Consider the following 57,671-nt stretch of genomic DNA (forward strand, 5'->3'; position numbering starts at 1 on the left):
ACCGTCACCGGCACCATCATCAACCTCAGCGTCCACACCGACCGCATCACCAGTACCAACAAGAGAAACACCATGACCGAAGATGCTCAAATACTGATCGCCCGTTTGCTGGCGCATCAGACCCTGCGCCGTGAAGACAAACTGGTCAAGCGGGCGCTGTCTGATGAATTGTTCCGCACTGAAATCGACACGCGCCTGAAAGCCTGCGGCATGAAGTTTGTCGATAATGTTTATGCCGACTATGTCACGCTGGCCTTGACACGCGACAGCGAATCAAAAGTGTTTGGCACCAAGGAAACCTGGCAAAACAATAATTTCGGCCTGGCACGTGACGGTGTCGCCTTACTGGTGGTGTTGTGGTCTTTGATCATTTTGCCCAAGCGTGAACGTCAGGAAGCCCATCAACTGGCAGAAGAAGACCAGAATGATATGTTCGGCAAAGACAAACCCATGCCACGCGCAGAAGATACTTCAATAGGTATCTCCTACCGCGCCCTGCTGGCTGATTTTGGTGAAAAACTCGGCAAGAAAACCCGCATGGACATGAACCTGGGGCAACTGGCACGCGTAGGTTTTATTGAACGCAAGGCTGACCTGATTCTGGAAGGCCCTTTGCTGGACTTGCTGATGGATACTGACACCCTGAAAGACCGCATCATCAACGGTGCGCTGTCGGATATTTTCCAGATCCCGGCACCACGTACGCCTGCCGTCATCGACGCTGTGGAAGCGAGTGAAGATTCCACGGAAGCGGCTCAGACAGAACAGGCAAACGAAATCAGTGCTGCCACAGATGCGACTGACATCGCCGTCCATACCCAACCCGAAAAAGAATAAGAACCATGTTTCATATCAAATCGCTGGAACTTGTCCATTGGGATTACTGGCAACGCATCAAGAATATCCCGCTCGACGCCAAGATCATCACCATCGCCGGTCAGAATGGCTCAGGCAAGACTACCTTGCTCGATGCCCTGCGTACCCTGTTTGGCCTCGAATGTTCAATGGGCCGTTCATATAAACACTATGCACGCCATTCAGGCCAGCAAACCGCGTGGATACGTGCGGTGGTTGATAACAGCGCCGTCGGGCCGCAGATTTCCAACCGGCCTTTCCGCATGTCTGGGCTGTATGAAGATGAAGTCACGCTGTTTTGCAAGATAGAAAAAAACGGTGGCGACTGGAAGCGTCAATACCTGATGCGTAGCGGCAAAATCGAAATCGAAGCCGTACAGGAAGCCAATGACTGGCTGGGCGTGGAAAGCTATCGCAAGCGCCTGTCACATGCAGGCTTGTCGAATGCCATGGGCAAGGTACTGGCGCTGGAACAGGGTGAGACTGATAAATTATGTGAGTACGCGCCACGCCAGTTGCTGGACCTGGTATTCCAGGTTTTTGGCGACAAGGAAGTGCTGGATGCCTACGATGACGCCAAGCGCCATCAACGCGATACCGAAACCGAGTTGCAACGCTTTGAAACCGAGCTCGAAGGTGCAAAAACCAATCTGGAAGGCTTGCGCCTGCGCGTTGCCAATTATCACCAGTATGAAAGCCTGAACAAGGAAAAACGCGATCTTCAGGAAGAAATACTGCCGACACTGCAATACCATGAAGCATTGGAGCAGGCTGGCAGCACCAGCCAGGCGTTACGCGCCAGCAAACGCTTTTTGAAGACGCAGGACCAGGGTTTGTCTGAACGCCGCCAGCACCTGGCACAACAGGCGCAGCAAGTGTCCGACGCCAAACAGGCTGAGGCTGCGCTGGAAGCAGAAGAATCCTCACTGCGTGAAAAACTGCAACAGATCAACAGCAAACTCAAGCCGCAAGAAAGCCTGCTTGAGCAAAAAGCCCGCCTGCAAAAACTGGCCGCTGAAGCCGATGCTGACGTCGCCAATATTGCCGATGACCTGGAGAAAAAAGAAGCTGAGCTGTCGCGCGAAAAACTGCAGCGCGACGCCCTGACCCAGCGCATCGCCGGCGAGATGGAAACCATCGCCGCGCTGCAAGGCAAGTCTGCCCTTCCTGATCCGGAAAACGTACGGCACATGCGCCGTGCACTGAATGACGCCAATATCTCTCACTGCATGTTGCCAGAAATCGTCGAGGTCACAGACCCGCAATGGCAGGCGGCGGTCGAAGGTGTGTTGCGCGGCTATACCTCGGTCATCCTGCTGGACAAGGCTACGGATGCTGCGGCTGCTTACCGTATCGGTGAAAAGCAGCGCTACAGCCACTTCATCGTGCCTGACCGTATCAGCGCACCAGTGGTCAAGGACAAGAGCCTGCTGTCCGTCGTCAACTTCACCGGACAGGCGCCTGCCTGGCTGATCGAGCAATTGCAGCGCATCGATACGGTCGCCTCCATCGAAGCAGGCATGAAAATGCCCAAGTCGCAGGAATGGATTACCCCTGACGCCTACCATTTCGAGCGCCGCGGTGGCCGCTCACTGTTTGTTGAAGTATCACGCTACCGCTTTGGTAACGCAGGCCGCACCCAGCGTCTGGAAGCTTTGCTGAAATCATTGCCGCGCCTGCAATCGCAAGAAGATGTACTGACCATGCAGATCAGCAAACTGGCAGGTGAAATCAGTGCCTACAAAGCGCGCCTGGCTGGTGTCGATGCCGCAAAAGAACTGAGCGCACGCCATGCAGAATTTGAAGAAGCCAGCCGCAATACCCAGCCACTGAAACAGCAGCGCATGGAAGTCGGTGGACGCCTTGGTGAGATCGCTCCGTTGCTGAAAGTGGCAACCGAGCAGCGCTCGGTCACCCACCTGAAATGGGAGCAGGCCAAAGCGGCGATCGCCGATGCTGAAGCCCAGTTGCGTACATCAGAAAAACGCCATGCCGACGAACGCAAGACACAGTTTGAAACCCTGCGCGCCATGCGTGATACCTGGCACACCCTGCCGCATAACTGGAAGCGTGCCTCACACCGCAAGGAACTGGTGGCCGAACATGAAAATGTCCATCAGATCGAATTGCGCATACGCAGCCTGACGAATAACCTGGCACGCGATGACTGGGAAACTGACTCTACCGTGGTTGACCAGTACACCCGCCTGAATGCCCTGTTGCAAGGCCGCCAGGCAGAAACGGATGAACGCCGTTACCAGAATAACCGCGCGATAGAAGCCACCGTCAATGCCCGTGCCGCCTATATGGACAGGCTGCGCTTCACGATCAAATCGTACAGCAAGAACATCAAGCAACTGGGCGAGCTGGCAGGCATAGAAGTGCACACTGACCCGGTCAAACTCGAAAATGACGACATACAACTGGCCCAGGCTGGCCTGCATGTGCGCTTCAAGTTTGACGGCAAAGGCCCGATAGGCATGAACGACGGTGAAGCATCGGGCGGCCAGCAGGTCATGAAATCACTGATCCTGCTGATAGGTCTGCTGAAATCGGAAGATGGTTCGGGTGGTTTTGTCTTTATCGATGAACCTTTCGCCCATCTGGATATACGCAATATCCAGCTGGTCGGTGAGTTTCTGAAAAACACGGATGCCCAGTACCTGATGACCACGCCACTGACGCATAATACCGACGTGTATGACCCATCCGAACTGACACTGATCACCAGTAAGAAGAAAAAAGATACCGAATGGGCGCAGCCAATTTTTGTCTTGCAGCGAAAAGTGGAAAAACAGAAAGACGGGCGCGCCTGAAATGTAATTTCTTTCGTTTAGTAAATATTCAGGCTGAATTTCTCGTATCAGCATGATAAAGCAACGAGGTAAGCATTGAAAAAATGCAAAATAGCAACGGTAAAGCATCCTTACCGTGCCAGGGCAATGTAACGCCAGTTGGCAAAATAAAGCGGCGCATGGCATCGTCATTTAATGCACAGTATCGCCTTGTTAAGTGTCAGTGTTTCACTATCCGACTGTCCTTTGTTCGCCAAACGCTGTACAGTGCCGTGAGACGGCTTTCTACCGGCTGGCTGTGCGGAATTAATCTGGTGCTTTGCACCGCCTTGCTATACTAAAGTACTGTTTACGCCGGTGCACCAGACGGGGTACTTAGCCATATTGATTTCAAAACTACCTCCAGGGCTTTCACGCACGGCAAATAATCACTTATTTCTCTAAACACATATGGCAAAAAAAACAACTAAGCAAACGTGGTCTGAGAATCCAAAACAAAACAGTATATTGGCAGCGTTGCCCAAAGCGGATCTCGAACGGATTTTGCCTGACTTGGAATTGGTATTATTGCCCTTGAAGTGGACGATGCTGGAATCGGGCGACCATGTAGACTTTTTGTATTTTCCTATCTCCGGCATTGTTTCCCTGATCTACGCCCTGGAAGATGGCTCTTCCAGCGAAGTGGCACTGGTAGGCAACGAAGGCATGGTCGGCATTTCAATTTTCATGGGCGGCGACAGCATGCCTTCCAGCACAGAAGTTCAAAGCACCGGCAAGGCCTACAAACTCAGCAGAAAAATCATGAAAAGAGAATTTTCACTGGGCGGCAAGTTGCAAGAGTATGCATTACTCTATACGCAAGCACTGATTTGCCAGACATCGCAAACAGCTGTTTGCAATCAACATCATTTACTTGATCAGCAACTGTGTCGCTGGCTTTTGATGAGCATGGATAGATTGCATTCAGAAGATATCGCCGTCACACAGGAAATGATTTCCAATTTGCTGGGCGTCCGTCGGGAAAGTGTCACGCAAGCGATAGGCCAATTACAAAAAGATGGATTGATTACCGCCACCCGTGGTCATATCAAAGTGCTGGATCGGCCTGCTATGGAAGTCCGGGTCTGCGAATGTTATGAAGTCGTTAAAAAAGAATACCTGCGCCTGCTGCCGCCAGTTCCCGATGAGATGCCTCCAGCGCCTTAAGTGCCAGAACCAAGCTGAAAGACGTTTGCAATATAAATCTTTGCCGCTCCGGTCAGACTACATTAAAATCTGTATCGACTATCCGACAATCCATACCAAATAAATTATGTTAATCAATTGCGTGACCTATCAGGAAGGTCGTAAATTAGCTGACATACCCATTGCAGAAATCAGCGACTACGTACTGCGGAAAGACCGGTTCGTCTGGGTCGCCTTGCGGGATGCCTCGGATGAAGAATTGCAGACCATGCAGGAAGAGTTTGGCTTGCATGAACTGGCTGTGGAAGATGCGCGCCACGGTTACCAGCGTCCAAAAATCGAAGAGTATGGCGATTCCCTGTTTGCTGTCATTCATACCGTGGAGCTGACAAATGGCGAATTGAATATTGGTGAACTCAATATTTTTGTCGGTGAAAACTATGTGCTGTCTGTACGTAATCGCTGCCAGCAAAATTTCCTGGGGGTGCGCCAGCGTTGTGAACGTGAACCACACCTGCTCAAACATGGTTCCTCCTTCGTTTTCTATGCACTGATAGACGCCATCGTGGACCGGTATTTCCCGGTCGTCGAAGCGCTGGAAGCAGAGCTGGAAATGATAGAAGAACAGATCTTCACCAAAGGCAGTGAACGCGCCAATATCCAGCGTCTGTATCAGTTGAAGCGCAAGATCATGGTGATCAAGCATGCGGTCACACCATTGATGGAAGCCTGCGGCAAACTGTTTGGCGGACGCGTACCTGCAATGTGCGTCAATACGCAGGAATATTTCCGTGATGTGTATGATCACCTTTACCGCGTCAATACCTCGATAGAAACCATACGCGACACCATCAGTACGGCGATACAGGTCAACCTGTCGATGGTGGCAATTGATGAAAGTGAAGTCAACAAGCGTCTTGCTGCCTGGGCGGCGATCTTTGCTGTCGCCACTGCCTTTGCCGGCATCTGGGGCATGAACTTCAAAGCCATGCCAGAACTGGAATGGCGCTATGGTTACCCCATGGCGCTCGCAGTCATGTGCGGGGTCTGCGGCTATTTGTACTATCGTTTCCGCAAGACGGGCTGGCTGTAGATATTGTAAAACCTGCTGTTGCAAATCTCATTGTTGCAGATCTCGTTATGATGGGACGCGCATCCAGTGAAATATTCTTGCAGCATGCACAAGCCAACAAAAAACGCATCGTATATTGACGATGCATTTTTTGTTTTCGACAAACACGTCAACTACTTATTCAAATGGCGGCGCCTTCACTGCCCGCATGGCATTTTCCAGTGCAGTGGTGCTTAGAGGCTCAATAAAACCCTTGATGCCAGCAGTTTGCGCCGCGGTTTCACTCGCCGTCATCTTGATCAGTGCCGTTTTGATTTCTGCGGCCACATCCTTGCTCACATGGGGCAAGGCGACGACAAAATATTCAGGGTACAACTCGGTAGTCAGCAAATACGGAAACTTGGCGTCTTTGCGTTCATCAAGGATAATGAAGTCGTCCAGCTTGATCTTGCCTTCCTTGGCCATGTTTTCCAGTATGCCGGTGCGCACAAAAGCCGCACTGGATTTACCTGACTGCACAGCCAGTATGGAATCATCCTGGCTGGTGGTGGTGAACACTCCGTAGTCTCGCTTGATCTGCATGCCTTTTTGCGACAGGTGATACACCTGGAATAAATAACCGCCCGCAGACTGGATACCCAGTGCGCTGACCGGCTTGCCTTTCAAGTCTTCTATCTTGCTGATACTGCCGCCTTTTTTTGCCACCACCACGCCACCAAAAACCGAACCTTGCTTGCCATTGAGTGATGCCAGTAGAAAGGCATTCAGTTTCACCTTCAACATCAATGTCTGGTTGGGGTTGGCAAGCACAAAATCCACTTTCTTTGCACTGGCATCACCAAACACTTTGGATACCTCCAGGGGAACGATGTCGATTTGCTTCCCCGTCGCCTTGCTCAGGTATTTACCCAGCTCCTGCCACTGTGCCTGGGTCTCCTGTACCGAACGCGGTGCATTGACGCCCAGTTTGAAACTTTCTGCACTGGCGGTTTGCAGTGTAAATAAAGATAAAAGGAATGCGCCCATCGTCAGACGCGCAAACATGACAGGGGAGAAAAGCATATTTTTCATCATTTACCCTCGTATGAAATATCGTGGATATGTCGATTTGTAACAAGCTAGTACAAATTCAGAATAGCAGCTTTCGCGGAATGCGTATTGAAATTAACAAAAAGAAACTATCCGCCATGTATCATGGCCTGCTTGCTAGCCTTATGGAAAAAATGCGCTGGAAACCAGCCTACACAGACTTTAGTATTTTTCGCCAGATGGCAGGCCTGTTATAAAATAGCGTGTCCAGGCGCGTGCCTTGTTTTGTCGAAAAACCTCAATTACACTCTCAAAATGAAAAAAATCCTGTTTTTACTTCTGCTGCTGGGTAGTGCTGGTAGCAGTTTTTCTCAAGACTATCTGGAAAACATTAGCCGCAAGTCTTGTGAATGCGCAGATAAAATCCCTTTGGACAGTCCAAAGGAAGGCTATACGGCTCAATTCGGCATTTGCATCATCAAATCCTTCTCCCCTGCTGAAAAGGAACGCTTCCAGAAAGAGTTCAACCTGAACTTCAATGACATGAGCAAGGACGGTGAAAAGATCGGCTCCATCGTTGGTACCAGTATGGCTTCACAATGTCCGAATACTATCCTGAAGATTTCAGCGGTCAGTAAGGGCACCTCAGGTTCTGCAACAGGCGTGGTCAGCAAGATAGAGAATGACTCTTTTGTCGTGTTCTCCCTGCGTGAACGCAATGGCACCAATAGCAAATTTATCTGGCTGACGCAATTCCCATCAAAATTTGACCTGCCAAATACCTATCAAAGTTTGCTGGGCAAAAACGTTGAACTCAAATACGAAGTCAAAAATATTTTTGACCCGAAAATTGGCGAGTACCGACAATACAAGGTGTTGACCGACATTAAGTAAGGCATCCAATTTGCGTGCATGGCGGCTAATGACGCGCTATGCACCCTTTCCAGTACACATGCGCGGGGTAACAGCATGTCCCTCACAAACAGTTTTTGTGCCTTGATGTTGAGTACCCTGGCCACCGGTTTCAGCCAGAATGTAGCGGCAGCAGCATCTCCTGGCGAACCTGCCCCAGACACGCCCAGCCCCATGCGACCATCAACAGCACAAGCAAACGTCAGTGTGTTGCCGACATTGCTGACCATGCCAGACCTGGATCGCCAACGCCAGTTGCGGATTTACCTGCCACCGTCCTACGCGACCACAAGCAAATCCTATGCAGTTCTTTATATGCATGACGGACAAAATTTATTTGATGATGTAACAGCTTATGCTGGTGAGTGGCAAGTAGATGAAACCATGAATGCGCTGGCACAAAGCGGCGAACTGGAATTGATCGTGGTTGGCATAGACAATGGTGGCGAAAAACGCATGCAAGAACTTAGCCCCTGGAGTAATCCCAAATTTGGCGTAGCCGAGGGCAGGCAATACATGGATTTCATTGTCAATGTCGTCAAACCAGTCATAGACAAGCAGTATAGAACCAAGCCAGACCGCAGCAACACCGCCATCATGGGAAGTTCCATGGGCGGCTTGATTTCTCACTATGCAATTTTGCAGTATCCCGATATCTTCAGCAAAGCCGGGTTGTTCTCACCCTCATACTGGTTTTCCAATGCAGCATTTGAACTGGTGAAAAATACGCCGCCAAGAAAAGATGCGCGACTGTACCTGATGACGGGGGCAAAAGAAGGCGGCACTATGGCCACTGATACTGTGCATATGGCTGAAGATTTTTTGAAAATGGGACACCCACCTGAAAACCTGCCCGTGCGCATCCCTGAAGACGGGAAACACAATGAGCAATTCTGGCGCAGCGAATTCAGACAGGCAATCTTGTGGCTCTTCCAAAAATAAGCTGGCATTTGCAACATCGTGACAGCGTATTGCCAGCAGTATCGTCAACCATCTTGAGAAGAAAGCGCGAATCGGGCACAATCGCAGCACGCCAGTGAGGAGCGAAGATGAATCTTGATATAGAAGTAGCGACCGACGTGATTGCTGAAGCCGTCGTCGTCAATGAAATCGAAAAAAGCGGTAGCCACGCTGCCCAGCCTGATGAAGCCCACCATGCCTGCGCCAACTGTGGTACCCAGCTTCAGGGCGCATATTGTCATGGCTGTGGACAGTCTGCCCATATCCACCGCTCTATCTTTCACATGGCAGAAGAATTGTTGCATGGCCTGCTCCATTTCGAAACCAAAGCCTGGCGCACCATACCCGCCCTTATTTTTACACCGGGCAAATTGACGCGCAACTATATCCAGGGACAGCGCACCCGCTACGTGTCACCGCTGGCGCTGTTTTTGTTCCTGATTTTTTTGATGTTTTTTGTGTTTTCGATGACAGGTAGCGGCAATATATCGAACAGTTTTTCGGATAAAGCGCATACCAGTACAGGCATTGGCAAAGAGCTGGAAGATACGCGCAAAAAACTCGCCTCGATGCAGGCAGAGCGGGCAAAACTTCCGGCTGGTGACCCACTGCTGGAATCGAATAATGAAGATATCAAGGAGTTGGAAAACGAAATTACTGCGCTGGAATTAGCTCTGAAACTGGCTAAAACAAAAGAAGAAGATATCAAGTCAGGAAAGACTGAAAAGACTGAAGAGGCTAAAGAAACAGACGACAAGGTAACAGTCACCTCAGACACTTCGATAACAGATGAACTGGCGTCAAGGCTTGACAAAAAATTCGATGATAAGAATTTCCATACTACCGCTCCCAACAACCTGGTCGCTAAAATCCGGCATGCATTGAAAAATCCTGAACTGACCCTTTATAAAATGAAGGGTAATGCGTCTAAATTTGCCTTCATGCTGATGCCGATTTCACTACCATTTCTATGGTTGATGTTTGTGTTCAAACGCAAGTACGTGATGTTTGATCATGCGGTATTTTCATTGTATTCCTTATCCTTCATGGCTCTGCTGCTGATGGCAATGGCGATATTGAACAAATTTGATTTTACCAAGTCAGCCGTTTTACTTCTGGTGTTCATACCGCCCATTCATATGTTCAGCCAATTAAAACAAGCCTATCAACTGGGCATCTGGGGCAGCCTGTGGCGTACTTTCGCCATGTTGTTTGTTGCTACGTGTTCCCTGTCGGTTTATGCACTGATGGTGATAGGACTCAGCGTATAGCTCTGGCGGCTTGCCGCCGCCAGCTTGCTTTGCAAGCTTTGTACCGGAGGCCTGATCTACCGTGATAAGGGCTTCAGGCTTCCCAGGTCACCTGATTGCGGCCATTGCTTTTTGCCTGATATAGCGCCTTGTCTGAACGCTCCAGCATGCGGCCAAGGCGGTCATCTTCGGTCCTGTAAGTGGCGATACCGATGCTGACGGTCAGTGAAAATGGCTCGCCTGTTGTTGAAGTCAGCAGTATCGCCTGGATGCTGGTACGTATGCGTTCAGCCACCAGCATGGATTCCGCACGCGTCGCCTGCTGCAACAGGATGCAGAACTCCTCCCCACCCAGCCGGCCAAACAAATCAGAATCACGCAATTCGACTTTAACGGTTTCGGCAAACCGGATAAGAGCCTGATCACCCGACTGGTGGCCATATTTATCATTGATGCTCTTGAAGTAATCCAGATCCAGCATCAGCAAAGTCATGTTGGTCTGATAGCGCTGACAGCTTTTAAAAATATGTTCGGCATGTTCAAGAAACGCACGCCGGTTGGCAATGCCGGTCAGAGAATCCGTGGTAGCAAGCCTTTGCAATTCTCTTTCCATCACCTTTCGCTGGGTGACATCGCGGCAAATTCCTTCCACGCCAGCGAATTTACCGTCGTCGTCATAAAGCGCCTGGCTGTTGACGGAAATATCGATGATGCTGCCGTCTTTATGCACCATCTGGCCGGGGAAATCTGAAACCATGCCGTCAGTCTCAATCGCATGCTTGAACGCATCTCTGTCAGACACCTGCGGGTAAAAAGATTCTGCTGGCTTGCCTTCCATTTCTTCCGGTTCAAACCCCAGCACCTTCTGCACTGCAGGGCTGATCTTCTGGATAATGCCGTACACATCCGTGCGGTAATACACGTCCTGCATATTTTCAAACAGGCGCCGGAAATTAAATTCACTGAGGCGCAGTTGTTCTTCCATCTCACTATGCTCGGTCATGTCCATGCCTGTGATCATGACCGCATCTTTGCCCAGGTAATGAATGGCACGGCTGATCACTACCAGCATGCGAAAATTACCTTTGCTGGTGCGTATGCGGAATTTGCTGTTGGCGTTGGACCAGTTGTCACCCTGCTTTTTGAGGCGCCCCTGTGAGCGCGGCTGATCAAGAGGATGCACATAGTCTTTCACCGGATGCCCCAAAACCACGTGCTCATTCTCTGCGTCCAGCAATTGCAGGGCAGCAGGATTAAGCTTGACCAGTTTGTCATCAACGACAATGGCTATAGCCACTGGCATGATGTCAAACAGGTACGAATAGGTGGTGTCGTTACTCAAGAGGAACTCGGCTCAAATACAGTTTAGATGCAGTTTAGATATAGTTTAGATGCAGTTCAGCTACGGTTTCGATCCAGTTCAAATGCGGTTCAGGCTGCACACAGTCCCGCATCATTTCATTTTACTGCGCAAAAACTGGGCATAGGTAAGAAAAGATCATACCTGACAGAATGTTTTTACAGCGCAACATCTGCCAGGAAACCACTGAATCAAGCCGCAAAATAGCAAAACATTGTGAACATTTCTTATCGGCAATGTTGATTGCGACTGTCATATCCCTGTCAGAACAAGCGTGTAGTGTATGCTTTCATCGCTATTGCTACTATCGGCTCGCAACATTGCTGGTTAAGACTTACGCAAAATTGTCACGACAAGGCGTAGCGACGAAGACAGTACCTTAGGCGGCTCCCATGAGAGGTGCTGTAACGCTTTGGGCAGTTTTGCGTAAGTCCTGCTGCTTTTATTAACCTGATTCATCATCACTCTGACAGACCATGAAGAAACCATTTCCTGATGCCCGGACTGCACGTACCGGCAATCTTCGCAGACTCTTTTTATTGACTTGCATTGCCGCATCAACGGCAATTTGCACCTTGACCGTGCAAGCTGCTGAAAAACCGGCGCAGCCAAAACTGGTGGTGGTATTAGTCGTCGACGGCCTGCCACAAGAACAGGTAGTACGCTACCGTGATCAGTTCGGTCAGGGAGGTTTGCGTCGCCTGCTGGATCAGGGTGCCTGGTTCAGCGATGCGCATCAGGCGCATGGTGTCACCGTCACCGCAGTTGGCCATACCGCCGTGCTGACGGGTGCTTACCCTTACCAGCATGGCATCATCGGCAATAACTGGATAGACCCTGTGACACTGGCGTCTGTCTATTGCACCGAAGATACGGCCCACACCTATATTGGTGAAGAAACCAAGGCCAGCGATGGCACTTCCCCGGCTAATCTGCGCGTCAGCACTTTGGGCGATGAATTGCGTTACGCCAATGGTGAACGCAGCAAGGTCATCACTGTATCAGGCAAGGACCGTGGCGCGATCCTGCTGGCGGGCAAAACTGGCACTGCCTATATGTACATGGGCAAATCCGGTAATTTTGCCAGCAGCACCTATTACATGAAAAACCATCCTGAATGGGTACAGAAATATCTGGCAGGCAAACCGCAAGACCGTTTCTATGGCAAGGAGTGGAAACCTCTGCTGGCAGACAGCGCCTATGCAATGGATGCCAATGATGAACTGGTCATCGATCAGAAAGAAAAAGACAAGCGCTTCCCGTTTATCTACAACAGCAAATCCGGCAAACCTGATGCTGAATACTACGGCAAGCTTTACACTGGTCCCTACCTTGACGAAATGACGCTGGATTTTGCCCGTGCTGCAATTGAAGGTGAAAAGCTGGGCCAGAACCCGGCAGGCGTCACTGACGTGCTGGGCGTCAGCCTGTCCAGTCACGATTATGTCAATCACAGCTTTGGCCCTGAAAGCCGCATGTCACATGACCATCTGCAAAGACTGGACAGGCTGCTGGCGAACTTCTTCAGCTATCTGGATAAACGCGTGGGCCTGGATAATACGGTCGTGATTTTGACGGCAGACCATGGCTTCCCCAACGTGCCAGAATTTTCGCAATCAATCAAAAGGGATGCGCAACGCCTTGACGGCAAAAAAATGCTGGAAAGCCTGAATCAATACCTGTCTGAAAAATTTGGCCAGGCTGCACTGGCAACAAAATGGTCAAATCCCAATGTACTGCTGGATTACAAATTGATCGAGCAAAAAGGCCTGAAGCGTGAAGAAGTGGAAACAGCCTCTGCCAGATATCTGCTGGGCTTGCCAGGCATAGCGAACGCCTTTACCCGTACCCAGTTTGAAAACGGCAATTTGCCAAATAACAGAATCGGTACCTTGATGCAGCGCGCCTGGAATCGCCAGCGTTCTGGCGACATCACGGTCGTCACCAGGCCTTACTGGTATTTTGGTACTGAAGCGCATGGTACCTCCCATGGCTCACCCTATATCTATGACACCAATGTGCCCTTGATATTCATGGGCAAACCATGGTTCAAACCAGGGGCTTATGGCCAGTATGCCGAGGTCATGGATATTGCACCAACACTGGCACATTTGCTCAGGGTGCGTCCGCCTTCAGGCTCTGAAGGCCGCGTTTTAACAGAGACTCTGCGTTAATCAGGTTCATCAATCCGGTTCGCCTGAAAAAAGCCGCATGATATAAATCATGCGGCTTTTTTATTACTCACGCCAAGAACTTATTCCGCCTGGCGATAATTATTCAGCATAGGATAACTTCTGGCATACAAGGCAAACAGAAACGCCGCCAGCAAGGCAAACCCGGCAAAGAAGAACATCTGGAATGCCGTAACGCTCATGCCAGTTGTCTTGATCTGTTCAGTCACCGCTTCGCTCTTAACACTGGAATTGGCCAGCAAGACCCACAGGTTGCCTATCGTGACCGACAGGTTCCAGAAACTCATGATGACGCCCTTCATTGCCAGTGGTGCCTGGCTATAAGCAAATTCCAGCCCGGTTGCAGATACCAGTACTTCACCAAACGTCAGCAAGGCATAGGGCAGGATCTGCCAGGTAATTTGCAAGGCATTGCCACCATCAATTGCCAACTGCATGAAGCCAACCACAATCCAGGCCAGGCCGGAGAATGCAATACCCAGACCCATGCGGCGCAAGGCGGTCAATTCTATGCCCATGCGTTTTAACAAAGGGTACAGCACCAGGTTATTGAAAGGGATCAGCAACATCACCAGCATGGGGTTCAATGCCTGCATCTGTGCCGACTGGAACCAAGAAGGCTTGGTCATCAGGTCAGCCTGCAATACCCAGGTAGACGCCTTTTGATCAAACAAAGACCAAAACGGTGTGACCAGGGCAAACACGACCAGAATGCGCAGTACCGAACGCACACCATCAACGGCGACGTCAGGATGAATCCCACGTGCACGCTCAAGTTGCATCCAGGCACCCATGCCACCAAAACCCAGCACCAGTACCAGCGCCAGGCAGAGTGCCGCGACAATGCCAATCTTCGGAATCAGGAACAAGGCACCAATTGCCAGCAGGCCACCAAATGCTGCCATGAAAAAGCCGCTTTTTGCCTGCCCTGGCACATCCGTCATCAGGGCAGTACGCACGACATTCAGGAAAGAATGCGGGTCTTTGGCTGCTGGTTTGACATACACATATTTAGTACGGCCAGACCAGAAAATAATCGTGGCGATCAACATCAGTACACCAGGTATACCGAAGGCAATGGCTGCACCGAGTTGCTTCAGGAAGATAGGCATCAACAAGGATGCAAAGAAAGAACCGAAGTTGATGATCCAGTAAAAGCCATCAAACACCTTCTGTGCCAGCTTGCGGTTGGTCTGGTCAAACTGGTCGCCCACGAATGAAGCCACCAATGGTTTGATGCCGCCCGACCCCAGCGCAATCAGAAACAGCCCGGTATAAAAGCCATTGCGGTTATCTTCAAAGATCGCCAGGCAGGCATGGCCGCAGCAATACACCAGGCTTAACCAGAACACGGTATTGTATTTACCAAAAAAACGATCAGCCAGCCAGCCGCCAAGCAGAGGGAAGAAATACACGCCGATCACGAAGGTATGGAAAACTTCTTTCGCCATGCCGGCACGCATGCTTTCAGGCATGGACAACAGCAGGCTGGTAATCAGGAAAGGTGTGAGGATATTGCGCATGCCATAAAAGCTGAAACGCTCGCAGCCTTCGTTGGCGATGATATACGGTATCTGTTTTGGCATCTGTGCCGTGTCGGCACGATCCGCGGACTGAGTCATTCGTCTCTCCTGTTCAATTGTTTTTGTCACACCAATACAAATGCGCTTTTTTGAAGACCGGATTAATTTGCATGGATAGTGGTTTGTTTTCGCAGAGGTGATCTGGAAAACAGTGGGCGAAGTATCCCGATTTGTGGCAATGCCGTCAAGCCTGTCAGATGTCAAAACAGGCTGTTGTTTGCACACGATGTTTACAGCAGATCAGGCTTAATTAGCTAAACGATAAAAAGATGATCAGTGAGCACTAAAAATGTGCGCCGCAGCATTTTTTAATTCTTTGGAAAAGCCCGTGGATATTGAGCCTCAAGGCACCATAAAGAAATCGCTATGAATTTATTCTGAATGGTTATGAATGAAAAAAAGAGATTTCTCAAGAAATTTATTTGTGTGTATTTTGGCGGTGATGATATCGAATAAGACCCACGCAAAACAAAATGCCCGCCTGAAAATCAAGGCGGGCATTTGTAGCGAATCTATGCGTATCAGACAGAAGCCGGACGGCCAGAAACCAGACGCCAGGCCTTGAATGGCAGGCGATAAATAAACCTCACCATGATCAAGGTCAAAATCGCCTCCACGAAAGTCGTGACAAAGGCAAGGAACGTATTCCAGCGCGTTTCACGTCTGCGGAATTTTGCCATCATGCGGTCGAAGCTGATTTCTATGCTGTCATAGAAAGTTGGCACCACCAGCAAGGTCAGAAAGGTTGAAGTAATGGTACCGCCGATAATCGCAATTGCCAGCGGACGATAGAACTCACCGCCCTCCCCCAGGCCAATGGCGACAGGCAGCATACCGGCAATCAACGCGAAGGTGGTCATCAAGATAGGACGCAGGCGCTTGCGACCGGCATACATCAGTGACTCTTCTCGGTCATAACCCTCTTCTTCACGCTTGCGTGCGCAATCAAGCAGGAGAATGGCATTTTTCGCGACCAGCCCCATGAGCATGATGATACCGATAAAGCTCATCAGGTTCAGCGTGCCATTCGTCAGCAGCAAGGCGACAACGACACCGATGAGGCTCAGTGGCAGAGACAGCATGACGGCGATAGGCGCGGTGAATGAACCAAACTGCATGACCAGTATCAGGTACATCAAGCCTATGCCTGATACCAGCGCTATCGTCATTTCGGTAAACAGTTCTTTTTGTGAGCGTGCTGCGCCACCAAGTTCGATACCAAAACCGGTAGGGAAGTTAATCGATTTGGCAATCGCCAAGGCATCGGCAGTGACTTCACCTGATGAACGTCCCTGGGCATTGGCAGATACGGCGACCATGCGCTTGCCATCGGTATGCTGGATCTTGGCCGGGCCTTTGCCCATGGTGATCTTGGCAATCTGCTCCAGCGGCACCATCTTGTCGCTGCCAGCCACAGCGATGGGCAGGCGCTCTATGTTTTCTGCGCTGATACGGTCATCCGGATGCAGACGCACTGCAACGTCACGAGCTTCGCCGGTTGGATCTACCCAGTCACCGATTTCCACACCGGCAAAAGCCACACGCAAAGCCTGTGCTGCATCGTTGACTGAAATGCCGAGTGAATTTGCCAGCCCCCTGTCCATTTCGATTTGCAATTCATCTTTCGGGTCTTGTTCAGACAAACCGACATCGACAGCGCCTTTGACCTTGCTGAGCTTGACCATGAAGTCATTGGCGATTTCCATCAGCTTGCGTGAATCGGGGCCAGAGAATTGTATTTGTACCGGTTTGCGGCCACCGTTTTGCAAATCGTCCTGCACGACATATTCGGCACCGATGATGGTTGCCACCAGTTTGCGCAATTCAACGGCAATTTCTACGGCAGAACGTTTTCTTTCCGTACTCTTGCCTATATCGACATAGACACGGCCACCAGCGCTGTTGATGATACTGTTGGTGACTTTGGTTTCCTTGATGGTGCGTGCCAGCTCCGCTGCTTTTTCAACTTTCAGGCGACCATATTCCAGGCTGGAACTGGAGGGCGTACGGATATCAATCACAATCGTGCCATTGTCTGCCGTTGGCAAAAAACTGGTGCCGCCCTTGGTAATGTGCAAGGCCAGTGCGCCGACCAGGCTCATCGCAGCAATGATGGCCATCCATTTGCGGTGGTGCAAGGCCCAGGCGATCACATTGCCATAACGGTCCGCCTGGCGATCAAACCAGGTATTGAATTTTGCCAGCACCAGGCTGATGCCACGTTTGGGTTCCAGGTGATGACCGACCGGGTCACCCCAATAGGCCGACAACATCGGGTCTAGCGTGAAGGAAATAAACAGGCTGACCATGACCGAACTGGCAACCGTCAGCGCAAAGGGCCGGAACCATTCGCCCGACACACCCGGCATGAAGGCCACAGGGATAAACACGGCAATGATGGAGAAAGTGGTAGACGCCACTGCCAGGCCAATTTCTTTCGTGCCATTACTGGCAGCCGTGCGGCGGTCTGAACCCATTTCCATATGGCGCACGATATTTTCGCGCACCACGATCGCATCATCGATCAATACCCCGATCGCCAGCGACAGGCCCAGCAGCGTCATGAAATTCAGCGTAAAGCCACATAACCAGACAGCGATAAAAGCAGCGATGACCGAGGTTGGCAAACTCAATGCAGTAATCAGGGTAGAACGCCAGGAATTCAAGAATACATACACCACAAAAATCGTCAGCACGGCACCAAACATCAATGACTCAATGACGTTATTCAGGCTGCTTTGGGCATCCTTGCCGCCATCTTGTGTCACTTCTATCTTGGTACCAGATGGCAAGCCCTTGTTGATTTCTTCTGCGAGCACGCGAATCTTGCTGGCTACCGTCACCGTACTGGCATCGCGGGAACGGGTAACCGAAATACCCACGTTCGGCTTGCCATTGCGTACGCTGAAACCATTCAGTTCGGCAAAACTGTCGGCAATGTCAGCTACCTGAGCCAGACGCACAAGCTCGTTGCCGCGCCGCTTGATGACGATGTTCTGGAATTCACCGGGCGATTCTATACGGCCAATGAGACGTATGCTTTGTTCATCCAGCCGGCCCCTGACCTTACCTACGGGTGCCGTGGTATTCTGGTTACGCAAGGCGGTGACGACCTCGGCAACCGAGACATTGTATTCACGCAATTTTTGCGCGCGTAACAGTACCGTCAGTTCCCGCTTCAGGGAACCATCGACCGTGACGGTCGCCACACCATCAATGGCACGGAATTTATCTGATAACTCATCTTCCGCCATGCGCGAAATTTCTGCATGGGTCAGTACATCAGATGTCAGCGCCAGTTGCATGATGGGTTGCGCTGATGGGTCACGCCTCTCCAGTATGGGTTCGCGCATTTCCACAGGTAACTTATAGCGTACCGATGCAATCGCATTTCTAACCTCATCCGAGGCTTCGATCATGTTCTTGTTGAAATTGAAAACGATCTGGATAAATGCACTACCCTCGTTCGCCGTAGAACGTACCTGGTAGACCCCGGTGATACTTTGCAGGGATTTTTCCAGACGGTTGACGATTTCTCGCTCCACCGTTTCCGGTGAGGCACCAGGATACGGTATGCTGATCAGCAATACCGGTTCTTCCACATCAGGGATCTGGTTGACCTTGAGTTTTTTAAGCGCCAGCAAACCCATACACATCAGGGTAATGATAATCACGATCATCGCGACCGGGCGCTTGATACTGAAATCGGATAGGAACATGGCTTATTTCCCTGCTGGAGTTACATTTGCCGGTGCACCGGTCAGGGCAGCCGGCATATTGGTACCTGCTGACGCAACCATTTGCACTTTTTGCCCATCGACCAATGTTGAAATCGGATTGCGCACCACTTTGTCACCGTCAACCAGACCACTGCGCACTTCGATATCACCACGGCGCGGGTCACGTTCACCCACGAGCAGGCTAACCTTTTTCACGACACCGTCCTTGACACGCCAGGCATAGGCTTTATCGCCATCACGCAACAAGGCAGTATTGGCAATCATCAAGGTTTGGGTAGAACCCGTTTCTATGCGGCCCTCACCATACAGGCCAGATACACGTGGCGGATTGTTGTCAGCAAAAGCCACCAGCACTTCTACCTGTCGCGTAGTGGCATTGGCCGCCATATCTACGCGTTTGACCTTGCCGGCGAAATTCTGGTCACCATAACCATTGACGCGGAAAGTAACAGCCTGACCAATCTTGACGTTATTGACCTTGTCAGCCGATAACAAGCCTTCAAAACGCATGCTGGTCGGGTCAATGACCTTGACCAGCTCCTTGCCGATCTGGGCAGTGTCACCTGCCGACACCTTGCGTTCACTGACGACACCATCAAACGGGGCGCGCACTTCTGTGCGCTGCATCTGCTGGCGTGCCTGCACGGACCTGGCCTTGGCTGCGACCAGATCACTCTGGGCATTATTGCGGCGAATCTCTGCATCTTCCAGTTGCTGGGTCGATGTCATGCCGGACGCGCGCAGGGTTTTCAGGCGCTGGAACTGGCGTTCTGCCTGTTCCAGCGTTTGCGCCGCAGCCCGGGCAGATTCTTCAGCTGAATTAAGACCGTCGCGGATGGACGTGTCATCAAGACGCACCAGCAAGTCACCGCGCTTGACGGTTTCCCCATTTTCTTTCAGTACCTGCAGAACGACGGTCGATAATTCCGAACGCAAATCGGCCTTGCGCTCAGGCTGAATGGAGCCGGTAATCACCGGGCCGGACGACAAGGCACTGTTTTGTATGGTCTGCAAATCTTCCTGCGTCACCAGCAAGGGTGTATTGCTTGGCTTGGCACCGGCTGAACCAGCGCTTGCGGAACCTGTCGCGACCTTCGCCTGGTCTGATTCTTTGCCATCTTTTCCCCCTTTACTGCACGCGCTTAGCGCCAGGCTTAAGGACAAGACAATCAAACTAGGTCGCAACATGGTGGGTCTCCGTAATGGTATTGAATATTATTAATTGGTATTGGCAGCTATTGTTACGCGTTGGCACGTGTTCACACGTGTTTGCATGTGTTGACACCTATTGACACCCAATTGACACTTACCGACAGGTATTCAGTTCAGCCGGGGCAAGCATTCGCGGCCAAAGAATTCAAGGTCTTTTGAGTCTATTTGTAACAAAAGGTTCCAATATGTTACGCAGTATCTACGAGCAGTATCTCAGGTGTCAATCACACTGTCGTGTCTTGATATATTTCGGAAATAAGCGACAATTTACAGTCAACCAGGCAACAGTGATTCTTATTTACTAATGACAGCCTGCATTCTCTTGCATTGCGGAGGTAAGTCCGGTAGTCTGCGCCCTCTCTTGCAATTACCAAGCTGCTCACTGTGTCCGTTTCTGCCTCAGCCCCTGAATTACTGATCGTTACTGATGTATTTGGCAATACACCAGCCATTGCAAACTTCGCACGGCAATTTTCTTTAACCAGCTTGATCGCCTCACCGCTTTCCGACGCGCATAGTCAGTTCGCCACAGAGAAGCTGGCGTATCACGCCTTTATCGCCGGGGGCGGCATTGCTTTTTATAGCAAGCAACTTGCCAGTCTGCTGGAACGCCATCAAACCAGCCTGCGCTATGCGATAGGGTTTAGCGCAGGGGCCAGTGCCTTGTGGATCAATAGTGCAACGCCAGCGATGGCAGGTTTGCAGGCCAGCGTCTTATTCTATGGTTCGCGCATACGCGAACACCGCGACATACAGCCAAACAGCCCTGTACGCCTGATTTTTTCCGAACAGGAAGCAGCTTTTGAACCGGCAGAACTGGTCAGCGATTTACGCCAGCGCGGCCATGCGGCAGAAATCGTCAAGAATACCCGCCATGGTTTCATGAACCCCTATTCCAGCGGTTATTGCCTGAAAACCCAGGAACGCTTCGTCAATGAGCTTGTTACCCAAATGCAAGGGCATACCAGACAAGCCGCTTAACTGATACCGCCAAGGCCGCAAGGATTGAGTTTCCTTGCCCCATCCCCTATACTTCGCAGCGCGTGACACAATCACCGCCCTGCGCTTTTGATTGCACCAACCAGTGATCAAAGGCCATTTTTATTTGTATTGCAATACCAACCACTCTCTTAACTCAATTTTTGCGGAATGACCGCGTCTGCCAGATCGGGCAGATCGACCGGTTAAGCCGCGCGGAGCCATAAGCATGACCGCCTTTGTATTTAATGAAATCAATTTCGACAATCACGAACAAGTCGTGTTTGCCTCTGAAGCCAAATCCGGCTTGAAAGCCATAATTGCTGTCCACAATACCAATCTTGGCCCGGCCATGGGTGGCTGCCGTATGTGGAACTATGCAGATGAAGCCGAAGCCGTACGTGATGTATTGCGCCTGTCACGTGGCATGACTTATAAAAACGCTGTTGCCGGCCTACCTATCGGTGGTGGCAAGAGCGTCATCATCGCCAACCCGAAAACAGATAAATCACCTGCCCTGTTTGAAGCACTCGGCGAAGCCCTGGAACGTCTGGGTGGCCGCTATGTGACAGCAGAAGACGTGGGCACCAGCCCGGCAGATATGGCGCATGTCGCCAGCAAGACTAAATACGTCGCAGGTCTGGGTGACCGCGGTGACCCGTCCCCTTATACGGCGCTGGGTTGTTTTGTCGGTGCCCAGGCAGCCGTCAAACATCATTTCAAGCGCGACAGCTTTGACGGCCTGACCGTGGCCCTGCAAGGTCTGGGTCATGTAGGCTATGACTATGCCCGCCAGTTGAAAGAAGCTGGTGCCAGACTGATCGTGACTGATATCGATCAGGCAGCATTGAAACGTGCACAGGAAGAACTGGGCGCAGAAATCGTCGGCATTGATGCCATCTATGATGTAGCAGCCGATATCTACGCCCCGTGCGCACTGGGTGCGACCTTAAACCCTGATACATTGTCACGTCTGAAAGCCAAAATCGTTGCCGGTGGTGCCAACAACCAGCTGGCTACACCAGAGATGGGCGAAGTCTGCCGCCAAAAAGGTATCCTGTATGCACCTGACTTTGTCATCAATGCCGGTGGCATCATCAAGGTGTGTTATGAATACCTGAACACCCCGGAAGACGGCATGGTTGCCCATGTACGCCGTATCGGTGACACGCTGGCAGAAGTATTTGCCCGTGCCGATGCAGAAGGCTTGCCGACCAGTGTCATCGCTGATCGTGTCGCTGAAGCCAGGTTCAAAAAATAAAACGACGCAAGCTCATGCTTGCTGATACTGGGCTTACAAGCCGCCAGAGCATTTCGTTCTGGCGGCTTTTTATTTTGGACTTTGTATCTCCCTGAATTGCAAATATCTGTATCTATTTCCTGCATCGTAAAACACTTATCCTGTTTCCAGGCAAAGCTATTTACCCACACAGGAGAATATGAATGACGATGTTATCGAATATACGTATGCTGACCCACTATAAAGCCTGGGCAGATGACAAGATGTTTTCCATGCTGAATGCCTTGCCTGAAGAAGAAGTATTGCGCCCCAGGGCAACGCGCTTTGGCAATATGTTGCACACCCTGAACCATGTCTATGTGATTGATGATGTCTTTCGCGCCCATTTGCTGGGTCAGCAACATGCCTATCAGGAGCGTAATACTGACACCACTCCAGCATTGAGTGATCTGTGGAACGCCTCCAGACAGATGAACCAGTGGTACCGGGATTTCACGAAAGATCTGACTGACGATGATCTGGAACGCGTCATCCATTTCAATTTCATCGGTGGTGGCGAGGGTGTCATGAGCTGCCAGGAAATGCTGCTGCATGTCGTCAACCATGCCACCTACCATCGCGGTTTTGTCGGCGACATGATGTACCAGGCCAAGGTGATGCCGCAATCTACTGACATGACTGTGTTCGTCAGAGATGTGCTGCGGGCATGAGCAATGTACACAAGCTCACGGTATCTTGAATCAGTTGGACTTCGGGCTTACACTCGTATGTCCAGCCACCAACATCTTGCCTGATCATGACCATACTCACCACTGCACGCCTGCGTCTGGAGCCCATGACCGACAGCCACTTTGAAGGTCTGGCACGCATGAACAGCCAGGCTGAAGTCATGCAATACATCACGGGCAAACCAGACACCCCGGAAGAAACCCTGGCAATGATAGAACGTGTCAAGGCACGCTGGATAGAATTTGGATTTTCCTGGTGGAGCTTCATCGAACAGGACAGCAACGAAATCATTGGTGCCGGTTGCATACAGTATCTGGGGCGCGACCCAGCCAATCCCTTGGAAATCGGCTGGCGCCTGCGCAAGGACAAATGGAACCTGGGTTATGCGTCAGAAGCGGCAAGAACCATGGCGGCGTTTGCCTTCGATACCATCAAGGGTGAATCACTATTCGCGGTCTGCCACCGCGAAAACCTGGCCTCGGCGCATGTCATGAAAAAACTGGGCATGCAATACCGTGGCATAGAACGCTGGTATGACATGGATACCGCTGTCTATGTGATGCGTCGCGAAGACTGGCTGGCCCAACGCTGAGCCAGATATCTTTACTCAACCGCAACAATGATACGGTTACGTCCAGCTTCCTTGGCGCGATAGAGCGCGGTGTCGCTGCGCAACAGTGATGCATGCGCATCTTTATCGCTGGCCAGCATGGTGGCGATACCTATGCTGACAGTGAATCGGATGATTTGCGCATTAGCATTGACTGGCGTTTCGCGCATTTGTTTTTGTACGCGTTCTGCGAAAACAGTAGCATCTGCGACCGTCGCCCCTGTCAGCACGACCGCGAACTCTTCCCCACCGACCCGGCCGGCATAATCACTTTTACGCAATTCATCTTGCAGGATGTTGGCAAAATGCCTGAGCACCTGGTCACCCACAGCGTGACCATAGTTATCGTTGATCAACTTGAAATTATCCAGATCGCACATGAGTACAGCAGAAGGTCTGCTGATGCCGCGCTGTATGCGCGCCAGTTCTTCCGCCATGCGTTCCATGAAACAACGGCGGTTCGGTATTTGGGTCAGAAAATCGATAGTCGCCAGAGCTTGTAATTCCAGCTCTATCCGCTTGTGCTCGCTGATGTCAGTAATAAATCCATGCCACAGAGTTTCACCATCGGGCAGACGCCGAGGGCGGGCATCCATCTGCCACCAGCACAGGCCTTGCACAGGTAAATTGACGCGATATTCGAGATGCAGGCGTTCCAGCTTCGCTGCTGAATTAAGTATCGCCGCACGGTATTTGGCAAAGTCATCTGCATGGATCAGCTCGTGAACCAGGGCCACGCCGTCAGCCATTTGGGCTGGTGTCAATTCATAAATATCGCGTATGCCTTCGCTAACATAAGAGAAGTGTTCTTCACCATCCGCCCGCATGCGATATTGATAGGCAAGACCAGGCACTTCATTGGTCAGACAGGTGACCAGTTCAGCGCTTTCTTGTAAACGCTCAGACAGCAGGTGCATGGCAGTCACATCGGTAGTGGTGCCTATCATGCGCAGTGGCCGGCCATCTTTGGCGCGGCTGACGACCTTGCCACGACTGCATATCCACTTATAGCTGCCATCCTTGCAACGCACGCGATGTTCAACTGTATAACTGTCAGTCTTGCCTTCAAAATGCGCCTTCATGGTCGCCTGAACAAAGGGCAGATCATCAGGATGCAGACGAGTGTAGCTATCTTCTATACGATTTGAAATTTCTGCGTCGGCATATCCCAGTATCGCTTTCCAGCCGGGGGAATAATGGATTTCCCCGGTCTCTACATTCCTGTCCCAGATACCGGTTGCACTGCCTTCTATGGCCAATGACATGCGCATCATGCTGGCCTGGCTTTTGCGCATTTCATCCTGAACCGACTGTATCTTGTGCTGATCACGCTGGTGTTCCAGCAGACTGGCAATAAGCCTGGCAAGTTCATCCAGCAGATTTGCCGGGATGGCACTGAACTGTGTGTCTTTTTTGACAAAGAAAACGAGGCAACCAAGCAGCAGTTGATCTGCATTCATGATGGGCAAGCCAATGCAGGGAGATAAGGCATGCCTTTGTGATGCAAGCTGCAAACGTTGCCAAAAAATACTGGTTTCCAGCTTCACATCTGGAAAGGCAGGCATATTCCTGGAAGTGGATGGCTGATTGAACATATCAGAAACACACTGACTGTCAACCAATGCTGTCAAACAATCAAGAGAAAGCCTGGAGACCACCCGCATTTCAGGTGAGTCGTTTTCGCCATGTGCAAAAAAAATCGCCGACGACATGACGGGATATTGCTCATCAAGGCTGGCGACCATACGCTGCAAGATATCATCAGCAGCAGACTTGCCTGCAATGCTGGCCAGCAGCATACGATACATGCTCAGCAAATACGGACTATTTCCATCCAGGTGCTGCGAAGTACTCAAACTCATGGTCGAAACACATCCTTTGCCAGATTTTTCTAGGGCTATAAGCAACAAGAAGCGCCGTGCCCACAATGCGCTACGGCATGCCGGATGACAATTTCCAATCAGCCTGATTTATCATATACCAAAGTGGAAGCCGGTATAGCGTTGCGTCATTTCTGCTGTCGCAAAACTCACACTTTTGTCTTACGGGCTAGCTTGCCTGCAAGCTGAGGGCGCTTACAAGCCTTGCCGTTTCAGGGCTTCCATTTCAAAATCCCCATCATCGACCAGGCGCTCCCAACCGGCAAATTTAGCCATGCCAAGGGTACGCGCCATCGACAAGAGCAGGCTTTGACCAGCGGCCGCACGCTCTGGTATCAACTGATACACGGAGTCAGCAAGGGCAGTTGCCGGATCAGTGATTTTCCAGCCCATGTCTTTAAACTGCGCAATGACATCATCCAGCCACAGGGCATTGATCAGATTGTGATGGATCAGCATGACCTGGGTAATATCACGTCCCTGTAATTGCCGGGACAAATCACGGTAAGCGACAGCACGCTGGCGGATGTGGGACAAATAAGCCTGTTTGATCGCACTGATGTCGGCCTGCGGGTTTTTCTTCAGCACTTCCAGCAACTTTTCATTCAAACGCCAGTCACTGGTGTCCAGGCTGACATAGGCATTGCGGTACCCCTGCTGTTTTAAAAACTCACGAACGCCGTCACGTTTTTCAGGTGTATTGCCTTCCCGCAGATAGGTATAGCGATACCATTTTTGATAGCCGGGTAAAGTACGGATGATCTGGTCACAGTCAAGGATTTCTTGCTGATACTGCGCCAGACTGACCTTGGCATTGTGCAGATCGGGGTGAGTCATGGTGTGGTTGCCAATCGCATGCCCGGCATCGCCCCAGGCTTTGGCAAGGGCATAGCCAAGCGGTTGATTTGCACCATAGCTTGCTGTCACAAACAGGGCGGCCTTGACCCGGTGTTTTGCCAGCGCATCCAGAATGGCCTGGTTGCGCTGTTGCGGGCTCAGTAAGGGTGTTTCTTCCACATTGGGGCCATCATCCATCGTAATGGCAACTGATTGCGCCATCACATCGCTGATGGAAAAGGCCAGCATAAGCAGCGAGGCGAGAAAATACTTTTTTGTCTTCTGGATTTTCATTTCTTGGCTGCCTCTTCTTTTTTAGCAGGGGTCACGCTGCTTTTGGTGTCAGGCACGGTAGATGCATTTTCCATGAATTGCTTTCCATCCCAACTGTAATATTTGTTTTCACTGGTATTGAGCTGAAATTTGGCTATCAGCATCTTCTTGCTATTGGCGGCATCATCCTTCCATTCAAATGCCCCCGCTTCAAGCGATTGCAGCAACTTGAACTGACCATCGACGATACCAAAGGTATCAAGCTGCTCAACTGCCGCACCTTGCTGGCGCACCAGTATCAGCAAGGGGTTTCCCTGGAAAGTAAATTCCTTGTGAAGTGAAAGACGGGGATTGTATGCACCATCAAACTGCGCACGCACTACTTGCTGCCACAGTTGCTTGTCTTTCTTCATGGCAGTCAGTATCGTCGTCGCATCATTGCTATTCGCACTGGCGCCAGGTGCCGGGCGATTACGGATGGAATAGGTAGCCGCCTTCCAAGTTTCGCTGATATCAACAATCTGGTAATTTTCCATATCACCGTTGGACTTGGCAGACGACTGGTCAGCGGGTGTTTTTTGCTGACAGGCGACCAGCAGGCAGACTGGCAAGACAAGCAGTGCGAGAAAACGCTTGTTTTTCTGAAGACAGGAGAGAGATTTATTCATGATACATTTTTCAATAAGAGAGCGAGACAAGTGCAAATTTCGACCATATACAGTACCCGGGTTTACACAATTTTATTCTTCTGAGAGAGGAAAAGCAGAATCAGGTAAATATGGCGCGGACTAACATAGCATTAAGCCTCAGGAATTGCGCGAGAGCAAGCTCACACAAATTGTAAGCAGGCGTAAACAAAAAAAGCAAACAAAAGCAAACACAAGCAAGTGGTTATTGCCTGACCGGATGATGTTCAGCATTTCAAAAATCAAATGCCGTCCGGCTTAGACAGGCTGCGGACACAAGCATATAATCAGGCAACCCGGATGCAGCAGCGGGCCTTGTACTTCTGCCGGCATGAACGATAAAAATAGTGCGGCACCTAATCCACATCGTCTAGATTGAAGGAGATATTGTATGAGTACTGTAACTTCACACCAGCCTGGCGCATTTTGCTGGGTAGAGCTTGCTACCAGCGATCAACAAGCAGCAAAAGCGTTTTATAGCAGTTTGTTCGGCTGGAACATCAATGACAAGGACATGGGGCCAAATGGGGTGTATACCATCTTTGAGCTTAACGGCAATGATGCTGCGGCTGCCTATACCCTGGACCCAGAACGGCAGCAAGGCGTACCACCGCACTGGTCACTCTATATCGCCACGTCCGATGCAGAAGCATCTGCCAGACGTTGCGCAGAACTTGGGGGCGAGATACTGGTGCCTGCCTTCGATGTCTATGACCTGGGCCGCATGGCGGTATTGAAAGATCCGACCGGCGCCATCTACAATGTCTGGCAACCAGGCAAGAACACCGGCATTGGCATACAAAACGAAGCGAATGCTTTTTGCTGGGGGCAGCTTAACACCAGCGATACCACGAAAGCAGAAGGGTTTTACAAAGCCATGTTCAACTGGGGTGCCAATACCGGCACTGGCGGCGGCATGACTTATACCGAGTGGCAACAAGACGGCATCCCCATTGGTGGCATGATGAGCTTGCCGGAAAGCGCGTTGGCACCATCGCACTGGCTCACTTATTTCAGCGTGGCAGATTGTGATGCGGCAGTTGCCAAAGCCACCACCCTGGATGCGCAAATTTATGTACCACCATCAGATATTCCGGGCACTGGTCGTTTTGCGGTGCTGGCGGATCCCCAAGGGGCCGCATTCGCGCTGTACCAGCAAAATAATTAAGCTGTCGTCAACCAGCCCCGACTTGCATCAGGCATCCCGTTTTCTGATGTATGCCAGCGCATGCGCCACACCAAGCCGTGGGCTGGCAAGAATTTCTTTTCCCAGACCGCGGTTATTCAAATCATCTGCCACTGCTGCCATGGAAGCCTGGGCAAGCACCACGACGTCAATCTCTGCCGCATTCGTCGAGATAGCTTTCGTAATAGCATCTGTGATCAGTTGCAAATAGGCGTCACGCTCACCATTCTGGAAATGCGCCCATGCCCCCTCGACCAGCAAATGACTGATCTGCACAGCTTGCGCCTGGGCGGCAGCAGATTCGTTAATCAGCAAGCTACTTGGTTCCAGCGTGCTTGCCAGCGCGGCAACCAGCAATATGCGTGGGCCTAGCTGTACCGCGCGGTCTGCCATGGCGCGGTCTATTCTGGCAACATTGAATTTGCCATACGACGGTGTACGCTCTGCAGCACCACCTATGGTTGAACAGGTACAAATCACGATTGATGCGCCAGAAGTTGCCGCATGTTGCATGGACGCGTGCACACGCGCCACGATGCCAGGGTCATCAGCACCTATACGCTGGGCATCCGTCAGCAATGCCTCATCCACCACATGATGTACATGGAGCCCGGGTGCAAGCTCTTGTATTAACTGCCCGAAGGTAGGTATATGCACCGCCGAAGTGTGGAGGAAAGCGAGATCATGATGCACGGCAGTGCCGCTGACCGCGCTCAATTCAAACTCTTCATGTGGGAAACCAGTTGGTCAAGTGCGATCCCCCAGCCCTGATGAAAGCCCATTTCTACATGCTTGTTTTTGTCTTCTTCATTTTTGTGCAGGACAACTGCCTTGTATCTGGTACCCGCATCAGAGGCTTCCAATGTAATGATGGCCGTCATGAACGAATGACCGCTGGGGCGAAAGCCCGGCCCCAGGGCATCAGTGAATACCAGTTTCTGACCGGGGATGACTTCGAGATAGCAACCCACATTATCGTGATCAAACCCTTCAGGTGAACGCATCACTGTACGAAAGATACCACCGGCTTTCAGTTCAATTTCACAATCTACGGTTTTCCAGGGCGCGGGCGTAAACCATTCGAGCAAATGCGCAGGTGTAGTCCAGGCGGCCCATACCAGCGATGGCGGGATATCCACTATTCTTTCCAGTACCAGATCGAATTTGCTTTCTTCCATAATCACTTCAGACATCTTGTTTTTCCTTCAAATTATTCAGATATGAATCATTTGATATAGCGGCTTTTCCAATATTATCTTCTACTGGATCAGCTTGAATAGATTGATCAAAGAACTCTTGCAGATACTGATTGCGTCTCATCCGAAGGCTCCGCAGCCAGTGCCTCAGCAGTGCGCTCGGCATTATAAAGTTCAAGGTTCAGTATGCCCAGACGTTTGGCTACAATAGTAGGCACCAGGGCCTGGCCGGCAACGTTGATGGCGGTGCGCCCCATGTCGATGATGGGCTCCACTGCCATCAGCAAACCAACACCTTCGAGGGGCAGACCAACGGTAGACAAGGTCAATGTCAACATCACTGTTGCGCCAGTCGTACCCGCCGTAGCAGTAGAACCAAGCACAGATACCAGGGCAATCAGGGCCAATTGCGTGACATCAAGATGCAGGCCATAAAATTGCGCAATAAAAATAGCAGAGATGGCCGGATAAATCGAGGCGCAGCCATCCATCTTGGTAGTCGCCCCCAGTGGCACGGCAAAGGCTGCGTATTCGCGCGGCACACCGAGATAACGCTCGGTGACACGTTCAGTCAGCGGCATGGTGCCCATGGATGAACGCGAAACAAATCCAAGTTGCACTGCCGGCCAGACGCCTGTGAAATACTGACGCACGGACAAACCATGCAGGCGTACCAGCAAGGGATATACGACAAACAGCACCAGCACCAGACCGACATAGACCGAAGCGCTGAAACGGGCGAGCGAACCCAGGGCATCCCAGCCATAACTGGCAACGGCATCACCAAGCAAAGCCAGTGTACCTATCGGCGCCAGGCGAATAATCCACCACAATATTTTTTGCACCACGCCGCCGACAGCGTCGACCAGCTTGAGCAAGGGTTCTGCGCGATCACCAAGCTTGATTGCTGCAATGCCCACAGCGATGGAAATAACCAGCAACTGCAAGACGTTGAAACCCAGCTGCGTACTCGCGACGGCCTTGTCACCCACTAATTTGACAGAGCTGCTGGCTGTCATCCCCAGAATATTGCCTGGCAGGAGCTGATTTAAAAAAGCCCACCACGAACCTGTCCGCGATGGTGCACCTGCCTTGGCCGCATCCACTACCGCACCAGCACCGGGGTTAGCCAGCAAACCAATCGCCAGACCGATGGCAACTGCAATCAAGGCCGTAATGGCAAACCAGATCAGGGTTTGTGTGGCCAATTGTGCCGCATTTTGCAGACGACGCAAATTGGCGATACTGCTGACCACCGCCGTCAGGATCAAGGGCGGAATCATCAGCTTCAACAAGCCAACGTAGGCATTGCCCACTACGCCCAGAGCGACCTGTAGCCAATTCGCTTCTGACCCTTGCGTTCCCATATTGCGTGCCACCAGACCAACCAGTATCCCGGCAACCAGGCCGACAACAATTTGCGGCCCGAAAGATTTCCACCAGCGCGCACTGTACCCACTGGGCGATGCGGATGCACCGGTCTTGTTATTTGAAGATTGCATATCCTTATTCCCTGCCCTTCCTGGCGTCACTATTGATGGCATATCATGCACTAAAGACATTCTCATTAGAACTTATTTCTCAATAGAAGTTCATGCGTTCAGCGCATAAGCTAAGGATAAAACTCTGAACCGGCCGGGCCCGCAGCGAGTTTTCTGATCTGGACGCTTTAACGTACCTCACTGCATGAGTTTTTCTTCTGGGCGCAGGTGTTTTATTGCGTCATCAAATGGCAGCAGCAAATGTTTGTGCTGAGGGGAGAGAAACAAATAGACTGGCTTGGAAAACAGGTCCTGTAACAGGTAACTGTCACTGGAGATATGACTGTTGCCTAAAATTTTTATAGCCAATGCTTTTGTCATAATGCATGCGTCACCATGCTTGCGTAGGACCATGTAGGCACAGTCATATTCTGAATTGACAGGGATCAGGTTTTCCAGTTCCTTGTGCGCAGCAATTACTGCATTTCCGCGCACATAAAATACTTTCTGCTTCGCCAGGTCAGCCAGGTTTTTTATCGCCAGGTTTTTGTCATGGGTGAGCGCACTGAAGCTCAATTGACCCAGTGCGGTAGGTACACGAATCGCAGTAGGAACCATGTGATGAAATTCTTCAAAGCGTGGCAGCTCGCCAGCATTTTCACCGTCCTGCAACATCTTGATGGCCCGTCCTGAAGGATAAGCGGTCAAGGTGCAGGTCAAGCCGATCTGCCGGCATAATTTATCCAGCAACTTCTGGCTGGCAGCGAAAGAATCACTATCGTCAACCAGGGAAGAAGAAAAATGCGGGCTGCCCTGCTGGCGCTGCGACTCGCGACCATACGCTGACAGGCAAACCATCAAACAGGAAACAAGCAAAAAGAAAGCACGCACAGCCTTTGCCTTTCAAATCAGAAAACCTTGCTTGCAAACGCTCAGAGGTATGGCGACATGCAGCAAAAAGCTGGTTTCAGCACTGATTAAGTATTCAGCAAGTGTGGCAGAGTAACAAGTGAGATTTGTTACGAATGTTTAGATTGTTGCGAAGTGGTTTAAAAGGCTTAAACATCAGACAATAAAAACCATAGGGCATATTTATATTGCATGTTAAATATTTAATATTTTCACTTATCCGCATAGATACGAAAAGAAAAATCAAACAAGCAATATCATCAAATGTCAGAGAACCATTCTCCGATATAACCAGGCAGCATCAGGCCTACGGCAGCCAGCAAGACAAACTTCATCAGACCTTTCTTGTGGTATCCGGTGCCACAATAGTCTGCGATAAATTTGCTTTGATGATGACCAGCAAAAAAATACCAGAGCAAGGTATAGGCTGAAGCAATCAGGCTGGCATGAAACATGGTCACCCAGCTCCAGCCCCTGAAAGCAGCCATGTATAAGGCAATAGCCGTGACCACAACACTGGTGACCAGGGAAATAGTCGCGGTGCGCATCAGTTTTTGATTCTGTAAGGCACGGCTGTTCAGGAAGTGAATGATCGCGGCAAATACCGGCGTCAGGAAAATGGCAAAAAATGCTGCTGCATCAGGATTCCATAAAGGGATATTGGTCACCTTGGGTTTTACCAGAGGTCGCTCATCATCCGATTCAAGTTCAAAAGCGCCGCGCTCAAAATCGCGCAAGACTTCTTTTGCTTCATCCAGCCGGGAAGTGGGTACCATCACGCGCACACCGCCGACGGCAATCGATAGCAGTGAATCTGCCTGCACCAGGTTGCCATCGGCAATACAGGCAGGTATGCCCGCAGCGCGCAGGCAGTCTTTCAATATGCCAGCTTCGGTGGGCATGCTGAGTCGCGCTATGGTCGTCATATCACCGTCTGGTACCAGATGATCGTCTGGCGCGTAAGCTTCCGTTTCCTGATTTTGCATGGTTGAATGAAGAAAATTGAGATGAAGAGTGAATTGCAAAAGTGGCTTGCAAGAATAATACTTGATCGCCACTCTTCTCAACAAATTTTCTACACAGCTTATGCGTTTTTATGAATTCGCCGCTAGACTTTGTTCCGGCAGATTGTCGCTGCTCTTGCTACCGTTCAGAAAACGACCTATGAAGCTGTGTCGCACCAATAGCTGATAACTGAGCAAGCAAACCACCGTAGTCAGGGCGATATTGCAAGCCAGCCTGGTAGGCGCACCAAACGGGCTGTGATACAGCAAAATTGCGCTCACAATGGTGAGTGGCAAATGCACTATATAGACCCAGTAAGAACTGTCCGCAATATAGGCCAGCCCCCTGTTTTGTGCAGGCAGGTATTTCAGGAAGAGTCCGATTAATGCAAAACTCCAGAGCCAGCTCACACAGTTATATAAAAAAGCCATGGCCATTTTCAAAGAGAACAATGTCGCCTGCGCGGTTTCAAAATTCTTTGAAATTCCCAAAAAAATCACCAGTATCAGCAAACCCGCAATCAGATTGGCCCAACGGCGCTGTATATAGATTTCCAGTAAATCAGTCTGAAACTGGTACAGGAAAATACCGGACATGAAGTACATGCCGCTATGGATGAATTCTGCAATATCAGGGATAAAAGAACCGCTAGGCGTCACTATGCCACCACGATAAAATGCCCCTGTCAAAGCCAATGGCAAGGCAAGCACGGCGCAAGCCCACCATTTTACGGCGAGAGATTTCCACATCGCCATGAAGCTATTTTTGAAGGAGGCAGGTAAATAGATTGTCAAGTAGGTTATCAAGGCCAATAGCAGGCAAAACAGGAACAGGTAATAGATAAACCATAAATGTAAAAGCGGGATGGCCGGCCTGCCAGGCACCTGTGGGATCAGGGCAAAATCGATACCCACTGTGTCGTATGCCCGCAAGTGCGCATAGATGGCAATCAACACCACCATACTGGCAAACAGCAAGGGCCAGAACACCAGAAAAGGCCAGACCAGCCGCCTTATCCTTTGCTGCAACATCGCCTGCGTGCCGCGCCGGGCCAACAGCATGGAGACAAAAAAACCGGCAAGCATAAAAAATACCGGCATGCGAAAAGCATGGATGAAAACAATCAGCAAATCTGCCAACAGACTGGTCTGACTGTCACGCCAGGGTGTAGGTGCAGGGCCAGTCATATAACAGACCGATGCATGCACGACGATACCCAGCCACATCATGATACCGCGCAGATTATCGAGGGAATGCAGGCGCTGTGGCTTGTTCATGATGACTTTCAGTTGACAGGTTTTACTGCGACAGATTTTGGCTGCACAATCTGACGGTGAATTTCGATAAGTGACTACTTCGACGCTAGCGCAACCGGTACATCCAGTCACTCTCGTTCTTGCGTACGTCGTCAAGCAATTGCTGCGGACTGCGGCCAGAAACTTCCTTGCAGTCTCTCACTAGATGAGATTGGTCAGCAAACCCCTGATCAAGCGCATGCTCTGCCCAATTCAGCGAATCACCCTGCGCCAGTTTTTCCAGCAGCGCGTCATGACTGCGCTTGGCACGCCACAACCTCGACAAAGTCAGCAAGGGCAAACCCGCCTCACGCCTGACACGCCTTTGCACCTGCCTGTCTCCCAGACCCAGCAAAATACCGGCCATTTGCAGGCTCAGCCTTTGACGCAGTTTGCGCAAACGCGACCAGGGACTATGTATCTTTGCACCAGCTTGCGCCGAAATAAAGGTTTCAATCAGTTCCTGCCTGGCTTCATGTGTGTCAGCGACAGCAACGGCCTGCAATAGTTGCCGGGCATCCGTGCCGGGCAATAAGGTCGCATCAACAAACTGATCCTGCAAGACGGTCAGGTCCAGGCCAAACAGAGCATGGAAAGCATCGGCAAAAAAAACCGCCATAAAGCTATGCCGTTCACCGATATTCATCGATACCCCATGCCTGCTCTGGCAACCACTAATAAACATACGTGGCAGGCGCTGATCACATGCCTTACCCTGGTGTTCAATCAAACGGCTTTCACCTTCCAGCATCCAGGTGATGCAGCAAAACGGCGTTGCCGGAAAGCGGTTCATGCTATCAGCCGCTTTCAAGTCACAACCACGCGTATCCCGCACCACATACATCAACACCTGCTCACGACAGTTTTCACCAGCGGGCATGATATGTATTTGCGGGAGTGGCCTGATCAGTGTCTGTGTCATGGGATGAATTATGCCGCCCTGGATTTTGTCCGTATTGAAGGTTTACGACATTTTCCAGATTTATTGTCCGCTCACATTATGCCTGAACGCAGATTGCTGTTTTACCCAAACCCATTACATCCAGTTTTTCAGCAACTTATCATTCAGACAAATAAAAGCATTACCATTCTCAAAAAACTGCTGCAAGGAAAATATCATCAGGACAAAAATGTCGCTCTCAGATAGTAACAAAATCAATTCCAGCCATGCTGTTGCTGTTGCTGTTGCTGTTGCTGTTGCTGTTGCTGTTGCTGTTGCCGTTGCCGTTGCCGTTGCCGTTGCCGTTGCCGTTGCCGTTGCCGTTGCCGTTGCCGTTGCCGTTGCCGTTGCCGTTGCCGTTGCCGTTGCCGTTGCCGTTGCCGTTGCCGTTGCCGTTGCCGTTGCTTCTGGATTTTGACGTTGTTTTTGACTTACCCCCGCTGGGGACGTAGCAATTTGTGCGTCACAGAAAATGGATAAGAAAGTTTTGCTGTCTGAGCCGAAGGCGAGTTTCGAAACTTTCCCATTTTTTGTGACGCACAAATTGTGCTGAAGCATAGCGCAAGCACCCGAAGGGCAAGTCTGCGGTCGCCTTTCTTTGATTCCTTTCTTTGGCGAAGCAAAGAAAGGAATTCGGCCGCCGGGCCGAGACCCGGCCTGGTCGTACGAAGGGCAATTCAAGAAAATACTTCTTTTGAATGCCCAGTGTTGGGCTGATGAAACGCAGTTCAGCGAAACCCGGACCAACCTCCGATACTGTGAATCAAAGTAACTATGTCAAGCCCCAGAAAAACTGTTACTTTTTAACATCAGACCCCAATGAAAGAACCAATATTCGTATAAAATCGCCAAGCCAAATTGCAAGTACGACAAGTACTCATGGCAAAAATAACCGGCTATTTCCATCCTTACCAAACATCCATGCGAATAATCTCGACATTCCTATTTGTTCTATCCGTCTTTTCTTCGGCCATCGCTTCAGCGCAAACCCTAGAAGGTAATAACAAATTCACCCCACCCGCACATCGTGTCACATTCGATTATCACAGTGCGTTCCTGATGAACCTGCACCACTTTCTGCTGGATGTTTCGATACAAAAGAGATCGCTGGATGAATTACCCTGGGATCACGTTCCCAGTGCCACCGAGCTAAATGAATTAAAAGCAGCCGTCAGTTTTTATCAATCCAATTACGCCCAGCGTGATGTCATGTTTGATGACACCATGCAAAGCATCAAGCATGGCCTGAGTGTCGACGATCAACGCCGTGATGCCACCGGTCTCGCCATTCCGGCACCGCTCATCGTGATACTTAACCGTGTTGCCCCTGCATATGCGCGCTGCATATGGGCGTCCCAGGATAAAAGTAACCAGGCCTGGATCAGCCAGGCCAAGCAGCTTGATACAAAATATGGGGCGGAGATACAGGCGGGCATAGAAAAATACCTGGCTCATGCTTTTCCTGTCACGCCAATACGTAATGATGTCGTCGTACTGACTGGCACACGGCAAGGTGCGTATACCGATGAACAAATCATCATGCCCAGCGGGCGGGCAGATTACCAGGGTCTGGCAGCACTGGAAATGTTGTATCACGAAGCATCACATACCACTGTCACCGATACCATCGTCGCTGCCATTGATAGCAGGATGAAGGTAACCCATCATAAAGGCGAGTCTGACCTGTGGCATGTGCTGCAATTTTTTACCGTGGGCAAGCTGACTGAAGATGTGCTCAAAGAGCGTGGTAATCTTGATTACCAGCCGTATGCACTGAAGAACGGCCTATACCAAAGGGCATGGCCAGAATATATCGCGGTGATTGACAATACCTGGATTCCCTACATGGAAAACCAGATGAACTTCCAGCAAGCGATAGAGCGTGCAGTCGAACAAATTCCTACCGAAGCAAAATAAGCTGCCTGCCATAAGGCTCGTGTCTGCATATCTTTGACAGAAGGGATGCAGACACTGTTCGAAGCAAGCTTTGCTAGTGAGCGTCCTTCTTTTCTTCTACAGGCTTGAACTGTCCCATCACATCGCGCTTGCCTCTGTCCAGATAAGGAACCGGCTTGTCCATCCATTCGGGACGCGGACTGCCCAGCAGATAATGATCAAAGAACTCTGCCATGTGCACGGTATAGAATTTCATATTGTCACGTTCTTTCAAACCGTGTTTTTCACCATTGAAATTAAACCAGTAGGCTTCCTTGCCTAACTGGCGCAAGGCGGTGAAAAATTCTATGGCCTGATACCAGGGCACGGCATCGTCGTCATCATTGTGTATGGTCAGGTACGGTGTCTGCACTTTATCGACAAAGAAAATCGGTGAATTTTCTATGTACTCGGCAGTCTTGTTCCAAGGTGCCCCGCCGATACGGCTCTGCTGTTTTTCATACTGGAAGGCACGGCTCATGCCGGTACCCCAGCGTATGCCGCCATAACCGCTGATCATGTTGGCCATTGATGCACCGGCCTCGGCAGCACGGAACATATTGGTCTGCGTGAGTAAATAATTGATCTGGTATGCCCCCCAGCTATGACCCTGTATGCCAACACGTTTTGGATCGACATAGCCTTGCGCCAATACCTTTTGGATTGCAGGTATGACGGTGTTATAGGCGCTCTTGCCAGGGTGACCGGTTTTATAGACGATGTCCGGGCGCAGCACAATGTACCCATTACTCAGGTAACGCGTCACATTGATGTTCTGGCCTGGCGCTGGCGGGACATAGCGATGCAGGTTTTCAGACATATTTTCATATATGTAGACCATCATCGGATATTTTTTCGATGGATCAAAATTTTCTGGTTTCGCCAGCAAGGCTTTCAGTTTCTTGCCGTCGGCACTGGTATATTCGATCAGCTCTTGCTTGCCCCAGTTATATTGCGCCTGCTGAGGATTGGCAGCACTGATTTTCTGCGGTGTCTGCAAGTTCAGGTTACTGGCCCACAGGTCTGGGAATTCAGTAAAGCTTTGCTGCGTAAACAACACGGTGTCTGCTTTCTTGGCCTTGATCAGACCCGATATCAGTTTGTCGGCATGGATAAGTTTTTGTGGTTCACCACCCTTGGGATTTTGCTGGTAATAACCCGTAGAGCGATTGCCTTCGTTGGTAGCAGCCAGTATCCATGATTCAAGCGGCAAGGCTTTGGCTTCTGCAACAGGTGATGGTTCTTCCTGAGGTGGTTTTTTCTCATTATCGAGAGCAACATAACGCAGTTCAAGCTGGTGCTTGCGACCATAACCGGCGGTGAGATTATGGCTCACCTGCGTGGCCGGATTCACTTCCCACAGATCGAACTGGTCATATAACACCACACTGGCATCGTCTTCCGTCCAGCCAGCGAAACCATAAGCATCCTTGACTTCAGGCGTATCGCGTTTGGCATCTTCAAAGCGTGCCTTGATTTTTCCGGTCAGATTGATCTTGCTGCCATCTGCCGTCGCCCAGGCAAACCAGGTACTGATACTCGCGTCGAAAGCCAATACATATTTACCGCCTGGTGACAGGCTGGGTACATAGCGCAGTTTCTGTGCGACCAGGCGTGCCTGACCGGTCTGCAAATCAACAGCATAGGCATCGTGATAGAGCGCATCCCAGGATTGCAACATCTTGTAGGGCACATCACTGGCACCCATGCCAAAGCGTGGATTATCGTTGACCAGCACATTCGGTATGGCCCTAGTGGCAAGTTGCACAAAGCGCTGGTCAGCGATATGGAACACGGCTTTATAGCTGCGCTGCTTTTCTTTTTCTGCCTTCACTTTTTGCATGGATTGCAGTTCAGGATCTTTCCAGTGCCACAGGTCAACCTTGAAGGGTTCAGGTGCATCCTTGGGTTCAGGCCTGGGCAATTCTGCTGTGCCAAAGAACAGGCGTTGGCCATCCTTGCTAAAGCTCAGACTTGCATGCTCGCTAGGCAGCCAGCCTGCTGGCAAGCCTGCCGTATCAGATGTGACTATAGCCCTGGCTTCATTGTCACCAGTACGCCACATATACAGATTGAAAGCGGTAATTTCTTTATCTGATTTCTCAGTGTCAGTATTTTTCTTTGAAGTTTTTTCAGCTTCAGCCCGTTTCTTCGCCAGGTCATCACGGTTGCTGACAAAGGCCAGTTGCTTGCCTGCCTCGTCAAAATGCAAGTGCTTGTAGCTGCCTATGCCAGCCATCAAGACCCTTGCGGTCGTATCCTGCGGGCTGATCAGGTAGACGCCTTCGCGTGCAGAATCAATTGTTTTTTCTGGTGTCTTGGCTACATCCTTGCTGGCTTCCTTCGCAGACTCTTTGGCTGAATCTTTTGCTGAGTCTTTCGACACTTCTTTCGCACCTAGGCTGAAAGCCAGCAACTCACCATTTTTTGCCCAGGCGTAATCGGTGACTTCCTTGTAACCATGCCGCTTGCCATTGCTGACATCTATCAGGAAAAATTCCGTGCCTGTGTCTTTTTTCTTGGCAGAGGCACCTGCGCCTGCGGCCGCCTGCTGGTCATCGTCATCCTTGCTGGCAGCTTCGGCTTCTTTCTTGCCGTCTTTCTTCGGGTCTTTCGGTGCTTCCAGCAAGACGGCGAGGAAGTTACCGCCTTCTTCCGGCCAGGAAAAACGCTTTACCCTGTCAATAATCTCGAACTTGCCGGTCGCCAGATCCATGATACCCAGCCCTGACTTGGGCAGGTCATCCCCCTTTTTCTTGTCTTTTTTTGCCTTGTCTATTTCCACGCGCGTAGGCTGGATTGCAAATGCCAGGTAGCGGCCATCCGCACTGAAGACTGGTGCTGTGCCACGCGGGGCGCGCCACTCCCTGGCCTCCTTGATATTCGTTACAACAACTTCGCCATCTGACTCCTGCCCTACCAGCGCATAGGCTGCCCATTGACCATCTCGGCTTAATACACTGCCTTGTATGCTGCGCCAGTTTGCATAAACATCATGGGTAATCACTTTTTTGGCAGAGACAGGAATCGCGCTGCTGGCCGCTTCTGCCTGCAAGGCTGTCGCATGCGCTGCCGGTGACCAGGTGCCAGCCAGCAAACCCAGCAATAAAGCTGCCGCACATAAGCTGCGCGCAGGAGAATGGGCGATAGGGAATTGGAAAGGGTGGGAAGGAAGCAAAATAGTCACCTGATGGCCTTTGTTTTTATTTGTATATCTTCGAAACCTCTGCTTAAGTTGCTGCGCGACGCTTAGCGAGGCTTAATCAGAGTTTCCTTTTATGTGTACCGGTGCCGCGAAGGGCAGGACAGAATATTGCTGCAATAAAACAAATTTCGCAGCAATTTTTTTGTTTTTATTTGTAGCGCTGATTAACCGCGAGCAAAAGCTGGTCAGGATTGCAACTGCAAAGTCTTGATCACATGCATTTCGCCTTTTTCACCCGCACCCGCACCGCTGGTTTTGATTTCTTTTCTGACAACGATCAGACGGTCGCCAGTCACGCTATACACCAGGTCTTCATCATTTTTGGTCTCAAAGCTGATAACCACGAAAGCACGCCCTGAAATAGACTGACGCATGCGGCTGGCCAGCGGCGTGCCGTCAGCGGCGATCCAGATATCAAGGGTATTTTCAAATTTCTTGACATACTTGCGTTCCTTTTCTGTCAGCTTTTCCACGGGTGTTTCAAAGCTCAGCAACCGTGCAGGTTTGCCATTATAGGTATCTGCCTTTTCGGTTTTGAATACCGCTCTTTCCAGCAAGCGTGTCAGGTTGGCAGCAGCAAATATCATGGGACGCAATTCAGAGGCATTGACTTCGCGTATGGCTGCAATGGTCGGCGTCTTCGCCTTGGCATCTTTTTCCTTGGCACGCTCTTCGGTTTCCAGCCGCGCCAGCACATCCTTGCCATAAGAAAGCTGTAAGCCGCGTGGGCTGTCATCAATGGCGATACTGACCTGCCCTGTCTGCTCTTCCATTTCCTTGCCCTCACCCTGACGATTCGTGGTTTTCGCCTCCACCACCGCCCGGACAGTGGCCTGCCCCTGCAAACGCCCTAGAGCCGCCCGCATATCCGCCACCCCATCCGCCCGCGCTACACCACCGCACAGGCCCAGCAAACAAACCATCCCGAGCAACAAGTTATTTTTAACAGTCATTGTGTCCTCAATAATTTAACAGCAACAGAATCAATCGCGCCCGACTGTGACCAATTCAAAGACGAAGAGTTCAGATCAAAATACCCATTGCAAGTAAGGAGTGAGTACCTGGTCAGTGCGGCGAAGAAGCGCAATCGTATTTGGAACGACGAGCATCGCAGACTCAAAATCGCGACGCACAGTAGCTTAATCACCTTACACAAATAAGCATTGAGAAAGCGTAGCGAGCGCTGTCAGTTTGGGCTAAGAAGCGCAATCGTACTTGAGTACGATGAGCACCGCAGCCTCAAAACAGGAGTAAACAGCTGCCCAAATCAAATCACGGTAACGCCAGTAAGGGGTGAGTAAGCGTAGCGAGCGACGCTAGTTTGAGTTAAGAAGCGCAGTCGTACTTGAGTACGACGAGCATCGCAGACTCAAAATCGCGACGCGCAGTAGCTTAATCACCTTACACAAATAAGCATTGAAAAAGCGTAGCGAGCGCTGTCAGTTTGGGCTAAGAAGCGCAATCGTACTTGAGTACGATGAGCATCGCAGGCCCAAAATGACTGCGCGCAGTAGCTTTATCGATGCTTATTTAAGAGCCATTCGCGATAGACGAGAAGCGCCACCTGCGCATCATTCGCCGCATACATGATCTGCCGCTCATTCAGTTGCGCTGCCGCCCAGTTCGACGTCGAGGTCTTCTTGGATTTTTGCAGGTTCATGCCAAAGAATTTGGCCACTGCCGCTTTCGCCCCCATGTCACGCTGTTTGCTCTCGCGCATGACACGTGCGAGGTCCAGCACATTTTGCGGGGCAATATTCAGTTTGCTGTGCAGACGTTTCAAATCATCACTGAGGCCGAAGCCAACCTTCAATATCTGTCTGGATTCCAGCAGGGCGCGCACCGCATCGGTGTTGGTCGCCTTGAGCACGGGGAATAAATACGCGCCCGTATCGGTGGCCAGCTGTATGAGGTGCGGGCCGTCAGATTGCTGGCCTTTGAAGAACACTGGCTTGGATTCAGTATCAAAACCTAGGATGTCGGCATTGCACATTGCTGCATACGCGGCATCTGCTTCTGTCGTGGTCTGTACCAGAAAGACATTTTTGGCTTGTATGCCGGGATAATTAGGGAGAGGAATGGCCTGATCTTCTGTCATGTCAGCATGATAAGGGAAATGCGGTGTGACAGGCTCAAATTGCAGGCACTGCACAAGAAAATGATTAAAACAATATCGATATCAATAATAAATAAGCAATCAATCCAGAAATAATTGCATAAATATTAGCATTCACACAGGCGGCCCGGAAAATAAGGCCGCATGTTTTTCCATCAGGGCGCTCAGCCATTCGACGAATACCCTGACCCGCGGCGACAGTTGCCGGTGATGTGGGTAGAGCAGCGATAAAGGCATGGGCGGTGGGCGCATGTCGGCCAGCACTTCATGCATGGTACCCGCGGCCAGTTGTGCAGCCACGTGAAAATGGGGCAACTGTACCAGACCATAGCCTGCTGCTGCGCTGGCGGCATAAGCGTCAGCATCATTGACGGCAACCAGGCTTTTCATGGGCAATAGCTGTAATTTGCCGTCAACCATGAATTCAAAATCCATATTGCGCCCGGTGTGTGAGGCAAAATAATTGACGGCCAGATGTTGTTTCAGGTCTGCCAGGTTTTGCGGCACGCCAAAGCGTTCAAGATAGCTGGTGCTGGCGCAGGTGATTTGCATCATGTTGGCGACGCGGCGTGCAATCATGCTGGAATCACGCAATTCCCCACCACGCAAGACACAGTCAATCCCCTCACGTACCAGGTCGACGAGACGGTCACCCATGCCAATTTCCAGCTCTATCAAGGGGTATCTGGTAGAAAATTCGGGCAAGGCCGGGATCACGAAACTTTTACCCATGGAGCCCTGCAAATTCAGCCTGAGCTTGCCACGCGGATTGATGAGGCTGTGGCTGAATGCTGATTCGGTTTCTTCGAGGTCGGCCAAGAGACGCAGGCAACGCTGGTAATAGGCATCACCATCTGCCGTCGTACTGACCTGGCGGGTGGTTCTCTGCAACAGGCGCGTACCCAGATGCGCTTCGAGTTGCTTGATGCTCAACGTCACACTGGCCCTGGGCATTTGCAGATGTTCAGCAGCACGGCTGAAACTGCCTTGTTCGACGATGCTGACAAATATTTGCATGGCCTGAAATTTATCCATATCACCTCTATGCACAATACTATTGTTTAGATTTATTGAGCAGTGTTGGCAATTCTACCTACTTTATTCATAAATTCATTATATCTACAATACGTCTCAGCTGCTGCAATCTCGCTGGCAGGCATGAATAGCACTCAATGGAGAATTTGCAATGAACAAGATAGAAACACGTCAATTGGGAAATACAGGCCCACAAGTATCCGCCATAGGCCTGGGTTGCATGGGTATGTCGGACCTGTACGGCCCGGCAGATCGCGGGGAAAGCATTGCCACTATCCATGCCGCGCTGGACGCGGGTATCAACCTGCTTGATACCGGTGATTTTTATGGCATGGGCCATAATGAATTACTGATACAGGAAGCCCTGCAAAACCTGCCACGTGAACAAGTGAAAATCAGCGTCAAGTTTGGTGCCTTGCGTGACCCGCAGGGCAACTGGATGGGCATGGACGGCAGGCCCGCCGCTGTGAAGAACGCACTGGCCTACACCTTGAAGCGCCTGGGTACGGATCATGTCGATGTGTATCGCCTGGCCCGTGTCGACCCACAAGTGCCGGTGGAAGAAACGGTAGGCGCGATAGCCGATATGATAAAGGCCGGCCACGTGCGCCACATCGGTTTATCGGAAGTGGGTGCCACGACTTTGCGACGTGCTGCGGCAGTGCATGCCATCAGTGATCTGCAAATTGAATATTCATTGTTTTCACGCGGCATCGAACAGGAGATACTGCCAGTCTGCCGCGAACTGGGCATAGGCATAACTGCCTATGGCGTCTTGTCACGCGGCCTGTTGAGCGGACACTGGAACCAGCAACGAAACACAGGCGCACGTGATTTCCGCTCGGTCAGCCCACGCTTCCAGGGAGATAACCTGGACCGTAACCTGGCACTGGTTGAGGCTTTGCGTCAGGTTGCTGATGGCAAGGGTATCAGTGTGGCGCAGGCTGCTATTGCCTGGGTACTGGCGCAAGGCCAGGACATCGTGCCCCTGATCGGTGCACGCCGCCGTGATCGTCTCAGCGAGGCATTAGCCGCACTGGATATCAGGCTGGGTGCAGCAGATTTGCAGGCAATTCAACAGGCCGTACCCGCCGAAGCAGTTGCCGGTACACGCTACAACGAACATGCGATGGCCTCACTTGACAGCGAAAATCTGAGCCACGCATAAGTAAAAACTGGGCAGATGTAGTCGTACTGTTTCAGTCTTCAGCAGAGGATGGGACAGGTACATCAGCCTTGCCCGCATCGGCCTTCAAGGGGTCGATGCGGCGGCGTCGTGGTCTGCCGGTCGCTGCGGCTTCAATGATCAATGCCTGCCCGTCCGGCAGCGAGACCGCCAGTTTTTCGATGCCATCATGTCTGAAATGATAGACGGTCGCCGTCCCGATTGCCGCAGATTTTTCCAGCGTTGCCTGCATCAGCAATTCTGGCAATTCCGTGACCTTGCCTGCACGCCAGAGCAGCTTATTCATTGCGAAGCTCACGGAACCGTGCAGTAAAACCCGGCACATCCAAGGGGCGGCCAAAATAATAGCCCTGTACCTGGGTACATCCCATTTTGCGCAAGAGGTCGGCCTGCTCTTTTCTTTCCACACCTTCAGCGACGACGTTCAACCCCAGGCTGATCGCCATGGCGATAATAGCACTGGCTATCGCGGCATCATCCGGGTTTTCATGGATGTCGTTGATGAAGGATTTGTCTATCTTCAGTTCATCAATAGGGAAACGCCGCAGGTAAGACAGGCTGGAATAACCCGTGCCAAAATCATCAAGCGAAATTGACAGCCCCAGGTTTTTCAAAGCACGCAAGGCGACCAGGTTACTGTTTACGTCTTGCATGACCATGCTTTCAGTCAACTCCAGCGTAACCATGCGCGGGTCAGCGCCCGTCTCGGCAAAAATGGCCGCCACGCGGTCAGATAAATCTTCCTGCCTGAACTGGCGTGGTGACATATTGATGGCAATCTTCAGATCTGTCATGCCAGCTTTTTGCCAGCTTACCTGCTGGCGACAAGCCTCCGCCATGACCCATTCACCAAGCGGCAGGATCAGCCCTGTTTCTTCCGCCAGAGGGATGAATTCTATCGGGTGTATCAGGCCGATTTGCGGATGATGCCAGCGCACCAGCGCTTCAGCCCCAACGATGCGGCCACTGCCCAATTCTATCTTGGGCTGATAGTGCAGCGTAAATTCATGCCGCTCCAGCCCGCGCCGCATGGCACCTTCCATATTCAGGCGGCTGATCGCCGTCACCCCCATCTCAGGCACGAACTGGCGCACGCTGTTGCGCCCATGCTCCTTGACGCGATACATGGCAATGTCGGCATAGCGCAATAATATCTCGCCATGGTCACCATCGCGCGGGTACAGTGAAATGCCTATACTGGCAGTGACAAACACATCATGCCCGTCAATTTCAAAGGGCCGGGCCAGCGCACCCAGTATTTTTTCTGCCACCACATCGACGTCACCGGTTTCTGGCAAATCTGTCAGGATGATGACGAATTCATCGCCACCCAAACGGGCAACGGTATCCGTTTCGCGCACGCAATGCGTGAGCCTTTGGGCAACCTGCTTGAGCATGGCATCACCCGCACCATGACCGGATGCATCATTGATCAGCTTGAAATGATCAAGGTCCAGCAACATCAGGCCCACTGATAAATTCTGGCGCTTGGCCCACGCGATCGCCTGGGTGATGCGGTCATTGAGGAGGTTGCGGTTGGCAAGACCGGTCAGGCTGTCGTGGGTTGCCTGGTATTCGAGTTCTTTCTGGTAATTGACACGTTCGCTGACATCATTGATGACGCTGACAAAATGCGTGGTGGCGGCACCGCTGGCATCCTTGACTGGCGAGATATGCAATTCATTCCAGAATTGCGTGCCGTCCTTGCGGTAATTGCGCAACAAGGCACAACCCGGACGTTTTTCACGCAAGGCTGTGCGGATTTCTTCCAGATCAGGCTGTGCCAGGTCTTCCCTGACGAGAAAGCGGCCTTCACGACCTATCACTTCCTGCGCACTGTAACCGGTGATTCTCTCAAAAGCCGGGTTCACATAGACGATGGGATGGTCGCTGTCATCACTGCGGGTAATCATGATGCCATTGCTGCTCGATACCAGCGCCTGTTCACGCAATAGCAGGGCCTGTTCAACTTCTTTCAACTGGAACTTACTGTCAGTGATATCTTGCTTGATGGCGACCAGGTGGGTGATGTGGCCATCTACATTGCACAGAGGGCTGACGATCTGCCTTTCCCAATATGTGCTGCCGTCCTTGCGGTGACTGAGCACTTCGCCCTGCCAGTGTTCACCCACTTTCAGGGCAAGAATCACACGCATGACTTTTTCATCGGCAGGGTCACCGGAATTCCAGAAAATATGCTGCCCCAGGACTTCTGCCTGGGTATAACCAGAGATGCGGCAAAAACTGTCATTGCAATATTCAAGCTCACCGCCTGCATTCGTGATGACCACGGCAAAACTGCTCTGCTGCACTGACAGTGCCAGCATTTCTACATTGTCTTGCAGGTCATGGTGTTCATGCGTGGTACTGAGGGAATGAATGGCTTGCGCCAGTTCTATCGCAAAACGGCTTAATATGGCATGTGCTTCACTGCCTTCATGCAGGGGAAAGCTGGCGCCGACACGCAAATGCGCCAGTGAATAACCAAAGCGTTGCAGCGGCAAACTGAGGTACTGCGCCTTGCTGTCGGTAGGTAAATCATTGCGAAAACGATAAATCTCAGATTTATCGCCCAGATCCAGTTCGACTTCGGCGCAGTTGTACCCCGCCCGTTGTACCAGGATGCGGCAAAAGCCGCGCAACATCTCTGGCAAATCATCGGCGTACCACAGGCAGTGTGATAGTTCGCCCAGCAAGAGGTACCATGCCTCAAGCCTGTGCGACTCGGCATCCAGTGTGTCGTTTGATTCCTGGTTCAGTTCGTCGATAGCCATGTCGTATGCGGTCCCCTGTTCAGCACGCTATTATTTTTGGCAAGTGGATTTTTATACCCTGTACAAACACTATTTGCAACAAAAACCGCCCGTAGTGATGCGCTGCTGATGGTTTTCGTGGGGTTTCATTGAAATTTCTCAAAACCCGGACAAACACCCCGACAAAACCTGGATAAAAATGTCAGCTCATTGCAATTAAGTCATGCGTACAAACTAATTTCCCTTTTTCTCACCAAACCTGTCAGCCAGTTGGGCCTGCAAGCTGTGATTTCCAGAAGTTTCAACCGGGATTTTTCCTGCAAGCCTGCTCCAGTTTGGTGAGTGGCGTTCAACACTCAGGAAAATCGTGTCGAATTAACAAAACAAGCGCAAGCAAATTCGCCTGTACAAGGGAAAAGCCGTTAAAATCTAAGGTTTGGCAAACTTTATCCATCGCTTCTTCAAAGAAGTGACAAAGGCAGACAGCACGATGCTCACATTTCAACAAATCATTCTGACATTACAAGATTACTGGGACAAACAAGGCTGCGCCCTGTTGCAGCCTTACGATATGGAAGTGGGTGCGGGTACTTCGCATACTGGTACCTTTTTGCGCGCCATCGGGCCAGAGCCTTGGCGTGCCGCCTATGTGCAACCTTCGCGCCGCCCAAAAGATGGCCGTTATGGTGAAAACCCGAACCGTCTGCAACACTATTATCAATATCAGGTGGTGTTGAAGCCCGCGCCTGAAAATATCCTGGATCTGTACCTGGGTTCCCTGACAGCCCTGGGCCTGGATTTGCAGCAGAATGACGTGCGCTTTGTCGAAGACGACTGGGAAAACCCGACGCTGGGTGCCTGGGGTCTGGGCTGGGAAGTCTGGCTCAACGGCATGGAAGTCACGCAGTTCACTTATTTCCAGCAGGTAGGTGGCCTGGATTGCAAACCTATCCTCGGTGAAATCACCTATGGCCTGGAGCGTCTGGCCATGTACCTGCAAGGTGTAGATAATATCTATGACCTGGTCTGGACCGAGCGGGAAGAAAACGGCCAGAAAATACGTCTGTCCTACGGCGATGTATTCCATCAGAATGAAGTTGAACAATCGACGTTCAGCTTTGAATACTCGAACACCGAGTTCCTGTTTTCGCTGTTCACCAATTACGAGGCAGAAGCCAAGCGCCTGCTGGAAGTGACAGAAAAATCCCTGGCACTGCCGGCTTACGAAATGATATTGAAAGCCGCGCATACCTTTAACCTGCTCGATGCCCGCGGTGCAATCTCGGTAACGGAAAGAGCCGCATACATAGGCCGCATCCGCAACCTGTCGCGCGCGGTGGCCGCAGCTTACTATGCGTCGCGTGAAGCACTGGGCTTTCCCATGTGCGCTGCCGATGACAAACACAAGCCAGCCGCCTGATTGTTGTTACCGGATGCCTGGGCATCCCGTCGCTGCTGAATATTTAAACAGATTCCGGCACACTGCCAGAACGTAGGAAAAGAAACATGAGCCAAACACTGTTAGTCGAATTATTTACTGAAGAACTGCCGCCGAAGGCATTGGCCAAACTGGGCGATGCATTTACTGCCGGCATCCTGGCGGGCCTGAAGTCACGCGATTTTCTCGAAGCTGATGCCGTTGCCACCAGTTATGCATCGCCACGCCGTCTGGCTGTCAGCATCAGCAAGGTGCGCACGACTTCGCCAGACAAACTGTTGCGTGAAAAAGTATTGCCGGTGTCCGTAGCGATTGATGCCAACGGTAATGCCACTGCACCGCTGGCAAAAAAACTGGCTGCACTGGGCTTTCCCGATTTGCAGGTCAGTGATCTGGAACGCGCTGCCGATGGCAAGGCCGAAAGCTTCTTTTACAGCCACACTGCCCCAGGTTCTGCGCTGGCACCGGCATTACAGACGGCGCTGGAAGAAGCGATCAGCAAATTGCCTATCCCGAAAGTTATGAGTTATCAGCGCCCGGATGGCGAGACTGTGCATTTTGTGCGCCCTGTACACAAGATCATCGCCTTGCATGGTACGGATATCGTGCCACTGGCCTTGCTGGGTTTGCATAGCGACCGCATCACACTGGGTCACCGCTTTTTATCGACTGGTGAAGTCAGTATTGCCCATGCAGATGACTATGCTGCGCGTCTGAAAGACGAAGGCAAGGTGATCGCCGGTTTCAATGAACGTAAAGAACAGATACGCGCTGCGCTGCTGGGCAAGGCTGGTACTGATCAGGTTTTGATGCCTGAGTCCCTGCTCGATGAAGTGACCGCGCTGGTGGAATGGCCTGTCGTCTATGAATGCAATTTCGAACAGGAGTTTTTGGCTGTACCGCAGGAATGCCTGATTCTGACCATGCAGACAAACCAGAAATACTTTGCGCTGACCGATGCCAATGGCAAATTGCGTTCACGCTTCCTGATCGTATCGAATCTGGAAACTGCTGACCCGCAGCACATCATCCAGGGTAATGAGCGCGTCGTGCGCCCGCGTCTTTCCGATGCAAAATTCTTTTTCGAACAAGACAAGAAGAAAACACTGGAATCACGCCTGCCGCTGCTGGCAAACGTCGTCTACCACAATAAGCTGGGCAGCCAGGCCGAACGTACACAACGCGTCACCGCTCTGGCAGGCAAGATCGCTGCGGCCCTGCATGCCGATGTGGCACTGGCAGAACGCGCCGCCTTGCTGGCCAAGACTGATCTGCTGACTGATATGGTTGGTGAGTTCCCTGAACTGCAAGGCATCATGGGTACTTATTATGCGCAACATGATGGCGAGCACGCTGATGTCGCCGCTGCCGCATCTGAACATTACCAGCCACGTTTTGCTGGCGACAGCCTGCCTGCCACCGTGACCGGCACGGCTGTTGCCCTGGCAGATAAACTGGAAACGCTGGTCGGTATCTGGGGCATAGGTTTGCAACCTACCGGTGACCGCGATCCTTTCGCCTTGCGACGCCATGCCTTGGGTATCTTGCGCATGCTGGTAGAAAAACGCCTGAGCCTGTCGCTCAGCAGTTTGCTGGCGCAGACAGTCGCACTGTTTGCAGGCAATGCCAATTTCAAGGACCCATCGGCAGAAGTATTGACGTTCCTGCTGGAGCGTTTGCGTGGTCAGTTGCGCGACAAGGGTTTTTCGCCAAATGAAGTCGAAGCCGTCGTCGCCCAGAACCCAGACACGCTCGATAACATCGTTGAACGCCTGCAAGCTGTGCAAGCCTTTGCAGCATTGCCAGAGTCAGAATCCCTGGCAGCTGCCAACAAGCGTATTACCAATATCCTCAAAAAAGCCGAAGGCACCCCCGGCGCGGTACAGGCTGCTCTGTTGCAGGAAGCGGCTGAACAGGCGCTGGCAAAAGCGATGGCAGATGTCAAACCACAGGTGGATGTGGCATTTGCTCAAGGTGACTTTAGCAGCGCGCTGAAAACACTGGCAGCCTTACGCACTGAAGTGGATACTTTCTTCAATGATGTCATGGTCAATGCAGAAGACCCGGCTTTGCGCAATAACCGCCTGGCCTTGCTGGCCAGCCTGCATGCCATGATGAACCAGGTAGCAGATATTTCCAAACTGGCTGCCTGAGTGATAAGCTTGACAGACATGGCAATCAGGCATGGTCATAATATGCTGACGCAATTGAGCGCATTGAAGGAATCAAGATAAGGAATGCAGATGAAACTCATCATCCTCGACCGCGATGGTGTCATCAACCAGGATTCTGACGACTTTATCAAGTCGCCCGATGAATGGAAGCCGATACCGGGTTCGCTGCAAGCCATTGCCCGCCTGAACCAGGCGGGTTATTGCGTGGTGGTTGCCACCAATCAGTCTGGCGTTGACCGCAAACTGTTTGACATGGCGACCCTGAATGCCATCCACCAGAAAATGCATACTGCGGCCCAGCAAGTCGGGGCCAGTATTGATGCGGTTTTTTTCTGTCCGCACATGGCAGATGAAAATTGCGATTGCCGCAAGCCCAAGCCAGGCATGTTGCAGGAAATCGCCCGCCGCTATGACATCAACCTCAAGGGCGTCAATTGTGTCGGTGACTCTCTTCGTGATTTGCAGTCGGGCTTTATCGTCGGCTGCCTGCCGCATCTGGTATTGACCGGCAAAGGCAGCAAGACCCATGAAAAAGGGGGCTTGCCACCAGGTACCCAGGTCTATCCTGACCTGGCAGCCATGGTCGAAAAATTACTGGAAAATTCCTCGTCTGAATTTAACATCGCGATCTGACACCGGATCAGTTTCGCAAGCACTGGAGATTTCATGCTTCGTTTCACCCTTTTTGTACGCTCGATGATCTTTTTGCTGGTGATGGCGATTTTCACCGTCATCTGGGCACCCATCAGCATGCTGTTTGCATTTCTGCCTTACAACCAGCGCTACTATATTACGGCACGCTGGAATGTCTTCATCATCTGGGCAGCCAAGGTCATTTGCGGTATCCGCTATCAAACCCGGGGGTTTGAAAACTTTCCCGATGGCCCGGCGATTCTGTTATCGAAACACCAGTCAGCCTGGGAAACCATTTTCCTGTTGATGGCAACACCACGCCCACTGGTGTTCGTGTTTAAAAAAGAGATCACCTACATCCCTTTCTTTGGTTGGGCGATTTCGATGTTGCGCATGATCCCGATAGACCGCAGCAAAGGCAAGGATGCCTTTGCACACGTCGTCACGCAAGGCCGCAAGCGCCTGGCTGACGGACAATGGATCATCATGTTCCCGGAAGGCACACGTATTGCCGTCGGTAAAAAGGGCCAATATAAAGGCGGCGGCGCACGTCTGGCAGTAGAAACCAATACACCGGTCGTTCCTGTTGCATTGAATTCCGGCGAATGCTGGCCAAAAAATTCTTTCATCAAACTGCCTGGAACAGTCACAGTCTCGGTTGGCAAACCCATTGCCCCCGATGGCATGAATGCGGTTGAACTGATGCAGGAAGTGGAGAAATGGATAGAAGCTGAAATGCGCGTGATTTCACCGGCGGTGTATCAGTCAGAAGAAAAGAACTAAAAAGTCAGCGTCAACCAGGCTGCGATTCAAGTATCCAGCAGGTCTTCACATTCAGCCGGATGTGCCATATAGCTATCTAGCCAGTCATACACCCGCCTGGCTTTGCGATCAAGTTCTGATCCAAAGCCATGCGTGGCCAGCAAGGCAATCCCATTTGTTTTATCCAATACGCCTGGCAGCAGTTGCAAATGCTGCTCGTCTACAAGTCGGGTGACGCAGTACGGTTGCAGACAGGTATTGAGCAAGGGTGCAAGTGCCAGGTTGTGAGAAGAGACTATGACCATTTGTGTCTGGCACAAGGTGTGCAGAACGGCTGCTGCTGCCGAGACTGATTCCAGGTGATTGGTACCGCGAAAGATTTCATCAATGATGAACAGGGCATCGTGACCCTGCCTGGAAAATTCCAATAATTCTTTTGCACGTCGCAGCTCAGACAGGTACAGGCTTTCGCCGCCCATCAGTGAATCTTCACTTTGCATGCTGGCATAAACCTGCAACGCCGGTAGCGCGGCGGTGCGGGCATAGCAAAACCCAAAGGCACGTGCAGTAATCAGGTTCAGACCTACGGTACGCAGCAAGGTACTTTTACCTATGCCGTTCTGGCCTGAGATAAAAGCGCCTTTACCATCAAGCGCCATGTTCAAGGGTATTGATTTTTCCAGCAAGGGATGAACAACCTGCTCCATCTTCAACTGTTTTTTGGCCGCTGGTGTTGCCCAGCAATACTGCGCCTGCCCTTGCAAATGACGCGCGATGGCCAGGTCAGTTTCCAGGCTGGCGACAAGTAAAAAGGCTTCGCGTAAAAATTCCAGATTGTCGCGGACGACAGTGCTACTTTTAAAATAATGTCTTACATTGTCGAGCATGAGCCAGTCTGCATAATCACGCAAAGCCGGTTGCAACGTCACATTACTGCGCCGTATGCCGCGAATGACTTTATTGGCTTGCTGACGCCCTGCTTTACAAATCGCCGCCTCTGAATGTTCAACGCCACCCAGGGAATTAAAAGTGATTAACAGCATTTGCAGCGCCTGCATTTTTCTTGCCCAGTCGGCCGCCACTTCATGGTAATGCATTTGTATCAGCATCAATACGATCCAGACAAGCAATACACCTGTCCATAAATACGCACTGACGGCGAAGGCAAGCCCGATCAGGGACAACATCAAGAGCGGAAGCATGCGCAATACCCAATCACCCCTTTCTGGATTTTTCCTCGGTACGGGAACATCACCGGCAAACAGCGTTGCACTGATTTCTGTATCGACCTGGCGCAGCAAATGGCATTGCTGCGTCAGGCTTTGCTGTAAAGCTGTGTCCTGCAGCAAAGCAGCGATACGGGAAGGCGAATCATTGCTGCCCGCGCCTGCGCGTAAACGCTTATGCACCAGTTGTTGCGCAAAAATACTGCTGCCCCTGGTCAGGCTCGCCGCGTAGTCATCAAGCAGCAAATCTGCCGCTGTCTGTTCGTCTGTGACTGGTGTGTCTTCTGCAAGGGTACTGCGGTAAAGCTGGGCAATATCGCTGAGAGCAAAAGGAAAGTCTAGTGGGGCCCTCCCCACCAGGGGCGACAGTATCACCAGTCTTGCAATGAAACGACGCCAGATTTTCTGCAAGATATTCAAGTGAAACATGCTGGAATTTTTTCCGGTTGATTCAGCCGCATGGGGCACGCTGGCTATTGCAGGCAAAGGTGTAGGCAATTAGATGAAAAACAAGATGGCGTAAATTTTTTTGCGTTTCATCAATGCCAAATACACCATGAGAAAAGCAGTTTTCAGGCACAAAAACACGAACTGCCAGAAATAGGTCAAACTACTCAAAATAAGCAAGCAAAAAAATTTAAAAATGATCTATTCATTGATGCGATTTGGAAGTGCCTGGCTTGTTATCTCCCCTGATTTTGGACTCAAGATTTTTAAGTTGAAATGAAACCAAGTATTCCCTCTATTGGCAAAGCGATACAACTGGCATTGCAACTAGATTTATTCAGCGACTTTCTGGTGCCGGACCGTTTGCGGTCTACGCCATCTGTACCAAAACTGCCACCACAGGCTGACAAGAAGCAGCCGGATACGGCCTTGCCTGTTACGCCGGTAAGCTCTACATCTGTACCGCCATCGACCTTTGTCAACACCAGCAACAAGCGCAGGATATTAATCAACGACTATCTGCTTGAATACGATTTGCAACGCTCGAAACGTCGCAGCATAGGTTTTTTGATCAATGAAGATGGCTTGCGCATCACCGCACCACGCTGGGTCACGATTGCGGATATTGAACAGGCCATACGCGAGAAACAGGCCTGGATCTTGCGCAAGCTGACAGAAAGGCGCGAACGCACGCAACGCCAGCTGGAACCAAAGATGCAGTGGAAAGATGGCGCCAAACTGCCCTTCATGGGTGGCGAAGTGACCTTGCGTATTGCACCCGCATCTGTTTCTGGCACACATTTCCAGGCTGACGAAAATATGCTGGTCATTAACCTGCCTGTAGATGCAGGTGAACAGCAATTGAAAGACCGTGTGCAGGCCTGGTTGCAGCAGGAAGCCAGGCGGGTATTCAACGAACGCCTGCCTGTCTTCGCTGAAAAACTGAATGTGCGGTATCACAGCATGGCCTTGTCGGCTGCGGCCACACGCTGGGGTTCTTGCACCTCACAAGGGAAGATACGTCTGAACTGGCGGCTCATCCACTTTTCGCCAATGATCATCGACTATGTGATTGCCCATGAACTTGCGCATCTGCGTGAGATGAACCACAGCCCACGTTTCTGGGCAACGGTGCAATCGGTGTTTCCTGATTTTGAATTGGCGCGCAATAAATTGAAACAGCATGCGAGTGCCGATTTGCCGGCATTCTGATGCTGCAATCACAAAAAGCTGACACTGCAAAGTAAAAGCGCTGATGTCCATTGATAACGGACATCAGCGCTTTATTATTTCTTGCTATTGCTGACTAATTAACATTAACGCACTTCACAAATCAATGCACCCGATTTACTTTCATTATTGGCAGTATCTGAATTTGCGCCCAGCGGGAAAGTCGCCGGTGGCGTGAATTGCATGCCAGGGTTATTCGGCAACAGCACGGGTGGCTTGCTGAAGCTGATGGCAAAACCAAACTGGCCTATGGTCACATCGATCATGCCACCGTCATTTTTCATGAAGACCGTGCCGTCCAGCACTTGCACATACAGGCCCGGTGCCCTGCCGCCCGCCTGTCCATCAGCTTGCTCTGGCGGAATGTATTCGGCAATGAAAGTCGTGCCGCGAATACCTATCGATGCTGTCGGCGTATTCAAGCCAAAACGCTCTTTATTACGCTTGCCCAGCAAACCGGTAATCGAACGCAAGCCCCCCTTGATCAAGGTCATGGTAAAGCCATCCTTGCTGGGTTTGTCTTCTTCAAAAGAAAACTGGTCGATTTTCAATTGTGTATTTGGACGCAAGGTGACTTCGCTGTTGTCAGCAAACTTGATGCGGGCGTAGGTATCTTTTTCAGCCACCAGGGTATCACCCTGCTCCACCGTGGATTGCTGTGACAATACCTTCACCGTGCCATCGGCTTTCTTGGCAATCAGTGGCCCGCTCAAATGCGTGACTGTACCCGCGACCTGAGCGGCAAAAGCGAATGACCAGCTCAGGCACAGTACCGCAAGGAAGAAGAACTTAATTGCAGTACATTTTTTTATCAGTAGCATTTTTTATTACTCCGTTATCTCTGGTACCAGCAATGCTGCTTCTTTGTTCAAACCGGCTGGGTCCACCTGCGCCACCTGAACCATTTGCGCCACCAAAACCACTATCGAAGAAATTGTCCGCATTGGAAATCGCATTGGTAATGGCAAGTGTTGAACTGATGAAGTTATTGAGCGCCGCATTAATCGAGTTATTCAATACGCTACCGGTTCTGATGTCACCAATAGGCAAGACTATCGTGCAACCCAGCAAACCTGGATTGGCCGCGCACTGGCTAATGCTTGGCAACACTGCTGTGCAACCACTGATAGCCGGATTGGCGGCACAGCTTGCCAGTGTCGGCAATACCAGGCTGCAACCGGCAATCGAAGGATTGGCAGTACAGGCTGCCAGTGTAGGCAATACAGCGCTGCAACCAGGCAAGGAAGGTGAAGTGATGCAGGCACTCAAGGTCGGCAAGACCGCAGCACAACCGGGCAAACCAGGGGTGGCGACACAGGCGCTTAAGCTCGGCAGGATAGCTGCACAACCAGGCGTCGCCGGATTGGCCGTGCAGATCGCCAGCGTTGGTAAGACCGCGCTACAACCAGCCAGACCAGGATTGGCGGTACAAGCTGCCAGACCAGGCAAAACTGCGCTACAGCCTGGTGTAGTGGGTGCAGCAGTGCAAGCCGCCAGCGTTGGCAAGACCGCACTGCAACCAGCAAGCCCAGGATTAGCCTGACAACTGGCAATACTAGGCAAGACAGCGCTGCAACCTGGCAAGCTTGGGCTGGCAATACAGGCAGTCAGCCCAGGCAAGATGGAACTACAACCAGCCAGCGTTGGCGTCACAATACAGGCACTCAGCGTAGGCAGAACCGCACTGCAACCTGGCAGGCTTGGTGATGCTGTACAAGCTGCCAGTGTAGGCAATATGGCTGAACAACCGGCCATGGCAGGGTTGGCGATACAGGCTGTCAGGGTCGGTAACACGACGCTGCAACCTGGCAGGGATGGGCTGGCCACACAGCTTGCCAGCGATGGCAAGACACTGCTGCATCCTGCCAGCGACGGTGTTGCAATACAGGCCGCCAGGGTTGGCAACACGGCGCTGCACCCTGGTAAGCTTGGTGTGGCAGCACAAGCTGCCTGCGTTGGCAGGACGGCGCTACAGCCGGCCAGCGACGGGCTTTGGATGCAGGCACTCAGTGTAGGCAAGACAGCGCTGCAACCTGCCAGCGTCGGGCTGGCAGTACAGGCGGCAATGCTAGGCAACACTGCCGAGCAGCCGGCAATATTGGGTGCGGAAATGCAGGCCGCCAAGGCAGGCAGGATCACGC

47 protein-coding genes (2 of these 47 running past the window's edge) are annotated in these 57,671 nt (G+C 51.3%); 23 read left to right on the forward strand and 24 right to left on the reverse strand.

Features of this window, described 5'->3' with window-relative positions:
* The 5 genes from ACO0LH_RS15935 to corA all read left to right on the forward strand — a co-directional run.
* Window positions 1-76 carry the final stretch of a hypothetical protein gene (locus ACO0LH_RS15935; protein WP_422942100.1) on the forward strand. The gene continues 1,301 nt to the left of window position 1, outside the view, so 76 of the gene's 1,377 nt are visible here — the last part of the coding sequence; its start codon lies beyond the left edge, outside the window; its stop codon occupies window positions 74-76.
* Window positions 73-837: a hypothetical protein gene (locus ACO0LH_RS15940; protein ID WP_422942101.1), complete on the forward strand. Its 765-nt coding sequence runs from the start codon at window positions 73-75 to the stop codon at window positions 835-837. The genes ACO0LH_RS15935 and ACO0LH_RS15940 overlap by 4 nt, the downstream gene beginning before the upstream one ends.
* 5 nt (window positions 838-842) lie before the next feature.
* The gene (locus tag ACO0LH_RS15945; protein ID WP_422942102.1) at window positions 843-3,671 is read left to right on the forward strand and encodes an ATP-binding protein; all 2,829 of its coding nucleotides are present in this window, start codon (window positions 843-845) and stop codon (window positions 3,669-3,671) included.
* 429 nt (window positions 3,672-4,100) lie between these two features.
* The gene (locus tag ACO0LH_RS15950) at window positions 4,101-4,856 is read left to right on the forward strand and encodes a Crp/Fnr family transcriptional regulator (RefSeq protein ID WP_422942103.1); all 756 of its coding nucleotides are present in this window, start codon (window positions 4,101-4,103) and stop codon (window positions 4,854-4,856) included.
* A 106-nt stretch (window positions 4,857-4,962) separates the two neighbouring features.
* A complete protein-coding gene (gene corA, locus ACO0LH_RS15955; RefSeq protein WP_422942104.1) occupies window positions 4,963-5,928 on the forward strand; it encodes a magnesium/cobalt transporter CorA in 966 nt (321 codons plus the stop codon).
* Between the two features lie 156 nt (window positions 5,929-6,084).
* Here the strand turns inward: corA and ACO0LH_RS15960 are convergent, their stop codons facing one another.
* Window positions 6,085-6,978 carry a phosphate/phosphite/phosphonate ABC transporter substrate-binding protein gene (locus tag ACO0LH_RS15960; RefSeq protein ID WP_422942105.1) on the reverse strand — a complete coding sequence of 298 codons (894 nt, stop codon included), beginning with the start codon at window positions 6,976-6,978 and terminating at the stop codon, window positions 6,085-6,087.
* Between the two features lie 23 nt (window positions 6,979-7,001).
* On the opposite strand from ACO0LH_RS15960, the gene ACO0LH_RS15965 reads away from it, so the two are divergent.
* The 4 genes from ACO0LH_RS15965 (at window position 7,002) to ACO0LH_RS15980 (ending at window position 10,079) form a co-directional block, all read left to right on the forward strand.
* Window positions 7,002-7,193 carry a hypothetical protein gene (locus ACO0LH_RS15965; RefSeq protein ID WP_422942106.1) on the forward strand — a complete coding sequence of 64 codons (192 nt, stop codon included), beginning with the start codon at window positions 7,002-7,004 and terminating at the stop codon, window positions 7,191-7,193.
* Between the two features lie 58 nt (window positions 7,194-7,251).
* Window positions 7,252-7,830 carry a hypothetical protein gene (locus ACO0LH_RS15970; RefSeq protein WP_422942107.1) on the forward strand — a complete coding sequence of 193 codons (579 nt, stop codon included), beginning with the start codon at window positions 7,252-7,254 and terminating at the stop codon, window positions 7,828-7,830.
* 75 nt (window positions 7,831-7,905) lie between these two features.
* A complete protein-coding gene (locus tag ACO0LH_RS15975) occupies window positions 7,906-8,790 on the forward strand; it encodes an alpha/beta hydrolase (protein WP_422942108.1) in 885 nt (294 codons plus the stop codon).
* A 107-nt stretch (window positions 8,791-8,897) separates the two neighbouring features.
* Window positions 8,898-10,079 (forward strand): DUF3667 domain-containing protein, encoded by a 1,182-nt coding sequence (locus ACO0LH_RS15980; RefSeq protein WP_422942109.1) that lies wholly within the window; start codon window positions 8,898-8,900, stop codon window positions 10,077-10,079.
* Between the two features lie 73 nt (window positions 10,080-10,152).
* Here ACO0LH_RS15980 and ACO0LH_RS15985 read toward each other — a convergent pair whose 3' ends face one another.
* Window positions 10,153-11,400, reverse strand: coding sequence for a sensor domain-containing diguanylate cyclase (locus ACO0LH_RS15985; RefSeq protein ID WP_422942110.1), 1,248 nt, complete (start codon window positions 11,398-11,400; stop codon window positions 10,153-10,155).
* A 494-nt stretch (window positions 11,401-11,894) separates the two neighbouring features.
* On the opposite strand from ACO0LH_RS15985, the gene ACO0LH_RS15990 reads away from it, so the two are divergent.
* A complete protein-coding gene (locus ACO0LH_RS15990) occupies window positions 11,895-13,592 on the forward strand; it encodes an alkaline phosphatase family protein (RefSeq protein WP_422942111.1) in 1,698 nt (565 codons plus the stop codon).
* Between the two features lie 80 nt (window positions 13,593-13,672).
* Here ACO0LH_RS15990 and ACO0LH_RS15995 read toward each other — a convergent pair whose 3' ends face one another.
* From ACO0LH_RS15995 to ACO0LH_RS16005, 3 genes are all read right to left on the reverse strand, one after another.
* The gene (locus ACO0LH_RS15995; protein WP_422942112.1) at window positions 13,673-15,232 is read right to left on the reverse strand and encodes an oligopeptide:H+ symporter; all 1,560 of its coding nucleotides are present in this window, start codon (window positions 15,230-15,232) and stop codon (window positions 13,673-13,675) included.
* A gap of 482 nt (window positions 15,233-15,714) precedes the next feature.
* Window positions 15,715-18,912 (reverse strand): efflux RND transporter permease subunit, encoded by a 3,198-nt coding sequence (locus ACO0LH_RS16000; RefSeq protein WP_422942113.1) that lies wholly within the window; start codon window positions 18,910-18,912, stop codon window positions 15,715-15,717.
* Window positions 18,913-18,915: 3 nt separating this feature from the next.
* Window positions 18,916-20,121, reverse strand: a complete 1,206-nt coding sequence (locus ACO0LH_RS16005; RefSeq protein WP_422942114.1) for an efflux RND transporter periplasmic adaptor subunit — start codon at window positions 20,119-20,121, stop codon at window positions 18,916-18,918.
* A gap of 408 nt (window positions 20,122-20,529) precedes the next feature.
* On the opposite strand from ACO0LH_RS16005, the gene ACO0LH_RS16010 reads away from it, so the two are divergent.
* From ACO0LH_RS16010 to ACO0LH_RS16025, 4 genes are all read left to right on the forward strand, one after another.
* The gene (locus ACO0LH_RS16010) at window positions 20,530-21,126 is read left to right on the forward strand and encodes a dienelactone hydrolase family protein (protein ID WP_422942115.1); all 597 of its coding nucleotides are present in this window, start codon (window positions 20,530-20,532) and stop codon (window positions 21,124-21,126) included.
* Between the two features lie 226 nt (window positions 21,127-21,352).
* Complete coding sequence (locus ACO0LH_RS16015; RefSeq protein WP_422942116.1) at window positions 21,353-22,384, forward strand: Glu/Leu/Phe/Val family dehydrogenase; 1,032 nt, start codon at window positions 21,353-21,355, stop codon at window positions 22,382-22,384.
* Window positions 22,385-22,566: 182 nt separating this feature from the next.
* Window positions 22,567-23,073 (forward strand): DinB family protein, encoded by a 507-nt coding sequence (locus tag ACO0LH_RS16020; RefSeq protein ID WP_422942117.1) that lies wholly within the window; start codon window positions 22,567-22,569, stop codon window positions 23,071-23,073.
* 86 nt (window positions 23,074-23,159) lie between these two features.
* Window positions 23,160-23,684 carry a GNAT family N-acetyltransferase gene (locus ACO0LH_RS16025; protein WP_422942118.1) on the forward strand — a complete coding sequence of 175 codons (525 nt, stop codon included), beginning with the start codon at window positions 23,160-23,162 and terminating at the stop codon, window positions 23,682-23,684.
* 11 nt (window positions 23,685-23,695) lie between these two features.
* On the opposite strand, the gene ACO0LH_RS16030 is transcribed toward ACO0LH_RS16025, so the two are convergent.
* From ACO0LH_RS16030 to ACO0LH_RS16040, 3 genes are all read right to left on the reverse strand, one after another.
* Window positions 23,696-25,564, reverse strand: a complete 1,869-nt coding sequence (locus ACO0LH_RS16030; RefSeq protein ID WP_422942119.1) for a sensor domain-containing diguanylate cyclase — start codon at window positions 25,562-25,564, stop codon at window positions 23,696-23,698.
* Window positions 25,565-25,777: 213 nt separating this feature from the next.
* Window positions 25,778-26,713, reverse strand: a complete 936-nt coding sequence (locus ACO0LH_RS16035; RefSeq protein WP_422942120.1) for a polysaccharide deacetylase family protein — start codon at window positions 26,711-26,713, stop codon at window positions 25,778-25,780.
* A complete protein-coding gene (locus ACO0LH_RS16040) occupies window positions 26,710-27,360 on the reverse strand; it encodes a hypothetical protein (RefSeq protein WP_422942121.1) in 651 nt (216 codons plus the stop codon). Before ACO0LH_RS16040 ends, ACO0LH_RS16035 begins: the two co-directional genes overlap by 4 nt.
* A 409-nt stretch (window positions 27,361-27,769) precedes the next feature.
* On the opposite strand from ACO0LH_RS16040, the gene ACO0LH_RS16045 reads away from it, so the two are divergent.
* Complete coding sequence (locus ACO0LH_RS16045; protein WP_422942122.1) at window positions 27,770-28,546, forward strand: VOC family protein; 777 nt, start codon at window positions 27,770-27,772, stop codon at window positions 28,544-28,546.
* Between the two features lie 27 nt (window positions 28,547-28,573).
* Here the strand turns inward: ACO0LH_RS16045 and ACO0LH_RS16050 are convergent, their stop codons facing one another.
* The 7 genes from ACO0LH_RS16050 to ACO0LH_RS16080 form a co-directional block, all read right to left on the reverse strand.
* Window positions 28,574-29,281 carry an Asp/Glu/hydantoin racemase gene (locus ACO0LH_RS16050; RefSeq protein WP_422942123.1) on the reverse strand — a complete coding sequence of 236 codons (708 nt, stop codon included), beginning with the start codon at window positions 29,279-29,281 and terminating at the stop codon, window positions 28,574-28,576.
* Window positions 29,278-29,757, reverse strand: coding sequence for an SRPBCC family protein (locus ACO0LH_RS16055; protein WP_422942124.1), 480 nt, complete (start codon window positions 29,755-29,757; stop codon window positions 29,278-29,280). The genes ACO0LH_RS16050 and ACO0LH_RS16055 overlap by 4 nt, the downstream gene beginning before the upstream one ends.
* Before the next feature lie 92 nt (window positions 29,758-29,849).
* Window positions 29,850-31,262 carry a dicarboxylate/amino acid:cation symporter gene (locus ACO0LH_RS16060; RefSeq protein WP_422942125.1) on the reverse strand — a complete coding sequence of 471 codons (1,413 nt, stop codon included), beginning with the start codon at window positions 31,260-31,262 and terminating at the stop codon, window positions 29,850-29,852.
* Window positions 31,263-31,439: 177 nt separating this feature from the next.
* The gene (locus ACO0LH_RS16065; RefSeq protein WP_422942126.1) at window positions 31,440-32,132 is read right to left on the reverse strand and encodes a substrate-binding periplasmic protein; all 693 of its coding nucleotides are present in this window, start codon (window positions 32,130-32,132) and stop codon (window positions 31,440-31,442) included.
* Window positions 32,133-32,410: 278 nt separating this feature from the next.
* A complete protein-coding gene (locus tag ACO0LH_RS16070) occupies window positions 32,411-33,136 on the reverse strand; it encodes a DUF2007 domain-containing protein (RefSeq protein ID WP_422942127.1) in 726 nt (241 codons plus the stop codon).
* Window positions 33,137-33,244: 108 nt separating this feature from the next.
* The gene (locus tag ACO0LH_RS16075) at window positions 33,245-34,432 is read right to left on the reverse strand and encodes an acyltransferase family protein (protein WP_422942128.1); all 1,188 of its coding nucleotides are present in this window, start codon (window positions 34,430-34,432) and stop codon (window positions 33,245-33,247) included.
* A gap of 85 nt (window positions 34,433-34,517) precedes the next feature.
* Window positions 34,518-35,372, reverse strand: coding sequence for a helix-turn-helix domain-containing protein (locus ACO0LH_RS16080; RefSeq protein WP_422942129.1), 855 nt, complete (start codon window positions 35,370-35,372; stop codon window positions 34,518-34,520).
* A gap of 208 nt (window positions 35,373-35,580) precedes the next feature.
* On the opposite strand from ACO0LH_RS16080, the gene ACO0LH_RS16085 reads away from it, so the two are divergent.
* Both ACO0LH_RS16085 and ACO0LH_RS16090 read left to right on the forward strand, forming a co-directional pair.
* Window positions 35,581-35,808, forward strand: coding sequence for a hypothetical protein (locus tag ACO0LH_RS16085; RefSeq protein WP_422942130.1), 228 nt, complete (start codon window positions 35,581-35,583; stop codon window positions 35,806-35,808).
* 641 nt (window positions 35,809-36,449) lie between these two features.
* The gene (locus ACO0LH_RS16090) at window positions 36,450-37,307 is read left to right on the forward strand and encodes a hypothetical protein (RefSeq protein WP_422942131.1); all 858 of its coding nucleotides are present in this window, start codon (window positions 36,450-36,452) and stop codon (window positions 37,305-37,307) included.
* Window positions 37,308-37,380: 73 nt separating this feature from the next.
* Here ACO0LH_RS16090 and ACO0LH_RS16095 read toward each other — a convergent pair whose 3' ends face one another.
* From ACO0LH_RS16095 to ACO0LH_RS16110, 4 genes are all read right to left on the reverse strand, one after another.
* Window positions 37,381-40,512, reverse strand: coding sequence for a prolyl oligopeptidase family serine peptidase (locus ACO0LH_RS16095; RefSeq protein ID WP_422942132.1), 3,132 nt, complete (start codon window positions 40,510-40,512; stop codon window positions 37,381-37,383).
* Window positions 40,513-40,715: 203 nt separating this feature from the next.
* Window positions 40,716-41,483, reverse strand: coding sequence for a hypothetical protein (locus tag ACO0LH_RS16100; RefSeq protein WP_422942133.1), 768 nt, complete (start codon window positions 41,481-41,483; stop codon window positions 40,716-40,718).
* A gap of 563 nt (window positions 41,484-42,046) precedes the next feature.
* Window positions 42,047-42,628 carry a 3'-5' exonuclease gene (locus ACO0LH_RS16105; protein ID WP_422942134.1) on the reverse strand — a complete coding sequence of 194 codons (582 nt, stop codon included), beginning with the start codon at window positions 42,626-42,628 and terminating at the stop codon, window positions 42,047-42,049.
* A gap of 132 nt (window positions 42,629-42,760) precedes the next feature.
* Window positions 42,761-43,681, reverse strand: coding sequence for a LysR family transcriptional regulator (locus ACO0LH_RS16110; protein WP_422942135.1), 921 nt, complete (start codon window positions 43,679-43,681; stop codon window positions 42,761-42,763).
* A gap of 160 nt (window positions 43,682-43,841) precedes the next feature.
* Between ACO0LH_RS16110 and ACO0LH_RS16115 the strand changes: the two genes are divergently transcribed.
* The gene (locus ACO0LH_RS16115; RefSeq protein WP_422942252.1) at window positions 43,842-44,849 is read left to right on the forward strand and encodes an aldo/keto reductase; all 1,008 of its coding nucleotides are present in this window, start codon (window positions 43,842-43,844) and stop codon (window positions 44,847-44,849) included.
* A 31-nt stretch (window positions 44,850-44,880) separates the two neighbouring features.
* Here ACO0LH_RS16115 and ACO0LH_RS16120 read toward each other — a convergent pair whose 3' ends face one another.
* Window positions 44,881-45,153, reverse strand: coding sequence for a hypothetical protein (locus ACO0LH_RS16120; RefSeq protein ID WP_422942136.1), 273 nt, complete (start codon window positions 45,151-45,153; stop codon window positions 44,881-44,883).
* On the reverse strand, window positions 45,146-47,641 hold the full coding sequence (locus ACO0LH_RS16125; RefSeq protein ID WP_422942137.1) for an EAL domain-containing protein: 2,496 nt from the start codon (window positions 47,639-47,641) through the stop codon (window positions 45,146-45,148). Before ACO0LH_RS16125 ends, ACO0LH_RS16120 begins: the two co-directional genes overlap by 8 nt.
* A 469-nt stretch (window positions 47,642-48,110) precedes the next feature.
* Between ACO0LH_RS16125 and glyQ the strand changes: the two genes are divergently transcribed.
* The 4 genes from glyQ (at window position 48,111) to ACO0LH_RS16145 (ending at window position 52,648) form a co-directional block, all read left to right on the forward strand.
* The gene (gene glyQ / locus ACO0LH_RS16130; RefSeq protein ID WP_422942138.1) at window positions 48,111-49,040 is read left to right on the forward strand and encodes a glycine--tRNA ligase subunit alpha; all 930 of its coding nucleotides are present in this window, start codon (window positions 48,111-48,113) and stop codon (window positions 49,038-49,040) included.
* Window positions 49,041-49,126: 86 nt separating this feature from the next.
* Window positions 49,127-51,211: a glycine--tRNA ligase subunit beta gene (glyS, locus tag ACO0LH_RS16135; RefSeq protein ID WP_422942139.1), complete on the forward strand. Its 2,085-nt coding sequence runs from the start codon at window positions 49,127-49,129 to the stop codon at window positions 51,209-51,211.
* Between the two features lie 90 nt (window positions 51,212-51,301).
* Window positions 51,302-51,865 (forward strand): D-glycero-beta-D-manno-heptose 1,7-bisphosphate 7-phosphatase, encoded by a 564-nt coding sequence (gene gmhB, locus ACO0LH_RS16140; protein ID WP_422942140.1) that lies wholly within the window; start codon window positions 51,302-51,304, stop codon window positions 51,863-51,865.
* 33 nt (window positions 51,866-51,898) lie between these two features.
* Window positions 51,899-52,648 carry a lysophospholipid acyltransferase family protein gene (locus ACO0LH_RS16145; protein WP_422942141.1) on the forward strand — a complete coding sequence of 250 codons (750 nt, stop codon included), beginning with the start codon at window positions 51,899-51,901 and terminating at the stop codon, window positions 52,646-52,648.
* A 26-nt stretch (window positions 52,649-52,674) separates the two neighbouring features.
* Here the strand turns inward: ACO0LH_RS16145 and ACO0LH_RS16150 are convergent, their stop codons facing one another.
* Entirely contained in the window at window positions 52,675-54,282 is a 1,608-nt protein-coding gene (locus ACO0LH_RS16150) for a MutS-related protein (RefSeq protein ID WP_422942142.1), read from the reverse strand.
* Between the two features lie 294 nt (window positions 54,283-54,576).
* Here ACO0LH_RS16150 and ACO0LH_RS16155 point away from each other — a divergent pair, with 294 nt between their 5' ends.
* Window positions 54,577-55,512, forward strand: a complete 936-nt coding sequence (locus tag ACO0LH_RS16155; protein ID WP_422942143.1) for a M48 family metallopeptidase — start codon at window positions 54,577-54,579, stop codon at window positions 55,510-55,512.
* 104 nt (window positions 55,513-55,616) lie between these two features.
* Here ACO0LH_RS16155 and ACO0LH_RS16160 read toward each other — a convergent pair whose 3' ends face one another.
* Both ACO0LH_RS16160 and ACO0LH_RS16165 read right to left on the reverse strand, forming a co-directional pair.
* Complete coding sequence (locus tag ACO0LH_RS16160; protein WP_422942144.1) at window positions 55,617-56,351, reverse strand: FecR family protein; 735 nt, start codon at window positions 56,349-56,351, stop codon at window positions 55,617-55,619.
* Window positions 56,320-57,671 carry the 3' end of a filamentous hemagglutinin N-terminal domain-containing protein gene (locus ACO0LH_RS16165; RefSeq protein WP_422942145.1) on the reverse strand. Its footprint extends 4,702 nt past the window's final position, so 1,352 of the gene's 6,054 nt are visible here — the last part of the coding sequence; its start codon lies off the right edge, out of view; the stop codon is at window positions 56,320-56,322. The genes ACO0LH_RS16160 and ACO0LH_RS16165 overlap by 32 nt, the downstream gene beginning before the upstream one ends.

The organism is Undibacterium sp. TJN19 (assembly GCF_049339485.1).
Lineage (GTDB): Bacteria > Pseudomonadota > Gammaproteobacteria > Burkholderiales > Burkholderiaceae_D > Undibacterium.

Excerpts from the sequence above, each read along its gene's own strand:
- ACO0LH_RS15940 (WP_422942101.1), top strand. The coding sequence starts at position 73 with ATGACCGAAGATGCTCAAATACTGATCGCCCGTTTGCTGGCGCATCAG.
- ACO0LH_RS15945 (WP_422942102.1), top strand. The coding sequence starts at position 843 with ATGTTTCATATCAAATCGCTGGAACTTGTCCATTGGGATTACTGGCAA.
- ACO0LH_RS15950 (WP_422942103.1), top strand. The coding sequence starts at position 4,101 with ATGGCAAAAAAAACAACTAAGCAAACGTGGTCTGAGAATCCAAAACAA.
- corA (WP_422942104.1), top strand. The coding sequence starts at position 4,963 with ATGTTAATCAATTGCGTGACCTATCAGGAAGGTCGTAAATTAGCTGAC.
- ACO0LH_RS15960 (WP_422942105.1), bottom strand. The coding sequence starts at position 6,978 with ATGAAAAATATGCTTTTCTCCCCTGTCATGTTTGCGCGTCTGACGATG.
- ACO0LH_RS15970 (WP_422942107.1), top strand. The coding sequence starts at position 7,252 with ATGAAAAAAATCCTGTTTTTACTTCTGCTGCTGGGTAGTGCTGGTAGC.
- ACO0LH_RS15975 (WP_422942108.1), top strand. The coding sequence starts at position 7,906 with ATGTCCCTCACAAACAGTTTTTGTGCCTTGATGTTGAGTACCCTGGCC.
- ACO0LH_RS15980 (WP_422942109.1), top strand. The coding sequence starts at position 8,898 with ATGAATCTTGATATAGAAGTAGCGACCGACGTGATTGCTGAAGCCGTC.
- ACO0LH_RS15990 (WP_422942111.1), top strand. The coding sequence starts at position 11,895 with ATGAAGAAACCATTTCCTGATGCCCGGACTGCACGTACCGGCAATCTT.
- ACO0LH_RS15995 (WP_422942112.1), bottom strand. The coding sequence starts at position 15,232 with ATGACTCAGTCCGCGGATCGTGCCGACACGGCACAGATGCCAAAACAG.
- ACO0LH_RS16000 (WP_422942113.1), bottom strand. The coding sequence starts at position 18,912 with ATGTTCCTATCCGATTTCAGTATCAAGCGCCCGGTCGCGATGATCGTG.
- ACO0LH_RS16005 (WP_422942114.1), bottom strand. The coding sequence starts at position 20,121 with ATGTTGCGACCTAGTTTGATTGTCTTGTCCTTAAGCCTGGCGCTAAGC.
- ACO0LH_RS16015 (WP_422942116.1), top strand. The coding sequence starts at position 21,353 with ATGACCGCCTTTGTATTTAATGAAATCAATTTCGACAATCACGAACAA.
- ACO0LH_RS16020 (WP_422942117.1), top strand. The coding sequence starts at position 22,567 with ATGACGATGTTATCGAATATACGTATGCTGACCCACTATAAAGCCTGG.
- ACO0LH_RS16025 (WP_422942118.1), top strand. The coding sequence starts at position 23,160 with ATGACCATACTCACCACTGCACGCCTGCGTCTGGAGCCCATGACCGAC.
- ACO0LH_RS16030 (WP_422942119.1), bottom strand. The coding sequence starts at position 25,564 with ATGAGTTTGAGTACTTCGCAGCACCTGGATGGAAATAGTCCGTATTTG.
- ACO0LH_RS16035 (WP_422942120.1), bottom strand. The coding sequence starts at position 26,713 with ATGAAAATCCAGAAGACAAAAAAGTATTTTCTCGCCTCGCTGCTTATG.
- ACO0LH_RS16040 (WP_422942121.1), bottom strand. The coding sequence starts at position 27,360 with ATGAATAAATCTCTCTCCTGTCTTCAGAAAAACAAGCGTTTTCTCGCA.
- ACO0LH_RS16045 (WP_422942122.1), top strand. The coding sequence starts at position 27,770 with ATGAGTACTGTAACTTCACACCAGCCTGGCGCATTTTGCTGGGTAGAG.
- ACO0LH_RS16055 (WP_422942124.1), bottom strand. The coding sequence starts at position 29,757 with ATGTCTGAAGTGATTATGGAAGAAAGCAAATTCGATCTGGTACTGGAA.
- ACO0LH_RS16060 (WP_422942125.1), bottom strand. The coding sequence starts at position 31,262 with ATGCAATCTTCAAATAACAAGACCGGTGCATCCGCATCGCCCAGTGGG.
- ACO0LH_RS16070 (WP_422942127.1), bottom strand. The coding sequence starts at position 33,136 with ATGCAAAATCAGGAAACGGAAGCTTACGCGCCAGACGATCATCTGGTA.
- ACO0LH_RS16075 (WP_422942128.1), bottom strand. The coding sequence starts at position 34,432 with ATGAACAAGCCACAGCGCCTGCATTCCCTCGATAATCTGCGCGGTATC.
- ACO0LH_RS16080 (WP_422942129.1), bottom strand. The coding sequence starts at position 35,372 with ATGACACAGACACTGATCAGGCCACTCCCGCAAATACATATCATGCCC.
- ACO0LH_RS16085 (WP_422942130.1), top strand. The coding sequence starts at position 35,581 with ATGTCGCTCTCAGATAGTAACAAAATCAATTCCAGCCATGCTGTTGCT.
- ACO0LH_RS16090 (WP_422942131.1), top strand. The coding sequence starts at position 36,450 with ATGAACCTGCACCACTTTCTGCTGGATGTTTCGATACAAAAGAGATCG.
- ACO0LH_RS16100 (WP_422942133.1), bottom strand. The coding sequence starts at position 41,483 with ATGACTGTTAAAAATAACTTGTTGCTCGGGATGGTTTGTTTGCTGGGC.
- ACO0LH_RS16105 (WP_422942134.1), bottom strand. The coding sequence starts at position 42,628 with ATGACAGAAGATCAGGCCATTCCTCTCCCTAATTATCCCGGCATACAA.
- ACO0LH_RS16110 (WP_422942135.1), bottom strand. The coding sequence starts at position 43,681 with ATGGATAAATTTCAGGCCATGCAAATATTTGTCAGCATCGTCGAACAA.
- ACO0LH_RS16120 (WP_422942136.1), bottom strand. The coding sequence starts at position 45,153 with ATGAATAAGCTGCTCTGGCGTGCAGGCAAGGTCACGGAATTGCCAGAA.
- ACO0LH_RS16125 (WP_422942137.1), bottom strand. The coding sequence starts at position 47,641 with ATGGCTATCGACGAACTGAACCAGGAATCAAACGACACACTGGATGCC.
- glyQ (WP_422942138.1), top strand. The coding sequence starts at position 48,111 with ATGCTCACATTTCAACAAATCATTCTGACATTACAAGATTACTGGGAC.
- glyS (WP_422942139.1), top strand. The coding sequence starts at position 49,127 with ATGAGCCAAACACTGTTAGTCGAATTATTTACTGAAGAACTGCCGCCG.
- gmhB (WP_422942140.1), top strand. The coding sequence starts at position 51,302 with ATGAAACTCATCATCCTCGACCGCGATGGTGTCATCAACCAGGATTCT.
- ACO0LH_RS16145 (WP_422942141.1), top strand. The coding sequence starts at position 51,899 with ATGCTTCGTTTCACCCTTTTTGTACGCTCGATGATCTTTTTGCTGGTG.
- ACO0LH_RS16150 (WP_422942142.1), bottom strand. The coding sequence starts at position 54,282 with ATGTTTCACTTGAATATCTTGCAGAAAATCTGGCGTCGTTTCATTGCA.
- ACO0LH_RS16155 (WP_422942143.1), top strand. The coding sequence starts at position 54,577 with ATGAAACCAAGTATTCCCTCTATTGGCAAAGCGATACAACTGGCATTG.
- ACO0LH_RS16160 (WP_422942144.1), bottom strand. The coding sequence starts at position 56,351 with ATGCTACTGATAAAAAAATGTACTGCAATTAAGTTCTTCTTCCTTGCG.